The sequence below is a fragment of the Solibacillus sp. iso_87 genome (genome assembly GCF_056173085.1).
On the sequence record NZ_CM149656.1, the window covers coordinates 1,360,242 to 1,417,912 of the forward strand.

Annotated in this window: 62 protein-coding genes (1 of these 62 only partly in view); 59 read left to right on the forward strand and 3 right to left on the reverse strand. The window is 39.6% G+C overall.

Going from position 1 to position 57,671, the window contains the following annotated elements; translation table 11 throughout:
- Positions 1–30: 30 nt before the first annotated feature.
- Together AC0VXV_RS06675 and AC0VXV_RS06680 are read right to left on the reverse strand one after the other, a co-directional pair.
- The gene (locus tag AC0VXV_RS06675) at positions 31–807 is read right to left on the reverse strand and encodes an enoyl-ACP reductase FabI (protein WP_475530847.1); all 777 of its coding nucleotides are present in this window, start codon (positions 805–807) and stop codon (positions 31–33) included.
- Positions 808–948: 141 nt separating this feature from the next.
- Entirely contained in the window at positions 949–1,197 is a 249-nt protein-coding gene (locus AC0VXV_RS06680; RefSeq protein ID WP_008404945.1) for a ferredoxin, read from the reverse strand.
- Between the two features lie 102 nt (positions 1,198–1,299).
- On the opposite strand from AC0VXV_RS06680, the gene AC0VXV_RS06685 reads away from it, so the two are divergent.
- From AC0VXV_RS06685 to AC0VXV_RS06890, 42 genes are all read left to right on the forward strand, one after another.
- Positions 1,300–2,340: a YpbB family protein gene (locus AC0VXV_RS06685; RefSeq protein ID WP_475530848.1), complete on the forward strand. Its 1,041-nt coding sequence runs from the start codon at positions 1,300–1,302 to the stop codon at positions 2,338–2,340.
- Positions 2,337–3,782: a RecQ family ATP-dependent DNA helicase gene (locus AC0VXV_RS06690; RefSeq protein ID WP_475530849.1), complete on the forward strand. Its 1,446-nt coding sequence runs from the start codon at positions 2,337–2,339 to the stop codon at positions 3,780–3,782. The genes AC0VXV_RS06685 and AC0VXV_RS06690 overlap by 4 nt, the downstream gene beginning before the upstream one ends.
- A gap of 81 nt (positions 3,783–3,863) precedes the next feature.
- A complete protein-coding gene (locus AC0VXV_RS06695; RefSeq protein WP_475530850.1) occupies positions 3,864–4,580 on the forward strand; it encodes a LysM peptidoglycan-binding domain-containing protein in 717 nt (238 codons plus the stop codon).
- A 179-nt stretch (positions 4,581–4,759) separates the two neighbouring features.
- Positions 4,760–5,503: a metallophosphoesterase gene (locus AC0VXV_RS06700; RefSeq protein WP_475530851.1), complete on the forward strand. Its 744-nt coding sequence runs from the start codon at positions 4,760–4,762 to the stop codon at positions 5,501–5,503.
- Positions 5,504–5,559: 56 nt separating this feature from the next.
- Positions 5,560–6,525: a YpdA family putative bacillithiol disulfide reductase gene (locus AC0VXV_RS06705; protein ID WP_475530852.1), complete on the forward strand. Its 966-nt coding sequence runs from the start codon at positions 5,560–5,562 to the stop codon at positions 6,523–6,525.
- Positions 6,526–6,537: 12 nt separating this feature from the next.
- Positions 6,538–7,503 carry an asparaginase gene (locus AC0VXV_RS06710; RefSeq protein WP_475530853.1) on the forward strand — a complete coding sequence of 322 codons (966 nt, stop codon included), beginning with the start codon at positions 6,538–6,540 and terminating at the stop codon, positions 7,501–7,503.
- Positions 7,504–7,631: 128 nt separating this feature from the next.
- Positions 7,632–8,306 (forward strand): glutamic-type intramembrane protease PrsW, encoded by a 675-nt coding sequence (gene prsW / locus AC0VXV_RS06715; protein WP_475531409.1) that lies wholly within the window; start codon positions 7,632–7,634, stop codon positions 8,304–8,306.
- Positions 8,307–8,468: 162 nt separating this feature from the next.
- Complete coding sequence (gene sleB, locus AC0VXV_RS06720) at positions 8,469–9,257, forward strand: spore cortex-lytic enzyme (RefSeq protein ID WP_475530854.1); 789 nt, start codon at positions 8,469–8,471, stop codon at positions 9,255–9,257.
- Between the two features lie 13 nt (positions 9,258–9,270).
- Positions 9,271–10,554, forward strand: coding sequence for a PepSY1/2 domain-containing protein (locus tag AC0VXV_RS06725; RefSeq protein WP_475530855.1), 1,284 nt, complete (start codon positions 9,271–9,273; stop codon positions 10,552–10,554).
- Between the two features lie 108 nt (positions 10,555–10,662).
- Positions 10,663–11,316 carry a flagellar brake protein gene (locus AC0VXV_RS06730; protein ID WP_475530856.1) on the forward strand — a complete coding sequence of 218 codons (654 nt, stop codon included), beginning with the start codon at positions 10,663–10,665 and terminating at the stop codon, positions 11,314–11,316.
- A 176-nt stretch (positions 11,317–11,492) separates the two neighbouring features.
- A complete protein-coding gene (gene cmk, locus AC0VXV_RS06735) occupies positions 11,493–12,164 on the forward strand; it encodes a (d)CMP kinase (RefSeq protein WP_475530857.1) in 672 nt (223 codons plus the stop codon).
- 118 nt (positions 12,165–12,282) lie between these two features.
- Positions 12,283–13,425: a 30S ribosomal protein S1 gene (rpsA, locus tag AC0VXV_RS06740; RefSeq protein ID WP_475530858.1), complete on the forward strand. Its 1,143-nt coding sequence runs from the start codon at positions 12,283–12,285 to the stop codon at positions 13,423–13,425.
- A 382-nt stretch (positions 13,426–13,807) separates the two neighbouring features.
- Positions 13,808–15,118, forward strand: coding sequence for a ribosome biogenesis GTPase Der (der, locus tag AC0VXV_RS06745; protein WP_475530859.1), 1,311 nt, complete (start codon positions 13,808–13,810; stop codon positions 15,116–15,118).
- A 113-nt stretch (positions 15,119–15,231) separates the two neighbouring features.
- Positions 15,232–16,245 carry an NAD(P)H-dependent glycerol-3-phosphate dehydrogenase gene (locus AC0VXV_RS06750; RefSeq protein WP_475530860.1) on the forward strand — a complete coding sequence of 338 codons (1,014 nt, stop codon included), beginning with the start codon at positions 15,232–15,234 and terminating at the stop codon, positions 16,243–16,245.
- A gap of 144 nt (positions 16,246–16,389) precedes the next feature.
- Positions 16,390–16,659: a DUF2768 domain-containing protein gene (locus AC0VXV_RS06755; protein WP_475530861.1), complete on the forward strand. Its 270-nt coding sequence runs from the start codon at positions 16,390–16,392 to the stop codon at positions 16,657–16,659.
- A 20-nt stretch (positions 16,660–16,679) separates the two neighbouring features.
- Entirely contained in the window at positions 16,680–17,402 is a 723-nt protein-coding gene (locus tag AC0VXV_RS06760; RefSeq protein WP_475530862.1) for a hypothetical protein, read from the forward strand.
- Positions 17,403–17,499: 97 nt separating this feature from the next.
- Positions 17,500–19,014: a stage IV sporulation protein A gene (gene spoIVA / locus AC0VXV_RS06765; RefSeq protein WP_475530863.1), complete on the forward strand. Its 1,515-nt coding sequence runs from the start codon at positions 17,500–17,502 to the stop codon at positions 19,012–19,014.
- 199 nt (positions 19,015–19,213) lie between these two features.
- Complete coding sequence (locus tag AC0VXV_RS06770; RefSeq protein ID WP_004232618.1) at positions 19,214–19,486, forward strand: HU family DNA-binding protein; 273 nt, start codon at positions 19,214–19,216, stop codon at positions 19,484–19,486.
- Positions 19,487–19,846: 360 nt separating this feature from the next.
- The gene (folE, locus tag AC0VXV_RS06775) at positions 19,847–20,416 is read left to right on the forward strand and encodes a GTP cyclohydrolase I FolE (RefSeq protein ID WP_475530864.1); all 570 of its coding nucleotides are present in this window, start codon (positions 19,847–19,849) and stop codon (positions 20,414–20,416) included.
- A gap of 55 nt (positions 20,417–20,471) precedes the next feature.
- The gene (gene mtrB / locus AC0VXV_RS06780) at positions 20,472–20,687 is read left to right on the forward strand and encodes a trp RNA-binding attenuation protein MtrB (RefSeq protein WP_008404919.1); all 216 of its coding nucleotides are present in this window, start codon (positions 20,472–20,474) and stop codon (positions 20,685–20,687) included.
- A gap of 69 nt (positions 20,688–20,756) precedes the next feature.
- Positions 20,757–21,497 carry a heptaprenyl diphosphate synthase component 1 gene (locus AC0VXV_RS06785; protein ID WP_475530865.1) on the forward strand — a complete coding sequence of 247 codons (741 nt, stop codon included), beginning with the start codon at positions 20,757–20,759 and terminating at the stop codon, positions 21,495–21,497.
- A 25-nt stretch (positions 21,498–21,522) separates the two neighbouring features.
- Positions 21,523–22,224, forward strand: a complete 702-nt coding sequence (locus AC0VXV_RS06790) for a demethylmenaquinone methyltransferase (protein WP_475530866.1) — start codon at positions 21,523–21,525, stop codon at positions 22,222–22,224.
- Between the two features lie 22 nt (positions 22,225–22,246).
- The gene (gene hepT / locus AC0VXV_RS06795; protein ID WP_079525855.1) at positions 22,247–23,221 is read left to right on the forward strand and encodes a heptaprenyl diphosphate synthase component II; all 975 of its coding nucleotides are present in this window, start codon (positions 22,247–22,249) and stop codon (positions 23,219–23,221) included.
- 291 nt (positions 23,222–23,512) lie between these two features.
- The gene (ndk, locus tag AC0VXV_RS06800; protein ID WP_008404915.1) at positions 23,513–23,932 is read left to right on the forward strand and encodes a nucleoside-diphosphate kinase; all 420 of its coding nucleotides are present in this window, start codon (positions 23,513–23,515) and stop codon (positions 23,930–23,932) included.
- Positions 23,933–24,088: 156 nt separating this feature from the next.
- Positions 24,089–24,304: a hypothetical protein gene (locus AC0VXV_RS06805; protein WP_008404914.1), complete on the forward strand. Its 216-nt coding sequence runs from the start codon at positions 24,089–24,091 to the stop codon at positions 24,302–24,304.
- Positions 24,305–24,343: 39 nt separating this feature from the next.
- Entirely contained in the window at positions 24,344–24,565 is a 222-nt protein-coding gene (locus AC0VXV_RS06810; protein ID WP_008404913.1) for a hypothetical protein, read from the forward strand.
- A gap of 21 nt (positions 24,566–24,586) precedes the next feature.
- On the forward strand, positions 24,587–24,826 hold the full coding sequence (locus tag AC0VXV_RS06815; RefSeq protein ID WP_475530867.1) for a hypothetical protein: 240 nt from the start codon (positions 24,587–24,589) through the stop codon (positions 24,824–24,826).
- 80 nt (positions 24,827–24,906) lie between these two features.
- Complete coding sequence (locus tag AC0VXV_RS06820; protein WP_475530868.1) at positions 24,907–25,677, forward strand: CheR family methyltransferase; 771 nt, start codon at positions 24,907–24,909, stop codon at positions 25,675–25,677.
- 265 nt (positions 25,678–25,942) lie between these two features.
- A complete protein-coding gene (gene aroC / locus AC0VXV_RS06825; RefSeq protein ID WP_475530869.1) occupies positions 25,943–27,124 on the forward strand; it encodes a chorismate synthase in 1,182 nt (393 codons plus the stop codon).
- Between the two features lies 1 nt (position 27,125).
- Positions 27,126–28,211 (forward strand): 3-dehydroquinate synthase, encoded by a 1,086-nt coding sequence (gene aroB / locus AC0VXV_RS06830; RefSeq protein WP_475530870.1) that lies wholly within the window; start codon positions 27,126–27,128, stop codon positions 28,209–28,211.
- A gap of 2 nt (positions 28,212–28,213) precedes the next feature.
- The gene (gene aroH, locus AC0VXV_RS06835; RefSeq protein WP_475530871.1) at positions 28,214–28,576 is read left to right on the forward strand and encodes a chorismate mutase; all 363 of its coding nucleotides are present in this window, start codon (positions 28,214–28,216) and stop codon (positions 28,574–28,576) included.
- Between the two features lie 25 nt (positions 28,577–28,601).
- The gene (gene hisC, locus AC0VXV_RS06840; RefSeq protein ID WP_475530872.1) at positions 28,602–29,702 is read left to right on the forward strand and encodes a histidinol-phosphate transaminase; all 1,101 of its coding nucleotides are present in this window, start codon (positions 28,602–28,604) and stop codon (positions 29,700–29,702) included.
- Positions 29,699–30,796 carry a prephenate dehydrogenase gene (locus tag AC0VXV_RS06845; protein WP_427710641.1) on the forward strand — a complete coding sequence of 366 codons (1,098 nt, stop codon included), beginning with the start codon at positions 29,699–29,701 and terminating at the stop codon, positions 30,794–30,796. Before hisC ends, AC0VXV_RS06845 begins: the two co-directional genes overlap by 4 nt.
- A gap of 36 nt (positions 30,797–30,832) precedes the next feature.
- On the forward strand, positions 30,833–32,119 hold the full coding sequence (aroA, locus tag AC0VXV_RS06850; protein WP_475530873.1) for a 3-phosphoshikimate 1-carboxyvinyltransferase: 1,287 nt from the start codon (positions 30,833–30,835) through the stop codon (positions 32,117–32,119).
- A 151-nt stretch (positions 32,120–32,270) separates the two neighbouring features.
- On the forward strand, positions 32,271–33,515 hold the full coding sequence (locus AC0VXV_RS06855) for a tetratricopeptide repeat protein (RefSeq protein WP_475530874.1): 1,245 nt from the start codon (positions 32,271–32,273) through the stop codon (positions 33,513–33,515).
- 15 nt (positions 33,516–33,530) lie between these two features.
- Positions 33,531–34,079 (forward strand): ReoY family proteolytic degradation factor, encoded by a 549-nt coding sequence (locus AC0VXV_RS06860; RefSeq protein ID WP_475531410.1) that lies wholly within the window; start codon positions 33,531–33,533, stop codon positions 34,077–34,079.
- 70 nt (positions 34,080–34,149) lie between these two features.
- Complete coding sequence (locus AC0VXV_RS06865) at positions 34,150–34,593, forward strand: YpiF family protein (protein ID WP_475530875.1); 444 nt, start codon at positions 34,150–34,152, stop codon at positions 34,591–34,593.
- A 175-nt stretch (positions 34,594–34,768) separates the two neighbouring features.
- Complete coding sequence (locus AC0VXV_RS06870; protein ID WP_475530876.1) at positions 34,769–35,275, forward strand: Rieske (2Fe-2S) protein; 507 nt, start codon at positions 34,769–34,771, stop codon at positions 35,273–35,275.
- A gap of 22 nt (positions 35,276–35,297) precedes the next feature.
- Positions 35,298–35,972: a menaquinol-cytochrome c reductase cytochrome b subunit gene (qcrB, locus tag AC0VXV_RS06875; RefSeq protein ID WP_008404891.1), complete on the forward strand. Its 675-nt coding sequence runs from the start codon at positions 35,298–35,300 to the stop codon at positions 35,970–35,972.
- 39 nt (positions 35,973–36,011) lie between these two features.
- Positions 36,012–36,806, forward strand: coding sequence for a c-type cytochrome (locus AC0VXV_RS06880; RefSeq protein ID WP_475530877.1), 795 nt, complete (start codon positions 36,012–36,014; stop codon positions 36,804–36,806).
- 181 nt (positions 36,807–36,987) lie between these two features.
- The gene (gene lhaT, locus AC0VXV_RS06885) at positions 36,988–37,587 is read left to right on the forward strand and encodes a lipoprotein heptaprenylglyceryl N-acetyltransferase LhaT (RefSeq protein ID WP_475530878.1); all 600 of its coding nucleotides are present in this window, start codon (positions 36,988–36,990) and stop codon (positions 37,585–37,587) included.
- Between the two features lie 49 nt (positions 37,588–37,636).
- Complete coding sequence (locus AC0VXV_RS06890) at positions 37,637–38,317, forward strand: zinc metallopeptidase (protein WP_475531411.1); 681 nt, start codon at positions 37,637–37,639, stop codon at positions 38,315–38,317.
- A gap of 164 nt (positions 38,318–38,481) precedes the next feature.
- On the opposite strand, the gene AC0VXV_RS06895 is transcribed toward AC0VXV_RS06890, so the two are convergent.
- The gene (locus tag AC0VXV_RS06895; protein WP_251688848.1) at positions 38,482–39,348 is read right to left on the reverse strand and encodes a YitT family protein; all 867 of its coding nucleotides are present in this window, start codon (positions 39,346–39,348) and stop codon (positions 38,482–38,484) included.
- A gap of 189 nt (positions 39,349–39,537) precedes the next feature.
- On the opposite strand from AC0VXV_RS06895, the gene dapB reads away from it, so the two are divergent.
- The 17 genes from dapB to AC0VXV_RS06980 form a co-directional block, all read left to right on the forward strand.
- Positions 39,538–40,335: a 4-hydroxy-tetrahydrodipicolinate reductase gene (gene dapB / locus AC0VXV_RS06900; protein ID WP_475530879.1), complete on the forward strand. Its 798-nt coding sequence runs from the start codon at positions 39,538–39,540 to the stop codon at positions 40,333–40,335.
- Between the two features lie 16 nt (positions 40,336–40,351).
- Positions 40,352–40,756 (forward strand): methylglyoxal synthase, encoded by a 405-nt coding sequence (gene mgsA / locus AC0VXV_RS06905; RefSeq protein WP_475530880.1) that lies wholly within the window; start codon positions 40,352–40,354, stop codon positions 40,754–40,756.
- Between the two features lie 84 nt (positions 40,757–40,840).
- Positions 40,841–42,013: an N-acetyl-alpha-D-glucosaminyl L-malate synthase BshA gene (bshA, locus tag AC0VXV_RS06910; protein ID WP_475530881.1), complete on the forward strand. Its 1,173-nt coding sequence runs from the start codon at positions 40,841–40,843 to the stop codon at positions 42,011–42,013.
- Positions 41,937–43,142: a CCA tRNA nucleotidyltransferase gene (locus AC0VXV_RS06915; RefSeq protein WP_475530882.1), complete on the forward strand. Its 1,206-nt coding sequence runs from the start codon at positions 41,937–41,939 to the stop codon at positions 43,140–43,142. The genes bshA and AC0VXV_RS06915 overlap by 77 nt, the downstream gene beginning before the upstream one ends.
- Complete coding sequence (locus AC0VXV_RS06920; protein WP_475530883.1) at positions 43,120–44,106, forward strand: biotin--[acetyl-CoA-carboxylase] ligase; 987 nt, start codon at positions 43,120–43,122, stop codon at positions 44,104–44,106. Before AC0VXV_RS06915 ends, AC0VXV_RS06920 begins: the two co-directional genes overlap by 23 nt.
- A 314-nt stretch (positions 44,107–44,420) precedes the next feature.
- Complete coding sequence (gene panB, locus AC0VXV_RS06925; RefSeq protein WP_475530884.1) at positions 44,421–45,257, forward strand: 3-methyl-2-oxobutanoate hydroxymethyltransferase; 837 nt, start codon at positions 44,421–44,423, stop codon at positions 45,255–45,257.
- On the forward strand, positions 45,257–46,120 hold the full coding sequence (gene panC, locus AC0VXV_RS06930) for a pantoate--beta-alanine ligase (protein WP_475530885.1): 864 nt from the start codon (positions 45,257–45,259) through the stop codon (positions 46,118–46,120). The genes panB and panC overlap by 1 nt, the downstream gene beginning before the upstream one ends.
- Positions 46,113–46,496 carry an aspartate 1-decarboxylase gene (panD, locus tag AC0VXV_RS06935; RefSeq protein WP_475530886.1) on the forward strand — a complete coding sequence of 128 codons (384 nt, stop codon included), beginning with the start codon at positions 46,113–46,115 and terminating at the stop codon, positions 46,494–46,496. Before panC ends, panD begins: the two co-directional genes overlap by 8 nt.
- A gap of 194 nt (positions 46,497–46,690) precedes the next feature.
- Positions 46,691–47,269, forward strand: coding sequence for a 3D domain-containing protein (locus tag AC0VXV_RS06940; protein ID WP_475530887.1), 579 nt, complete (start codon positions 46,691–46,693; stop codon positions 47,267–47,269).
- 139 nt (positions 47,270–47,408) lie between these two features.
- The gene (lpdA, locus tag AC0VXV_RS06945) at positions 47,409–48,746 is read left to right on the forward strand and encodes a dihydrolipoyl dehydrogenase (protein WP_475530888.1); all 1,338 of its coding nucleotides are present in this window, start codon (positions 47,409–47,411) and stop codon (positions 48,744–48,746) included.
- A gap of 113 nt (positions 48,747–48,859) precedes the next feature.
- Positions 48,860–49,198, forward strand: coding sequence for a transketolase (locus tag AC0VXV_RS06950; protein ID WP_475530889.1), 339 nt, complete (start codon positions 48,860–48,862; stop codon positions 49,196–49,198).
- 166 nt (positions 49,199–49,364) lie between these two features.
- The gene (locus AC0VXV_RS06955) at positions 49,365–50,513 is read left to right on the forward strand and encodes a cation:proton antiporter (protein WP_339198635.1); all 1,149 of its coding nucleotides are present in this window, start codon (positions 49,365–49,367) and stop codon (positions 50,511–50,513) included.
- A 548-nt stretch (positions 50,514–51,061) separates the two neighbouring features.
- Positions 51,062–53,848 carry an ATP-dependent DNA helicase DinG gene (gene dinG / locus AC0VXV_RS06960; RefSeq protein WP_475530890.1) on the forward strand — a complete coding sequence of 929 codons (2,787 nt, stop codon included), beginning with the start codon at positions 51,062–51,064 and terminating at the stop codon, positions 53,846–53,848.
- A gap of 76 nt (positions 53,849–53,924) precedes the next feature.
- Positions 53,925–54,407, forward strand: coding sequence for a cell wall elongation regulator TseB-like domain-containing protein (locus tag AC0VXV_RS06965; protein ID WP_475530891.1), 483 nt, complete (start codon positions 53,925–53,927; stop codon positions 54,405–54,407).
- Positions 54,408–54,420: 13 nt separating this feature from the next.
- A complete protein-coding gene (locus AC0VXV_RS06970; protein WP_475530892.1) occupies positions 54,421–55,614 on the forward strand; it encodes a pyridoxal phosphate-dependent aminotransferase in 1,194 nt (397 codons plus the stop codon).
- A gap of 32 nt (positions 55,615–55,646) precedes the next feature.
- Positions 55,647–56,942 (forward strand): asparagine--tRNA ligase, encoded by a 1,296-nt coding sequence (gene asnS / locus AC0VXV_RS06975; protein ID WP_475530893.1) that lies wholly within the window; start codon positions 55,647–55,649, stop codon positions 56,940–56,942.
- 230 nt (positions 56,943–57,172) lie between these two features.
- Positions 57,173–57,671, forward strand: the 5' portion of a protein-coding gene (locus AC0VXV_RS06980; RefSeq protein WP_475530894.1) for a DnaD domain protein. Its footprint extends 233 nt past the window's final position; 499 of the gene's 732 nt are visible here — the first part of the coding sequence; its start codon is at positions 57,173–57,175; its stop codon lies beyond the right edge, outside the window.

The window sequence follows — 57,671 nt, forward strand, 5'->3', positions numbered from 1 at the left end:
TCACAAGGGAGGTAGTGAATTCGCTTTAGACTAACCCATAATATTATAACCGCTATCGATATAAATCGTTTCGCCTGTCACGCCACGGGATAGGTGGCTTAACATCACAATTGTCATGTCAGCTACTTCTTCCTGATTTGTGTTGCGTTTTAACGGAGAAGTTTCTTCGATTTTATGCAGGATCTGATTGAAGCTTGGAACACCTTTTGCTGCCAATGTACGGATGGCACCGGCAGAAATGGCATTTACACGAATATTATCCGCACCGACATCTGCTGCCAAATAGCGCATTGAAGCTTCCAATGCTGCTTTCGCAACGCCCATTACATTATAGCCGTCAAGAACACGCTGTGCACCTAAATAAGACATCGTTACGATAGAACCGCCTTCAGTCATATAAGGTTTTGCAGCTTTTGTTACAGCAATCAGCGAATAGGCACTCGTATCTTGTGCAAAGGCATAGCCATCACGTGTTGTTTCGACGAATCGGTTGTGCAAGTCTTCGGCATGTGCGAAGGCAACAGAGTGGATAATGCCATGAATTACTTTAAATTGTTCACCGATTTGATTGAATGCTTTTTCAATGCTTTCGTCGCTGTTTACGTCACATTCAATAACTGTTGCATTGTGGTCTTCGTAATTTGTTAAAAGCTTTTCGATTTTTCCTTTTGAACGTTCTTTACGATATGTGAAAATAACATTTGCTCCGACATCAAATAGTCGTTTTGCGATGCCCCAAGCTATACTGCGCTCATTGGCAACACCCATTACGACAATATTTTTCCCTTTTAATTGCAATAAATCCATAACGACACCCCTAAAATGATTAGTTAATATTAGTACCTACTACTAATATTAACTATAACATCTCGATTATAGATGCGCAATGAGAAAAAAGAGCAAAATAAAAAACGACCCTTTAAAAAGATCGTTTCGTATGTTTGTATACTATTCGAATTTTAATGAGTCGCCGTCGAATGTTTCATCCGCAACTTTAATAGAGTCTGTTGGGCAGCCTTCAAATGCATCTTGCATATCTTCTAGTAGATCTTCTGGAACTTCAGCAGTACCCATGTTATCATCTAAAATAACGAAAGCGATTCCTTCATCATCATAATCATAAATATCCGGTGCAGCAGCGCCACAAGCGCCACAAGCGATACAAGTATCTTTATCTACGATAGTATATTTTGGCATTGTTACCTCTCCTTTATCCGTTCGTTTCCATAAAGCTCTTACTTATTCTAATGGTGTTTTCGGCACTTTTCAACCTAATACTACGAAAATGAGGGATTTGATATGCTAATCCAACAAATTCTTTTAAAAATTTTACATACTTTTCAACAGGAACGTACTGTTTCCGCCGCCTATCATTTATTGAAAGGGAAGCGGTCAGGGCAGACAATTCATGATGTGGGACTCTTTAATTTATATTCCTACTTTGGGCTGCTTCCAAAACTAGCTCGTCATAAATTTGATGAGCAAATTGATCTCATGTTTGCCAAGAGTATTATTATAATAGAGGAAAACGGTTTTTATACAATGACCGAACAAGGAAAACAACTTGTCTCACAACCTGTGCCTCTTTCTTTTGATGGCTGGCATTACCGTGGCAATGAACATCTGTTTTTCGGCAGGCTTTCGCTTATTATTCAAAGTCTGTCACATCAGCTCCATCATAAAAAGGCGTTTATACCGATTGAAAGAAACGAACAGATACAGCAATGGGTACGTCAATTTTTAGTACGTCATCATTATCAGAACGGCTTGCTGCAACAAGCAATTTACACAGAAATGACGGCAAGTTTGTCCGAAATTGCAGTCGAAGAAAACATGAAAGATATACTCATGTATCGATTAACCGGCTATAATGAACCGGGATTTACGTGGCAGCAACTTGCATTTGGCTATAATATGCAGGAAATGGATGTTCAACTGCACTACATAAGCGCACTGCATACTTGGTTGAATGAATTGTACCGTGAAAAAACAAAATACCCGATATTAAATGAAATGATGCAATATATACGTGTGGAAGTAGTGTTGACTGCTTCGGCTAACTCAACCGCCCAGTTATACAGAGAGGGGAGAACATTGGAAGAAATCAGTCATATTCGTCGATTGAAAATGAGTACGATTGAAGATCATATTGTCGAACTTGCTATGAATGAACCAAACTTTTCGATTGAGCCATTTGTAACAAGTGAAGAACAGAAACAAATTCTGGATGCAGTCGAAGATTATGATACGAAACGATTAAAAACATTGAAGGAATTAATGCCGCAGCTAAGCTATTTCCAACTTCGGCTAACGTTGGCGAAAGGAGCGACCCCTACATGAACTTACAAAGTGCCTTAAAGCAATATTTCGGATATGATGCATTCCGGCCAGGGCAAGAAGAGATCATTAAAAATATAATGGTTGGCAAAGATGTTGTGGCCATTTTACCGACCGGCATGGGAAAATCACTGTGCTACCAGCTACCGGGCTATTTATTTCAAAAGCCGGTTCTCATAGTGTCACCGCTTTTATCGCTCATGCAAGACCAGGTCGATCAGTTAAAACAAATGGGGGAAAAACGGGTTGTGGCATTAAATTCCTTTTTAACTCCAGACCAGAAAAGATATGCACTTCACTATTTGGAAGAGTACCGTTTTATTTTCGTATCTCCAGAAATGCTGTTGCAACCTCAAGTAAAGGCGAGAATCCAGGGAATGGAACTTTCGTTAATTGTTGCGGATGAAGCACATTGTATTTCACAGTGGGGATTTGATTTTCGCCCGGACTATTTACGGATTGGCGAAATATTATCGGAATCGAAGCGTCCGCCTATACTTGCGTTATCAGCGACGGCAACAGATACGGTTTTGGCGGATATCCAATCCTATTTAAAAATGAATTCACCTTTTCACTATATGCACGCTGTAAACAGGGAAAATATTCATCTAGTGAAAAAGCTGTTCTCAGAACGTGAGGAAAAGATTGAATGGATTGTTGAGCATGTTAAAGATACAGCCGGCCCGGGGATAATTTATACGCAATCCCGGGCAAAAGCAGAGGCGATCAGTCTACAGCTTCTACAGCAAAATATTTCGGCGGCTGCTTATCATGCCGGGAAGGAAGCGCAGGACCGCCAGTTTATACAGCAGCAATTTTTAGCCGGTCAGCTTGAATGGATTGTTGCGACAAATGCATTTGGTATGGGTGTCCATAAAGAGAACGTCCGTCAAGTCATTCATGAAACAATGCCTGCAACTTTGTCGAATTATATGCAGGAAATTGGGCGGGCGGGTCGCGATAGCAAGAAAGCGGTTGCCTTTTTGTTATATTGTGATGGTGATGAACAATTTGCAAAATTTATCGCGTCAGAAGATCTGCCTAAAAATATACATGTGGACCGCTTCACAGAAATGATAGCTGCCGGGGAACAGCCGCAGTCATTACTTTTAAACGGAGAAATGTCAGAGGTGGTTTTCCGTGTTTTAAGTTATTGGCTGGCACGCGAATCAGCCGAGGAAGTAAAGAACCGGATGCGGAATTTACAGATTAAGAAATTTGAAGAAGTTCAGCTTGTATTAAAGCTTATAGAAGGTGCAGAATGTATGCGAAAGCAAGTCGTTCAGTACTTTGGTCAGCAATTAAAGAAGCAGCAGGAAAATTGTTGTTCCAACTGTGGAATCGACCTGTCTCAACTTGTTGAAGAGAGAGATATTTCAAAAACTATGATTAAAATGACAAATTGGCAACACCGTCTCAAGAAAATATTGTTAATAAACTCTTAATCTACTATCGAACCGTTTACTTTTATGTAGAAATTGGTCATAATAAAGTTATAATTTTTAGTAGTTGGAGGGGTGCAGGCCATGACAAAAGAAGATTACCGGGAGAAGGTAGAGGAGCATCGTCAAGAGATTGACCTACATAACGAGTCAGGTACAAAAATGTCACGTGTTAGCCGACATCGAAAGAAAAACGGAAAAAAACAAACAAACCCAATTATGACGGCTTTAACAGTTGTCTTAATTTTTATTCCATTAGTTATTTTAGCTTATGTGTGGCTGATCTATGAACCGAACACATCTGCAAGTGAAAACGTAAATGTGGATAAGAAGGACGACTTAGTAGTGGAGATTCAAAAACAAGATCCGAAAACACAGCCATCTGCTACTAATGATGACGAAGAAAAAGAAGAAACAAATGATGACAATACGGGCGAAGTGGATGAGGCTAAAGCTAAAGCAGAAAAAGAAAAAATAGCTGCTGAAGAAGCGAAAAAGACGGAAGCACGAATCGCAAAAGAAAAAGCTGAAAAAGAAGCAGCGGAAATAAAAAAGGCGGAAGAAGCACAGAAGGTAGCAGCAGCTAAAGCTAAAGAGCAGGAAGCGAAGAAAAAAGCTGCTCAGGAAGCGGCTAAAGCACAGCAAAAAACACATACTGTACAATCGACTGACAATTTATACCGCATTGCATTAAAGTACTACGGTAATGGTAGTCCTGAATATGTTAATAAAATAAAAGCTGCCAACAATTTATCATCCGACAGTATTTCAACAGGTCAAGTTTTAGTAATTGTTCCATAATTTTTTCTATCTTGTATAACGACTAGTAAAAAGACGAACCGTTCCGGCTCTCGTCTTTTTCTTTATGAAAGAAATTTATTATTTTAGCAAACTTAATAACACTACGTTAAATTAGTGGTTATTAATACATTAAATCAGGCTATTGTATAATTAGTCTTTTTTGAATTGGAGGACCGTGTATGGTCATAATAAGTATTATCGGAATTGCCTGTATTTCAGTGGCTCTCTATATGTATAAAGAAGCGCATGAAAATAATATCCGGTCACATGAAGTGAAAGCAAATGGCGTTAGTGAAAAAATCCACCTATATTTTATATCGGATACACATGCGCGCAAAATTAATGAGGCGATGATTGATTCGATTGATCAAAATATACAGGCTGTCCTCATAGGAGGAGATTTTGTCGATCGTCGGACTTCTGAAGAAACAGTGCTCCATAATATACGTATGCTAAAAAAACTTGGCCCTACCTATTTTATATGGGGGAATAATGATATCGAATTCGGTGAACAAAAGCTGCGTAAACTACTGGAAGACCATCAAATTCAAATTATAGAGAATGGGTCAATCAGACTCGAAAACAAAAATAATTTGTCTGTGAGCGCGGTTTCATATCGTCCCGGGGAACAGAACATTCAGCGTGCAATCGAGCAATGTGAAGAAAAGAGCACAGTTTTCATTGCGCATAATCCGGAGTTGTTCGGCAAAGTACATAAGCAGTTTCAGCCACTGCTCAGTATTGGAGCACATTTACATGGCGGGCAAATCCGCCTTGGAAAATTTGGACTGCAGCCACACGGATATTTTAAAAAAATCAAAAACCGCTATGAACTTGTCAGTAACGGGTATGGTACGACTCTTGTCCCATTGCGCCTCTGCGCTAAGCCAGAAAGTCATATTATTACAATTAAATTTGAGTAAGATGACTTGAAATGAGGAAATAGGATTTATAGGAATTGGAATAAGGAGATGTTAGTATGCAAAAGGTAGAAGCAATCATTGTTGGTGGAGGTCCTTGTGGATTAGCTGCAGCGATTGAACTACAAAATATCGGATTGTCGCCAATCATTATCGAAAAAGGTAATATTGTCAATGCGATTTATAATTATCCGACACATCAGACTTTTTTTAGTACGAGTGAAAAGCTGGCAATCGGTGATGTGCCATTTATTATTGAGCAACGAAAACCGAAACGCAATCAGGCGCTTGTCTATTATCGAGAAGTGGTGAAGGCAAAAAAACTTCTAGTAAATCGATTTGAAACTGTAATAAGTGTTAAAAAGACGGACGGTTTATTTCATGTGCAGACAGATAAAGTCAGCTATGAAACACCGTATGTCGTCATTGCAACAGGTTATTACGATCATCCGAACTATTTGAATGTACCGGGGGAAAGCTTGCCGAAAGTCCAACATTATTTTAAAGAAGGACACCCGTTTTTCGATTTGAATGTGCTTGTAATCGGCGGAAAAAACTCTGCAATCGATGCAGCATTGGAGCTCAATAAGGCAGGCGCACATGTGACAGTCATCTATCGGGGCAATGATTATTCCCCAAGCATAAAGCCTTGGGTATTGCCGGAATTCTTAGGTCTTGTCCGAGAAGGCGAAATTACAATGCACTTTAATACAGAAGTAAAAGAAATCCAAGAAAACGAAGTCATTGTCGAAATTGAGGGACAACAACAAACAATCGCCAATGATGTCGTATTTGCAATGACCGGTTATCACCCTGATCATCGCTTCATCCGTGAAATGGGCGTTGAGATTGATGAACAAACAGGAAGACCGACATTTGATCCTGAAACAATGGAAACAAATGTAGAAAATTTATTTATTGCCGGTGTCATTGCAGCAGGAAATAATGCTAATGAAATCTTTATAGAAAACGGCCGCTTTCATGGGAACATGATCGCTCAAAAAATTGCTCGTCAAACTACATAAGGGGTGAATGTTGTGAAGAAAAAAGTAGTGCTAATTACGACAGGTGGAACGATTGCGAGTACACGCAATAAGAAAAATAAACTGGAGTCCGGCAAGCTTGATGGTCAAGCCATTTTATCAATGTGTCAGCTTGAAAATGAGATGGATATTGAATTGATCGATTTATATCAGATTCCATCGATGCATATGACATTCGAAAATTTAAATTTACTGAATCAAACGGTCAAAAATGTATTTAAAGATCAAACGGTGAGCGGAATTGTCATTACACATGGTACGGACAGTTTAGAGGAGACGGCCTACTTTTTAGAGCTGACAATTCATGACGAACGTCCTGTTATTGTAACAGGTTCACAAAAATCACCTGGCGATATTGGAACAGACGTTTATTCCAATCTGCGTAACTCCTTATTGGTTGCTTCAAATGAAGAGGCAAAAAATATAGGGGTGTGCGTTGTTTTTAATGAAAAAATCATTCATTCCAAATACGTAAAAAAAATGCACTCTTCAAGCATTAACGGCTTTGGTTCAATCGGCTATGGGATGCTGGGCTTTATCGATAATGATGAGGTTATCATTTATCAGAAGCCAACCCATAAAGAAGTATACGAAACAAAAGAAAACTATCCCGCTGTTGAAATTGTATTTGCCTATTTAGGAGCAAGCTCTATTATTTTGGATGCCCTCTACGAAGCGAATGTTGAAGGTGTGGTGCTAGTCGGTGCCGGCCGAGGACAAGTTGCCCCGAAAATGATGGGTGCGATTGAAAAGCTCTGTCAAAAAGGAACGAAAGTTGTATTAACGACTTCGACTGAAGAGGGACGTGTTTTCCCGACATATGATTATTACAGTAGCGCGAATTACTTGAAAGATACCGGTGTCATTATGGGCGGGGACTTTGATCCGAAGAAAGCGCGCCTGAAGCTCCTGTTGATGATTGCAAACGGTAATACCGATTTTGATACATTTATGCATTAATCATAAAAACTCGGCAGGAAATTAGCCGAGTTTTTATATTTTCTAGACAAATATTGGGTATGCTACACTGTTGTGAAAAAAATAGTGCTATACTAATTAAGAGTCGAGAATCGAAAGGAGCCGGCATGATGTTTATACTTTTATCAGCAGCGATTGCGCCGGGTTTAGCCCTTTTAAGCTACTTTTATTTACGCAATGAGATGGATACCGAGCCACGGCGTACACTAATGCATTCTTTCATATATGGTGGGGTTATTACATTCCCTGTTTTATTTATACAGTTCGTAATTAAAGAAGAACAGACATTTTCGAATCCTTTTTTTATCAATGCCGTATTTACCAGTTCGATAGAAGAATTCGTAAAATGGCTCATTATTTTAGCAGTAATTTTACGTCATATTGAGTTTGACGATCCGTATGACGGTATTTTGTATGGAGCAGCTGTTTCATTAGGCTTTGCTACTGTGGAAAACGTCCTCTATTTATTATCATTCGGAATTGATCAAGCTTTTATGCGTGCGTTATTGCCGGTATCGAGTCATGCACTGTTCGGTGTAGTAATGGGTTACTATTACGGAAGAGGGAAGTTTTCAAGTGACGAAATACAGAAGAAATACATCGCGCTTGCCCTCTTTGCCCCTGTAGGACTTCATATTATGTATAATTCAATTTTATTGTTAGAAGAATACTTTATGTATGCGATGCTGCCGTTTATGCTGTTTTTATGGACGTTTGCATTGCGCAAAGTAAAGCAGGCACACGAACATCTAATTGAGCACTTATCCCGCAGCAATCATTTATAAAAGGTTTGTTACAAATATTTTTGTAGCAAACCTTTTTCTATGTAAAAAACGGTTTAGCAAACTCAAAATAAGTGAAGAAAATATTTTCTATACACATAAAAAAGCAATTTTACAATGTATAAACTTTTCGATTTTCTCCATCCTACTGAAAAAGGAGTGGAAATGGCAGTGAAAAAAATCGTCTTGTTCGTATTCATTATATCAAGTAGTTTTGTAAGTCATACATTTGCATTTTCAGGTCAGGATGTGCAGCGAGGTGCATTTGGTGACGATGTAATTGAGCTACAGGCACGATTACAATATTTAAGTTTCTATAATGGGAAAATTGACGGGAAATTCGGTTACGGAACGTATTGGGCACTTCGTAATTTCCAGGAGCAATACGGACTTCCTGTAGACGGGATTGCCGGAAGAGCGACGAAGGAAAAGCTCGAAAATAATTCGGATTTCGATAAAGCATGGGTTCATAAACAAATCAATGCAGGGAACAGCTTCACGTACTATGGCGGAATAGCGTTAGAAAATCAGGTGAAAAAAGGCGGGAATGGCGGTAAAAGTGCAAATGATACAACCTCCATGCAGCTCCCTCCAGGCTACACAGATCAGGACTTGCAAATTTTAGCGAATGCAGTATATGGGGAAGCACGAGGCGAGCCGTATGAAGGCCAAGTTGCTGTTGCAGCCGTAATTTTAAACCGTCTGGAATCCCCGGAATTTCCGGATACGATTTCTGAAATTATTTTCCAACCGTTAGCTTTCACAGCTGTTGCGGACGGCCAGATTTGGCTTACACCAAATGAACGTGCCAAACAGGCTGTATTAGATGCGATTAACGGCTGGGACCCATCCGAGAATGCTTTGTATTATTTTAATCCTGTTACAGCGACAAGTGATTGGATTTGGTCTAGACCTCAAATCAAACAAATTGGTGAGCATATTTTCTGCTTATAGGCGGGGGTAAAACATGAAAAAATTTGCATATTTATTAGGTTTATTTGTCGTCATACTAGCCTTTGTTTCCTTTGATCTTTTTACGCAAAATAAGGATTTGGAGCGAGCTGTTTATGCTACCCAATCAAGGGACCTTTCGGCAGCCACTGAAAAATTATCGGTTTTGCACACAACGGTAGAACAATCTTTACTTTTTCAGGACGAAAAAGCTTTAAATAATGAATTGGATTCCATTTGGCGGATGAGCAGTGATTTAAGAAAAACTGTCGCGAATTTACCGATCCAGGCTGAAGTACAAAATGAATGGATGCGTTATTTAGGAAAAATCGGCGATAACGCAAAACAAGCGGCCGCTACAGGAGACTACGAAAACTGGCGCAATAAAATGGGAACGGTAGCTTCCAATTTACATGCATTCGCAGAGGAATGGAATATTGCGACTGTTGCATTTTATGAAAACGATGGCAATTTAAAAAAATGGTCAACGAATCATACGACCAATCTTAAAGATTCGCCATTTATGAACGTATCGAAACAATTAAAAACATATAACGAAACCGATTTTCCATTAACGGCGAGTGAATCGGACTATGAGAAAAAGCGGGAATTACAGCATTTAAAAGATAAAAAAATTACGAAGAACGAAGCCATACAAAAATTTAAAAACTTTTTCCCGAATATCGATGATTCGATTGTAACGGTTACGAAAAGCAGTGATGATGCACCATATCCGTTCTATCATATACAATTTATCCATGGTTCAAAAATCGGTTATGCCGACATAACAGAAAATGGCGGTCATCTTCTTTCGTTCCTGCTAGAACGGCCGGTTAAAAAGGATGCGCGTTCACATGAAGAGATTTTGAACACTGCAAAAAGCTTTATGAATAAAGTGGGATATACTGATGTGAAGCTATCAGAATCACGAGAAAATCACGAAGCATGGCATCTCGTGTTTACGAGAGTGTATGGAGATGATGAAGCTTTAATTTACCCGGATAGTATTCAAGTGAAAATTGCGAAGGATAATGCGGAGATTTTAGGTGTCAACGCAATGGAATATATTCAGGAAGAAAAAATTAAAGAGCAAAGCGAAGTGCCGATCGATTGGGATGAATTTTTTGCTGATCATGTAGGTGTTGAACAAGTACAAAAAATTTATACGGGCAATGGAAATCTGGAACTTCGTAAATGTTATGAAGTTATTGCAAGGCTCGACAATAAGACTCAGGATACGTATCGTGTTGTAATTGATGCGGAAACACATGAAGTAATTAAAAACGAAAAAGTGTTTTAGTGCCATGTATCAGGTGTAAGGTCCAGCAAAATTAATTGTAAAAATATAGCTATATTTACATTCCCATGAGATAATAAAGCATTAATAATTTCTTATGGGGAGAGGCAAATGGAACTAAAAATTGGAACACAACTAACGCTGGAGCCAACCTTTACGGAAAGAGTCGAAAAATTTAAATGTCGTGTTGTAGATCGACAAGACAATATGATTTTTATCGATTATCCAATTAATACGGCAACTAAAAAAATCGCATTTTTAATAGATGGCGCACAATTCCGTGCAACATTCAGTACGGAAAAAAAAGAAAGTTTCAGCTTTAATACTGAAGTTTTAGGACGTAAAGGCGGCAATGTTCAGATGATACTGCTTGCGTGTCCAGCTGATGAAGAATTTATTAAAATCCAGCGACGCGAATATGTTCGTGTGGAAACACCTGTAGATATTGCCATAGAACATGACGGACAGAAATTTCAGTTTGCAGCTGAAGATATTAGCGGTGGGGGAACATTGATTCATATCAAGTCACACGTCAATTTTACTGACGGCAATACAGTTAAGGCTTTCGTCGTCCTGCCTTTTTTAAATGGTGAAATTCGCTATGTCGAAACAGATGCGAGAGTCGTGAACATATTCGAACGTAATGAAATGACGATGGCATCTTTGAATTTCACGGATACGGATGATTATGATAAGCAGCAAATTGTCCGATTCTGCTTCGAACGACAAGTAATGATCCGCAAAAAAGAAATGAATGAACTATAAGAGAGAGGTCTAAAAAGTATCTTACTTTTTAGACCTTTTTAAATAACTGAAACGAATGTGATGGAAGACTATCCGGATTGTATGGAGGGGCAGTATTTTTCGAAAAAATATAGCGTAAAGAAGGTAAAAATTTTTTCGGTTATGATACAATAGCAACGGAAAGTAGGGAGTTAATTATGATGAAAAAAATTCAAATTGCAATTGATGGTCCTGCAGGTGCGGGGAAAAGTACCATTGCAAAAATTGTAGCCGAAGCACTCCGATTTACATATATCGACACAGGTGCAATGTATCGGGCAGTGACGTATAAAGCGATGAAAGAAAACATACAATTACATGACTCAGAAGCGATTGAAAAAATGCTGCAGCAAACGGCGATTACATTAAAACCGTCGGAGCAGGGACAACTCGTTTTTGTGGATGGACAAGATGTGTCACAGGCTATACGTTCAAATGAAGTTACGGCAAATGTTTCAGAAGTTGCTGCACATGCGAATATTCGTGAAATTCTCGTAGCGATGCAGCAAAAACTGGCTGCAGACGGCGGGGTTGTCATGGATGGACGTGATATTGCAACACATGTACTAAAAGATGCAGAGCTTAAAATTTACATGTCTGCAACAGTTGAAGAACGTGCACATAGACGCTTCCTGGATAATGAACGCCGCGGTATTCCTTCAACAATCGAATCATTACAGAAGGAAATTGCACTGCGGGACAAGCTTGATAGTGAACGTGAAGCTTCACCGCTCATCCAAGCAGAAGATGCTTTATTTTTAGATACAACGCATTTATCAATTGATGAAGCAGCGCAGGAAATTTTGAAATTAGCGCAGCAAAAAATGTAGTAAACGCTATTAACAAATGAAGCTAACGTAGGAAATTTCTGAAAATAAAGGGTTATTTTTTGTCTTTGTTGAACTTATCGAATAAAATAAAAGTGGAATACGCGAAGGAGGGCTACATATGTCTGAGGAAATGAATTTAGGGTCAAACCAAAAATTTCAAGAAGGAGATATTGTGAAAGGTGTTGCTGAACAGGTTGAAGAGAAGTCAGTAACGGTTTCGATCGAGGGGGCACCTTTCGACGGGATTATACCTATTAGCGAACTTTCAAGCTTACACATTGAAAAAGCTTCTGATATAGTTTCAGTTGGCGATCAGCTAGAGCTTATGATTACGAAAGTTGAAGAAGAGAATTTTGTATTATCAAAACGCAAAGTAGATGCACTGCACGCGTGGGATGAATTAAAAGCAAAATTCGAATCTGGTGAAGTATTCGAAGCAGAAGTGAAAGATGTTGTGAAAGGCGGACTTGTCGTCGATTTAGGCGTGCGCGGTTTCGTTCCGGCTTCACTCGTTGAAGATTATTTTGTTGAAGATTTTGAGGATTACAAAGGCAAAACATTACGTTTAAAAATTACAGAGTTAGATAAAGAAAAAGGCCGACTTATTTTATCTCATCGTGCAGTATTAGATGAAGAAAAAGCGTCGAAAAAGCAACAAGTGATTCAAAACATCCATCAGGGTGATATGCTGGAAGGTACAGTTCAGCGCTTGGCGAAATTTGGTGCGTTCATTGATTTGGGCGGCATCGATGGATTAGTCCACATTTCACAAGTAGCGCATGAACATGTTGAAGATATTTCAACGGTATTACAGGAAGGACAATCTGTTACTGTAAAAGTGCTTTCAGTCGATATTCCGAATGAGCGTGTTTCATTGTCAATCAAAGATACGCTGCCTGGTCCGTGGACAGACATTGAAGAAAAGGCTTCTAAAGGCGCAATCTTAACGGGTACTGTAAAACGTCTTGTTACATTCGGCGCGTTTGTAGAAGTATTCCCAGGTGTAGAAGGCCTTGTCCACATTTCTCAAATTTCCCACAAGCATATTACGACACCGCATGAAGTCTTAAAAGACGGCCAAGAGGTAGAAGTAAAAGTACTTGAGGTAAATGAAGCGGAAAAACGCCTTGCACTAAGCATTAAAGCATTGCAGGAAGATTCATCCAGCGACGAGGACTTCGATTACGAGCTGCCTGAAGAAAATAAAGGTTTCTCATTCAGCGATGTTATCGGTGATCAGCTAAAAGGATTCAAAAAATAATAATACGAAAACCGCCCATGTAAGAATTGCTTACATGGGCGGTTTTTTGCTTTTGTGACGTTGGTGTCTTTCGAGCGCGTGATTTTATTTGAACAATTTTGTAGTTTATTAGAAATAAGATAGTGAGAATTTAGAAGAACTGCAAGCAATATTTGAACAAATGGCATTCATTTTAGCACTTTTGGGAAATATATTAGAAAACTGCCTACTTATTAGAACAAATAAAATTATATTAGATAATCTCCAACTATTTTAGAAAATCACAGCGTGCGAAAAATTTGACGATAAATCGAAATCGATTTTGAATGTTGTGAAAAAATGATATAATAGTCAAATTCGTGTATAATACGGAAAGACAAGAGTTTGGAAGGATGAAGTACAGATGACAAAACCAGTAATCGCCATCGTAGGACGTCCGAACGTAGGTAAATCGACAATTTTTAACCGAATTGTTGGAGAACGTGTATCGATCGTGGAAGATATCCCAGGTGTAACACGTGACCGTATTTATAGTTCGGCTGATTGGCTAGCACATGAATTTAATATTATCGACACTGGTGGTATTGAAATTGGGGACGAGCCGTTTTTAGAACAGATTCGCCAACAAGCGGAAATTGCAATTGATGAGGCGGACGTTATTATTTTCATGACTAATGGACGTGAAGGTGTTACAGCGGCAGATGAGCAAGTAGCAAAAATTTTATATAAAACAAAAAAACCGGTTGTCTTGGCAATTAATAAAATCGATAACCCGGATATGCGTCATATGATTTATGATTTCTATTCATTAGGTTTCGGTGAGCCTTGGCCGATTTCAGGTTCACACGGTTTAGGTTTGGGGGATTTATTGGATGAGTGTGCCAAACATTTTCCGCAGCCGGATGAAGAACAATATGATGATGATACGATTAAATTCTCTTTAATCGGACGTCCGAATGTTGGTAAATCTTCACTAGTGAATGCCTTTTTAGGTCAGGACCGAGTTATTGTAAGTGAAATTCAAGGGACGACTCGTGATGCAATTGACTCTCCGTACTCTTATGATGGACAAGATTATGTCATCATTGATACTGCGGGTATGCGTAAAAAAGGGAAAGTATATGAATCAACAGAAAAGTATTCGGTACTCCGTGCACTGCGCGCAATTGAACGCTCAGACGTTGTTTTAGTCGTTCTGAATGCTGATGAAGGCATCCAGGAGCAGGATAAAAAAATCGCTGGCTATGCACATGAAGCCGGTAAAGCAGTCATTATTGTTGTAAACAAATGGGATGCGATTGAAAAAGACGAGAAAACGATGAATATCTTTACAGAGCAAATTCGTGAGCATTTCCTGTTTTTAGATTACGCACCAATCATTTTCGTATCAGCAAAAACGAAACAGCGTGTCCACAATATTTTACCGATTATCAAGCGTGTTAGTGAAAACCACGCAATGCGTATTCAATCATCAATTTTAAATGAAGTAATTGAAGATTCGATCGCACGTAATCCGGCACCAACAGATAAAGGGCGTCGTTTACGTATTTACTACGCTACACAAGTGGCGATTAAACCGCCGACATTTGTTGTATTCGTAAATGAACCGGAAATGATGCACTTCTCATACGAGCGCTTTTTAGAAAACCGTATTCGAGAGACTTTCGACTTTGAAGGAACTCCAATACGCCTAATTACACGTGCTCGTGACTAAATCAATAAAAAGAGCGCTAGTTTATGCAAATGAACTAGCGTTTTTGTTCATAATAGGGTTTGACTTGAAGGATAAATTTTCAACAGACTTTAAGTGAAATTGGGGGTTTTTTAATGGAAAATGTAGTAGTTTTAGGAGCAGGTTCCTGGGGAACGGCACTGGCCATTGTTTTAGCGGAAAATGGTCATAATACGCTAATTTGGTCGCATCGCGGAGATCAGGCAGCTGAAATTAATGAACAGCATACAAATAAAAAATATTTGCCGAATACGATTTTGCCAAGTAACTTAAAGGCGACTTCAAATTTAGAAGAGGCTGCAAAACACGGTTCTACTATTGTTATGGCAGTACCGACAAAAGGAATTCGGGAAGTTTGCGGCAAGATTTCGGACTATTTAACTGAGAGAGCATTATTTGTCCATGTTTCTAAAGGGATTGAACCGGATACATTAATGCGTATTTCAGAGCTGATGAAGGAAAGTCTTGCTGATGATGCAGTAAGTGATATCGTAGTTTTATCAGGTCCTTCACACGCGGAAGAAGTCGTTTTAAAACATCCGACAACCGTAACGGCTGCTTGCGAAAACTTAGAGGCTGCGGAAAAAGTGCAGGATTTATTTATGAATCAGTATTTACGTGTCTACACGAATGATGATGTAATTGGCGTTGAAATTGGCGGTGCACTTAAAAACGTCATCGCGCTGGCTGCAGGGATGACGGATGGTCTGGATTTCGGTGATAACGCAAAGGCTGCCTTGATAACACGCGGTCTAGCTGAAATTACGCGGCTCGGTGTAAAAATGGGTGGGAATCCATTTACGTTTGCCGGACTGACAGGTATGGGTGATTTAATCGTTACATGTACGAGTGTCCATTCCCGAAACTGGCGCGCCGGCAATATGCTCGGCAAAGGAATGAAGCTTGAACAAGTATTGGATGAGATGGGAATGGTTGTCGAAGGTGTACGTACGACAAAGGCTACATACCAGCTCTCGAAAAAATACGATGTTTCGATGCCGATAACATCAGCGTTGTATGATGTGCTGTTTAATAATATGGAACCGAGAGCATTAGTCGAATCATTAATGCTGCGTACGAAAAAAAGCGAAATTGATGAGATGAGCTGAACTAGTATGTTTTGCTGGATTTCCAATTAATTTAATAATTTGTCACAAATAAGGAGGGATACTTGTATGCCTCCTGTTTTTTTTTACCTGAAAAGGCTATAATTATTAGCGGTATCAACAATAAATAGAAAGGCGGTTTTAATAGTGCAACTTACTTTGCAGCTCATAAATCCACTATCAAATTTACTCTTAAATTCTGCACGTGGCCCATTAGCGAGCATGCATGCGTTAGATGTTATGTGGATTTCTTTTTATTCGATTGGTTTACTGTTAGTATCAATTCTCATTATTACAGCAGTCCGTAAGTGGGTACATAATATGTTTTTGTCATTTATATTGAAATTATTAGCTTATGTCATGTTTTTTATCGGCACATTGTTAATGGTTCTTGTCGTACTTACATGGCCGAACTAATATAGGGGGAAATACATAACATGAAATCATCAAAATGGTTTGTTCTTTTATCGTTGGTCATTCTAGCGCTGACCGGCTGCGGATCACCAACAAATTTTGACCAGTCCAGTTTAAGGCCGGATGTCGATATGCTTGCCGGTGTACAGCGTGCGGTCAATGAATATCGTGAAGATACAGGGGTCCTTCCGATTAAAACACGTGACCAGGATACAGATATCTTCATTAAATACTTAATCGATTTTGAAAAGCTTGTCCCGAAATATATCGGCTCACCGCCGGCAAATTCCTATGAGAAGGGCGGAATTTTCCAATACATTATTTGGGATCCGGAAGAAAATCCAACTGTAAAGCTCGTCGATTTACGAACACCGGAACGTATTCGCGAAATTAATATCCGCTTTAAAGGAACAACATATCCGCAATTTAAAGATAAAATAGTTGAGCACGTTTACACGATAAATTTTGAGAATATTGGCTATAAGGAAGATTTAACTGTACAAAGTCCTTATTCGAACAATCAGTTGCCGATTGTCGTATCTGCTGAAGGGGATTTGTATGTCGATTATTCAATCGATTTATTTACGTATATGAAAGACAATAATATTACAGCGGAACCGGGTGATGACATTCGAGAAATTTTGGTGGAGAACTTCCCGGTTGTTCCTGCTTACTCATTGCCGTATACGGTAGATGAGAACAATGAGCCTGTCATTATGTATGATCCAACCAAAAAAGAAAATTAAATTAAAAAAGGTGTGCAGAAAGATAAATCTTTCTGCACACCTTTTTCATATTTAAAAATGTCAGTACATATAGTGTTTTGATAATGAATACTTCTAAATGGAGAAGATTACGGTATATAAAGGAGGCAATACAATTAGCGAGCATATTTTTCAGCAATTGGCAGAACGTACGAATGGTGATCTTTATATCGGCGTTGTAGGACCTGTTAGAGTAGGTAAATCCACGTTTGTTAAGAAGGTAATGGAAGGCGTGATTTTACCTAATATCGAAAATGCCGAGGACCGTATGCGGGCGATGGATGAACTTCCACAAAGCTCACCTGGACCTACAATTATGACGGCTGAGCCAAAGTTTGTCCCAGCACAGGGAACTACGGTTGCCTTTGGGGAAAGTGCAATACCGTTTCGGGTTAGATTAGTAGATTGTGTAGGCTATGTAATTGATGGTGCAAAAGGCTATGAGGATGAGTCAGGACCGAAGTTTGTGCAAACACCTTGGCATAATGAAGCGATAGCGTTTCAGGAGGCTGCTAAAATCGGTACCGACAAAGTTATTCGCGACCATGCCAATATCGGAATCGTTGTAACAACAGACGGAACAGTAAATGGCATGTCGCGAGCAGCGGTAGAAAAAGCGGAGCAGCAAATTATTGACCAGCTTACAGAGATTGGAAAGCCTTTCGTCATTGTGCTCAATAGTACGACACCGCATTCAGCTGAAACACTGCATTTACAAAATGCCCTGGCACAAAAATATGATGTTCCTGTTATTCCAACGGCCATTCAACATATGCAGCTGAATGATGTGATGCTTATTTTGCAAGAAGCGTTATTTGAATTTAATGTGAATGAAATTCAAGTGGAAAAACCGGATTGGTTGGATGTTTTAGATGATACTCACCATTTAAATGAAACATTGGCATTTGCGACGGCGCAATTGCAAGATGATGCAATGAAAATCCGTGATGTGGAAGCAGCAAGTCAACTGCTTCGCGAAATAGATTTTGTAGAAAGTTGCACCGTTGAAAATATTGATGCTGGACAGGGGATTGCGACATTACGTGTCAACATTCACAACGATTACTATAAGGAAACATGTACCGAGTTTCTTGAAAAACCAGTCGATACCAAAAAAGAGTGGCTCTTATTTATTAAGGAGGCTTCAGAGGCAAAAGCGGCGCAGCGAAGATTCCGTGATGCGATTGAACAAGCGAAGGAACACGGCTATGGTGTCACACTGCCTGCGATGGATGAATTTGATCCGAGCGAGCCGGAGCTGATCGAGCAAAACAATTTCTATGGTGTGCGTATGAAGGCGAAAGCCCCTTCTTATCATATTATCCGAATTGATATGGAAGCTGAATTCTCGCCATTGATCGGATCTGAATTCCACAGTCAGCACTTGCTGAAAGACTTGCAGCATGCGTATGAATTTGACCGTCAAGCATTATGGCAAACGCAATTGTTTGGGACACCGCTTCATGAAGTGCTGACGGAAAGTATCCGTTTCAAAATGAAAAGTGTTCCGTCACACGCGAAAAACAGAATGCGCCTCATGCTGGAAAGATTAATAAACGAAGGCGAAAGAGGTTTAATCACGTTCATTATCTAATATACTAATTGAATAGGAAGTACCTACGATTACAGGGCCGTTCACTTTTATAGGTGAATTGTCCTGTAATTTTAGGTTTTTTTCAAAAAATGTTGAAATATATACAAAACATGAAGGAATTCAGTTGCGTCGCGGTTTTCTGTATGTTAATCTTTTTACAGGATTTAGATTCATGACCCTTTGAGAGGAGGTGAATGGTGTGAATAAAACAGAATTAGTAAACTCTGTTGCTGAAGCTGCAGGTCTTTCTAAAAAAGACGCTTCTAAAGCAGTTGAAGCTGTATTTGATACAATTCAAGATGCTCTTGCAAAGGGTGACAAAGTACAATTAATCGGTTTTGGTAACTTTGAAGTTCGTGAGCGTGCAGCACGTAAAGGTCGTAACCCACAAACGGGTAAGGAAATCGAAATTGCTGCTTCTAAAGTACCTGCTTTCAAGCCAGGTAAAGCACTTAAGGACGCTGTAAAATAATTCAGTTTCTCGAGGTACATAGAGCAGCTCTCAGTCTAACTGAGAGCTGCTCTTTTTTACGTCTAGGCTCAAGCGCCAGCTCCTCGCACCATTAGGTCCCTCGTGCAAAAGTGGTGAAGCGTTTACTTTTGCGTCGGGCGCTTTAGCGCTTTTGTTCATTTCAGTTGTTTTTACCTAACTATGCTAAAAATAGTATAACTGTTTTGAACTTATGAGCTTTATGTGCTACGATTCAAGAGTGCATTTAACCTTTTTTGCTAAGGTATTATCAACTAGCGAAAAATTTAATATAGAATAAAAATTAATTAGATATAGATTTATACATAATAAACGTTTTGGTTTGTAGGAGGAATTTGTTTCATGTCAAATGTCGATTTAAAAAAGATAGAAGAAGCAGTAAAGATGATTTTGGAAGCAGTTGGGGAAGATGTTGAACGTGAAGGATTACTGGATACACCAAAACGTGTTTCAAAAATGTATGCGGAAATGTTCAGCGGCTTACAAGAAGATCCGCGTGATTATTTCAGTACGGTATTCCATGAAGATCACGAAGAACTAGTTTTAGTGAAAGATATTCCATTTTATTCAATGTGTGAACATCACTTAGTACCTTTTTACGGAACAGCCCATATCGCCTACATACCTAAAGACGGAAAAGTTGCCGGATTAAGCAAACTTGGGCGCTGCCTCGAATCAGTAGCGCGCCGGCCACAACTTCAGGAACGCATTACATCAACTGTAGCGAATACAATTATGGAAATGCTGAATCCTAAAGGAGTATATGTTGTCGTGGAGGCGGAACATATGTGTATGACGATGCGCGGATTAAAAAAACCGGGTTCTAAAACAGTTACAGCTGTTGCTCGAGGTATTTATGAACAGGATGATGTAAAGCGCAATGAAGTGAATACATTCATCCAAATGAAATAATAATAACAATTATGGTATTATAGACAAAGAAATTAACACGTGGGGAGATTGTATAATGGGACAATCAGAGTATATTATTATCGAAGCAGAAGAAGATGGTGTACATGTTATTGGTTTAACACGCGGGACAGATACAAAATTCCACCATTCAGAAAAGCTGGATGCTGGTGAAGTTATGATCGCCCAATTTACTGAACATACATCGGCCATGAAAATTCGCGGAAAAGCTAAAATTCACTCTGCACATGGTACGGTACAAAGTAAAAAGTAGCATATCGTAATTCTCACATAAATATAAAATCGTACTTATGCTTTATAACATTGAAATGGAGTAATTTCTATGAATGCAACATCTATTACACAATCGGTTCAGACGCTAAAATCTAATATTCTTCAGCATGTTCATCATAGAGCATTACTTCAAAATGTTGGACAACCGACATTAGAGGAAGAACAGCTGTTTTTCATTCAGCTCCCTTTTTTAAATGGCGCTCTTATGACTGACGAACATCAAATAAGTGCGGTCACAGTCGGGATTGTACACGCTTCACTGACAGAGCACGAAAAAGTGAAGGAAGTGGAAGCGACGAGTAAAGAACAGCAGCTGCTTGTCCTTTCCGGTGATTATTATAGTGGTCGGTATTATCAGTTACTCGCACAAACAGGCAATATTTTCTTAATCCATAAGTTATCGGAAGGAATCGTAAAGCGCTGTGAGCATCAAATCCGTATTTACGAAGACCAAAAACGGTCACTTGAACAGTGGATTGAGAGTTTAATGACGATTGAAAGTGAATTGATTGCCCAATATTATGATGTATACGGTTTCACATCCTATACAGAACTGATGCAGCAAACGTTAACATATATTCGTTTGAAAAAAGAGCTGGATTTATTGAAAAAGGGGCAGCCAAGTTTTTTAAATATGGCGTTTGCAGCTGATTTGACTATGATGGATTCAATTATTGAAGCCTTCCAAGATCATTTACATGACATGGAGCGACAATTGAAAGAACACTTGACGAATATTGATTTAACAGATGAATTAAAACATTCCATTGAGCAATACATCACTTTTTAGTGAATTTAGAAAGGTCTTGAAAAAAATGGCGAAATCGAAAGAACAACATGTTCATGAAGTGTTTGAAAGCATTTCAGAGAGCTACGATAAAATGAACTCGGTCATTAGTTTCCAAATGCATGTTGGATGGCGTGAAGATACGATGAAGCGTATGGCAGTAAAAAAAGGTTCGAAATGCCTTGACGTATGCTGCGGTACAGCTGATTGGACTATCGCTTTATCGAAGGCAGTCGGTGAAGAAGGGGAAGTAAAAGGGCTTGATTTCAGTGAAAATATGCTGAAAGTCGGTAAGCAGAAAACCGAAAATATCCCGAATATTGAACTGATTCACGGAAATGCAATGGAACTACCATTTGAAGATAATACATTTGATTATGTAACAATTGGCTTTGGCTTACGAAATGTACCGGATTATATGAAAGTTTTGCGTGAAATGAATCGTGTCGTTAAACCAGGCGGAATGGTTGTATGTCTGGAAACTTCTCAATCCGAAATACCGGTATATCGCCAACTTTTCCGTTTTTACTTTAATCATATTATGCCGCTGTTCGGAAAGATTTTTGCGAAAAGCTATAAAGAATATTCTTGGCTGCAAAAGTCCGCGAATGATTTTCCTGGCATGAAAAAGTTAGCGCAAATGTTCCGGGAAGCCGGATATGAGAATGTCACATATAAACCATATAGCGGCGGGGCAGCAGCTATGCACATGGGTTTTAAGAAGAAATAAAAGTGGGAGTAGGTTTTGACGCGTGGAAAAGATGAAAATCAAAATGCTATATGCCGATATTAAATCAGATATAGAAGTCATCGAAAACGAATTGGAACAAGCGTTGAATTCATCTTCACACTTATTGAATGATGCCTCAGTCCATCTACTGCAAGCTGGTGGAAAACGTATTCGACCAGTATTTACGTTACTAAGTGCCAAGTTTGGTGACTATAATATTGACCGAATGAAAAACATTGCCGTCCCCCTAGAGTTAATTCATATGGGTTCATTGGTGCATGATGATGTAATTGACAATTCGGATATGCGCCGTGGCCGGGAGACGGTGAAAGCACAGTGGAACAATCGTGTGGCGATGTATACAGGTAATTTTATATTTGCACGTGCATTACAATATGTAACAAGCATAGAAAATCCAAGAGCCCATCAAATATTAGCAAAAACAATGGTTGAGCTAGTAAATGGTGAAGTCATTCAAATTGAGGATAAGTTTCGTTTAGATCAAAGTTTGAAAGATTACTTCCGACGTATTAAACGTAAAACAGCTTTACTGATTGAATCGAGTTGTGAACTTGGAGCAGTCGTAAGTGGTGCCGATGAAAAAACAGCAAGGCATTTAAAGCGCTACGGTTATTTTGTAGGGATGAGCTTTCAAATAGTAGATGATATATTAGATTTTACAGCGACAGACAAACAGCTCGGGAAACCGGCTGGCAGTGATTTAATGAACGGGAATGTCACATTGCCGATATTGTTGATGAAAGACGATCCGCAGCTTGCCCCTTATTTGACGAAAGTGGCAGAAGCAGGATTAACGGAAGAAGAGCGCCAAAGTATGCTGGCACTAGTTCGGAATTCGGAAGCAATAAAAGAAGCAACCCATATTAGTAATTTATATTTAAAAAAGGCTTTAAAAGAGATCGAGGCATTGCCGAAGCACCCAATGAAGAAAAAATTGCGTGATATTGCGCTGTTTATGGGTAAGAGAAAATCTTGAAAATTTAGCCAAATGATAGAATTATCATAAGATAAGGATGCAGAATTTAATGTTAAGGCAAGTTGATTGGAATGTAGGGGAGGTGACTCCAGCGGGAATAGCGTGACGCCTGAGACTACAGGCTCAGGCCACGCCAGCGGAAAGCGTCCGACCCGCAATGGAAATCAACTCTATGTTATGAGACGTGTCAATTTATGGGCAAATCTAATATTTGTTGCAGTATGAGTAGGATTTTGGTAATATTTATCGGTAGGTGTAAAACCTTTTACTCAAATTTAAGGAGTGTTTATAATGGCAATCGAAAAAACATTTTTAATGGTTAAACCAGATGGCGTAGAACGTCAAGTAATCGGAGATATCGTTGACCGTTTTGAACGTCGCGGTTTCGTAATGCGCGGAGCAAAATTAATGGTACCAACTCGTGATTTAGCTGAAAAACACTATGCAGAGCACGCTGAGCGTCCTTTCTTCGGTGAATTAGTAGACTTCATCACTTCAGGCCCAGTATTCGGTATGGTTTGGGAAGGCGAAAACGTTATCCAATTATCTCGTATCATGATGGGTGCTACAAAGCCAGAAGAATCAGCACCTGGTACAATCCGCGGTGACTACGCTGTAACTTTATCACACAACGTAATCCACGGCTCTGACTCTTTAGCTTCTGCTGAGCGTGAAATCGGTTTATGGTTCCCAGAAGGAATCGCTGAATAATTATACTTACAGAAAAGCTATCACTTTTAAGGGGTAGCTTTTTTTATATGGAACAGGAAAAACACGGACTATTAATGGTATAATAAATCGGAATAATGAAACTATTTTTGGAATACATACGTATAAAAACTACTGATTGAAATTAGGGGGATGTATATGTGGGTTTTGGCCGTTATTTCAGTTATGGCAGTAGGGGCGATTGCAGTAATCACCGATGCACGCAATGAAAGTAAACGGATCGAAGTAAATAAATTAACGAAAGAAATTGAGCTGGAACAATTACGTCTTGAAAATTATGATAAAGAAACAGAAAAAATGCGACTGGAATTGGAACATTCAAAACAAATATTGTTGGAGCATAATCAAAAGTAATTATTCTACTAATTTAACTATTCATAAGGGGTGACATCCATGTTCTGGGCAATGATTACAATAATCGCTGTAGTAGGGATTTTAACAGATACGTATACGAAAAATAAAAACATTGAACTAAAACGCCTTGATAAAGAAATCAAGCTTGAGAAACTAAGACTCGAAACTTATGATAAAGAAACAGCGAAGATGCAGCTTGAATTGGAACAGACAAAGCAATTATTGCTTGAAACACAATTAACAGATAGATCAGACAAGTAAAATAATAATTAGAGGAGCGTAATGAAACGTATGGAAGATATTATTATTTTGTGCATTATTTTTGGTTCAGGTGCTACGATCGCATTAACCGCAATACTGACAGCACACAGAAGATCGAGTATGAAACTGCAAATCAGAATGTTGGAGAAAGAGACCGAGCTAGAACAGATTCGCTTGCAGAGCTACCATTCCGAGACGGAAAAGATGAAGCTTGAACTTGAACAATCGAAACAACTTTTGCTGGAAAGACACATTGATTAACGTTTATGGACGAAATCTGTTTCGGGTTCTGGAATTTTCAGCTATAATAGGCATACGTTAGATGAGGGGAAAGATGAATAATGTCAGATTATGTACAATTTATTGATGGCATTAAGCGCAAAACGGGCATTGATTTAGCTCTATATAAAGAAGCGCAAATGAAACGTCGGTTAACATCATTATATGAAAAAAAGGGATATCGGAACTTTGTGGATTTTTATAGTGCATTGGAGAAAGACCGCGAACTGATGAATGAATTTTTGGATCGCATGACGATAAACGTATCTGAGTTTTACCGGAACGGAAAACGGTGGGAAGTATTACAAAATAAAATTTTCCCTTTACTGCTTCAATCTAACAAACGCCCGAAAATATGGAGTGCGGCTTGTTCAACTGGAGAAGAGCCATACAGTTTAGCAATGGTATTGTCCCATCATTTACCTTTATCTCAAGTAAATATACTGGCAACGGATTTGGATGAAAATGTTCTCCAAAAAGCGAAGTTGGGCCTATACCCGGAACGGTCTCTTGCAGAAGTGCCAAATCCAGTTCAGTCAAAGTACTTCGTTCAAGAAGGCCAATTTTACAAAGTAAAAGATGAGATTAAGCGCACGGTAAATTTTAAAAAACATAATTTACTTAGGGATCCTTATGAATCGAATTTTGATCTGATTGTTTGCCGGAATGTTATGATCTATTTTACCGAAGAAGCGAAGGATCAGATCTATTCAAACTTCAGTAAAGCATTGCGTCCAGGCGGCATTTTGTTTGTTGGATCAACTGAGCAGATATTTAATCCTGCAAAATATGATTTTGAAGTCGAAGATACATTTTTTTACCGTAAAAAATAATAGTACAATATTAGATGCTCTGTAGAACGTAGAAGCTTAAGTTGAGATATACTTTAAAAAGCTATATATGAATGCGCTTTTCGGATAATAGAGCGAAAAGCGCATTTTTGTTTCTTTTTACTGATAAATGTGTCGTTTTCTAGTTGGAACGTTCAGAATATTCTAAAATAGCTCTTCGTATGGCGGAAACAGTACTGTTATTTAATTTGAAATATGTTATAGTGAAAAATACATACTTTAGCGAGTTGAAGGGAGAAAGTGTTTAATGCGTTATTTAACAGCAGGTGAGTCACACGGACCACAATTAACAACAATTATCGAGGGGTTGCCTTCTTTACTTCCAGTAACAGCAGAAAAAATAAATTATGATTTAAAACGTCGTCAAGGTGGTCACGGTCGTGGTCGTCGCATGCAAATCGAAACAGATACAGTGGAAATTGTATCAGGAGTTCGTCACGGAAAAACCTTAGGCTCACCAGTCGCATTAGTCGTTACAAATGATGACTGGAAGCATTGGACAAAAATTATGGGTGCGGCAGAGTTGCCGGAAGATATCGATCCATCTGAAATTAAACGTCAAATCTCACGTCCACGTCCAGGTCATGCCGATTTAGTCGGAGGGATGAAATACGGTCACCGTGATTTGCGTAACGTTCTGGAGCGTTCAAGTGCACGTGAAACGACAGTGCGTGTGGCAGTTGGTTCTGTTGCAAAAGCATTGTTAAACGAACTTGGAATTTCGATTGTTTCTCATGTTACGGAAATCGTAGGGATTAAAGCAGACAGTAGTTTGTTGGAAGGTAAAACAGTAGATGAAATCCGTGCAATCATTGAAAACGATCCGTGTTACTGTATCGATCCTGAAGCTTCAGCAAAAATGGTTACAGCAATTGATGAAGCAAAGCAAGCTGGGGACTCAATCGGGGGTATCGTAGAAGTCATCGTAGAAGGTTTGCCAGCGGGTATCGGATCTTATGTGCATTATGACCGCAAATTGGATGCGAAACTGGCATCTGCAATGCTGAGCATCAATGCATTTAAAGGCGTTGAGTTTGGTATCGGTTTTGAAATGGCGCGTAAAAAAGGTTCAGAAGTCCATGATGAAATTTTATGGGATGAAGAAAAGGGCTATACGCGCGCAACAAATCGTTTAGGCGGTTTGGAAGGTGGCATGACGACAGGAATGCCGATTGTCGTTCGCGGTGTGATGAAGCCAATTCCAACACTATATAAGCCGTTACAAAGTGTTGACATTGAAACAAAGGAGCCGTTTAAAGCAAGTGTGGAGCGTTCTGACAGCTGTGCAGTACCTGCAGCATCAATCGTTGCCGAACATGTTATTGCCTGGGAAATTGCAAACGCAATTGTTGAGCAGTTCCATAGTGATCAATTGCCACAATTAAAGGCGCAGTTAGATGAAATGCGTCAGTACACGAAGGAGTATTAATATGGAGATTTCGGTTCGAACTCCTTCACACTCGTATGCTGTAACGATTGGGAAAGGTATATTACTTGATGCATTAACAGCACAGAATGATTTGCTTACAAAAGCAGATAAAATCATCGTATTGACAGATGAAAATGTTTGGACAGCACAGCATAGCTATTTTGAAGCGAACTTCCCATATACTTTCGAAGTACATGTTATGCCGGCAGGGGAAAAGTGTAAAAGCTTTGAAAACTATAATGACGTGCAAACATATTTACTTAAGCAAAAGTGTACAAGAAAATCGCTCATTATTGCATTTGGCGGTGGTGCAGTCGGTGATTTGGCCGGATTTGTTGCAGCCACTTATATGCGAGGCATTTCGTTCATTCAAGTGCCGACAACAATTTTGGCGCATGATTCAGCTGTTGGCGGAAAGACTGCCATCAATCACGAACTAGGAAAAAATATGATCGGTGCTTTTTACCAGCCGGAAGCCGTAATTTTCGATACAGCATTTTTACATAGTTTATCCGAAAAAGAAGTGCGTTCAGGGATGGCAGAAGTGATTAAGCATGCTTTAATTTCCGATGCACAATGGGTGGAAGAGCTGCTCGAAGGAGATCATGTAACGGAACTACCGGACGATCTGTTGGCGAATTATTTGGCGCATGGCATTCAAGTAAAAGCAACGATTGTTGAGCAGGATGAAACAGAACAGTCCGTCAGAAAGTATCTTAACTTAGGCCATACATACGGGCATGCGATTGAAGCAGCTGCAGGCTATGGACGTGTAGCACATGGTGAAGCTGTGATGATTGGCCTTATTTATTCACTTCTATTAAGCGAAAAATACGGTAAAGTCAATCACCAGTTTACAAAGCGCTTTTTACATTTTGCAATGGAAAACGGCTATCCGTTTGAAGCGGTTCATGAGTTTACATTTGATCAACTGATTGAATATTTACTTAAAGATAAAAAAGCCGACTACGGACAATTGCAGTTCGTGCTGCTTGAAACAATCGGACAACCATTTGTCCAAAAAGTTGAACTTGAACAATGCAGAGAAATTGATCGTCAACTAAGAGCATTATTAGCGGAGGTGTAGCAATGATTCGTGGAATTCGCGGTGCAATTACGATTGCTGAAGATATAGCCGAGTACGTATGGGGAGAAACGGCAAGACTAGTGAAAGAAGTTGCGAAACAAAATAAAATTGAACCGGAAGATATTGCCTCTGTGACTATTTCTACAACACCGGATATTCATTCCGCCTTTCCTGCCAAGTCGGTACGGTCGATGCCAGGGTGGCAGTATGTGCCGATTATGTGCATGCATGAGATGGATGTGCCTGGTGCACTGCCATTATGTATCCGCGTATTACTACATGTAAATACGGATACACCACAGAATGAAATCCAACATGTATATTTAGAAGATGCGGTAAAATTAAGACCAGATTTAGTGAAATAATTGCGAGTTAGAGGAGACGTTGAGGATGAAGTGGAAACAACAGTTATTTGGAATGAAAGCTTACCAACCGGGAAAACCAATTGAAGAAGTTAAGAAGCTTTTCGGATTAGATGAAGTCGTGAAGCTTGCTTCAAATGAAAATCCCTTTGGCAGCTCCCCAAAAGTAAAACAATTTTTACAAAAAGATGAATCCAATCATGCAATATATCCGGACGGTTATGCTCAAAGCTTACGAACATCATTGGCGAATTTCTATGGCGTTGCCGAAAATGAACTCATTTTAGGGAATGGTTCGGATGATTTAATCGCAATCATTACCCGTGCATTATTATATCCAGGTGTAAACACAGTCATGGCAGATTTGTCATTTTCTCAATACTGGCATAATGCAGAGATTGAAGGAGCAGAAGTGCGTAAAGTACCATTGAAAAATGGTGTCCATGATTTAGAAGCAATGCTGGAGACAATTGATGAAAATACATCGGTTGTTTGGGTATGTAATCCGAACAATCCGACAGGTACGATCGTATCGGATGAAACATTGAGTGCTTTCTTGGCTAAAGTGCCTAAGGATGTTTTCATTGTATTGGACGAAGCATATGTGGAATACATTAACGATGCCTCTTATAAAGATACGTTGCATTATTTCCGTGACTACCCGAACTTAATTTTATTGCGTACATTCTCAAAAGCGTATGGACTGGCTTCTTTCCGTGTCGGCTACGGAATTGCCCAAGCAGACGTTATTGCGAAGCTTGACCCGGTACGTGCACCGTTCAACAATACAATTCTAAGCCAACAAGTTGCGCAGGTCGCGCTACAGGACCAGGAATACATTGCCAGCTGCCGTGAAGCAAATGAAATCGGCAAGAAGCAATTTGTAGAATTTTGTGAGCAGCACGGTTTAAATTATTTCCCTTCGCAAACGAACTTTGTCATGTTTGAAGTGAAAGCTCCAAGTAATGTTGTATTTGAAGAAATGATGAAGCGCGGATTTATTATCCGAAGCGGAGCGGCATTAGGATTGGAAGGTTATATTCGGGTGACGATCGGTACAGAAGCTCAAAATGCGAGATTTTTACAACTACTTGCAGAAGTCTTAAATGAGCAAGGAGTACTTGCATGACACGAAATGTCTTCGTAATCGGACTAGGGTTAATTGGTGGATCTGTAGCGATGGCTTTGCAGAAGGCACCACATACAAAAGTGTTCGGCTATGATGCTCATGAACAAACGCGACAATTAGCGGACACATTACAAGTCGTTCATGAAGTAGTTAAAAATCCTGCTGAGTTTGCAAAAGAGGCGGACGTAATTATTTTTGGTACACCGGTAAATGTCACACTCGACTTTATGGAACAGTTAAAGTCCTGGGAATTAAAACGCAATGTCATTATTACAGATACAGGCAGTACAAAAGCGAAAATAATGGAAAAAGCATTAGAGCTGAGGCAACTGGGTATTACTTTTATCGGCGGTCACCCAATGGCGGGTTCCCATAAAAGCGGTATTACAGCAGCAAAGCCATACTTACTGGAAAATGCCTACTATATGCTGACACCCCATGAAGGGGAAGAACTTGAAAAACTAGCTGCACTGGACGATCTGCTGAAATTTACACTCGGGAAAATGGTCGTGGTCGATGCAAAGGTACACGATCATATGACAGCTGTTGTAAGCCATTTCCCTCATATTATCGCGGCATCTTTAGTACATCAGCTGAATAGTGAAAAACAGACATATCCAATGACCTCTTCGTTAGCTGCCGGCGGATTCCGTGATATTACACGAATTGCTTCCTCAAACCCTGCTTTATGGCGTGATATTACTATGCAAAACAAGCAGGAATTAGTCGGACAGCTAGATAATTGGCTTACAGAAATGCAACGGGTCCGTGATCTATTGGCTGAAGGTGATGCGAAGGCAATCGAGAACTACTTCAGTGAAGCGCGTGATGTCCGGGACAGTTTGCCGGTTGCAAACGGTGCCCTGTATATGCCTTATGATCTTTATGTCGATATACCGGATTATCCAGGGGTCATTTCAGAAGTAACAGGATTATTGGCTGAAAATAATATAAGTATTACAAATATACGTATCGTTGAAACACGTGTTGATGTATTCGGTATTTTGGTCATTAGTTTCCAGACAAACGAAGACCGTGAACGTGCCGCACAATGCATTGCACACAAGGCAAAGTTTGATACTTATATTTCATAAAGACAAATGGGATTTTCTTAAAAGGGGGGTTCATAAATGAGTACAACATTGCAATACAGTCAACCTTCATTACAGGGAGATATTACGGTACCAGGTGACAAATCGGTATCGCATCGCTCGGTGATGTTCGGCTCCATTGCCAAAGGAAAAACAACTGTCAGCGGCTTCTTATTAGGTGAAGACTGTCTGCGTACAATTGACTGCTTCCAAAAGCTTGGGGTAGACATTGAAGTTGACGGGACAGATGTAACAATAAACAGTCCAGGAATCGACGGTTGGACCGAACCGAAAGAAGTGCTTTACACAGGAAATTCGGGTACGACAACGCGTTTAATGCTAGGGCTATTATCCGGCACGAAACTACATACAATCATGACAGGAGACGCATCGATTGGTAAGCGTCCAATGCGTCGTGTTGCAGATCCTTTACGTTTAATGGGTGCCAAAATAGCCGGTCGAGATAATGGACAATATACGCCACTCGCGATTCAAGGTGGACCGTTAAAGGCGATCGACTACAAAATGCCTGTAGCAAGTGCCCAAGTGAAATCAGCTATTCTACTTGCCGGTATACGTGCGGAAGGTACAACAGTTGTGCGTGAGGAAGAGATTTCACGTGATCATACAGAACGTATGCTGCGACAGTTCGGGGCAACGGTAACTGTTGAAGATGGTGTCGTGTCATTGGAAGGCGGCCAAACACTGACAGGAACACATATAAATGTACCAGGTGATATATCCTCGGCTGCATTTTTCCTTGTTGCTGGTGCCATTGCGAAAAACAGCAAAATTGTTCTTAAAAACGTGGGTGTCAACGAGACGCGTGACGGCATTTTGGAAGTGCTTCAAAACATGGGTGCGAAAATGTCGGTTGCAATCGATGACGAGAATGCGGCAGAACCAACTGCAACTATTACGATTGAAACTTCCGATCTAAAAGGAACGACAGTGGAGGGCGCTATTATTCCTCGCCTAATCGATGAAATTCCGATTATTGCGCTGCTTGCGACACAGGCAGCTGGTAAAACGGTCATTAAAGATGCGGAAGAACTTAAAGTGAAAGAAACAAACCGTATCGATGCGGTTGTAAATGAGTTAAAGAAGCTAGGTGCAAAAATTGAAGCAACAGATGACGGTATGGTTATCGAAGGTCCGACATCTTTACATGGTGGAAGCTTGAAAACATATGGCGATCACCGTATTGGAATGATGGGTGCGATCGCTGCTCTTGTTGCAGATGGGGAAGTGGAATTGGATGATGCGGATTGCATCGCTGTTTCCTACCCAACTTTTTTTGATCATGTTAATAGTATAATGAAATAATGATTTATGGGGATGTAAAAAGAATTTACTTTTACATCTCTTTTTTACTTTGCCAAATGAATTTTATAAAACATCCGAATTCTTTTTCTTGTGATGCATTGCTTCGTCATGTAGCATAATATTGAGAACAAAAGAAAAAGGTGAAATACACATGGAACTATTACTACAAGCGATTCAAGAAGGAAATTTAGAGGAGATTAACCGACTTCTTGAATCTTTTTTAATGGATGCTGAACCCGCAGCACAATATGAAGTAGCTGAAGCACTTATGCATTACGGATTTTTAAATGAAGCAGACCGTGTATTTGAACATCTGCAATTTTTATTTCCTGAGGAAGCGCAAATTTCAATCGATCGTGCAAGCGTATTAATTGAGCTAGGTGAAGAGGATAATGCCCTTGATTTATTAATGGGGATTGCCGATGATGCACCGGAATATCCTCAAGCATTGTTGGTATTGGCGGACTATTATCAAATGCAAGGGTTATTTGAAGTGGCGGAACAACGAATTAATGATGCGTTGCAAATTTTACCGCATGAGCCTTTACTGCAATTTGCAAAAGCAGAATTATTATTTGAAACAGGACGTTTTACAGAGGCTGTTCGAATTTATGAAGAGCTTTATGCAATCGATAAAAAGTTTGCTGGTATAATTTTAGCCCAACGTTTGGCGGAAGTTTACCGTGCAGGTGCAGGCTATGAAACTGCCCTGGATTATTATATGGAAGCACTTGAAGAAGAAGTTACAGCTGACTTGCTGTTTGGCTCGGCCTATGCAGCTTTCCAGACGGAAAAATATGAACTAGCTATAAAACAGTTGGAAGATTTAAAAGAGTTGGACCCTGATTATTTCTCAGCTTATTTACTGCTGGCTGAAAGTTATGCAATGCTCGAGGATAATGAGCGTGCTTTAAAAGTTATTAAAGAAGGTCTTAAACGAGACGAATACGATAAATCCCTCTATTTATTTGCTGGGAAAATGGCGATGAAAAATGGCCAGCAACAGGAAGCGATAGAATTTTTGAGTGAGGCCATTGCCTTGGATCCGGAATATATGGAAGCGATTTTAGTATTGATGTCTGTTTATAATACGGAACAACGCTTTGAAGAAATTATTTCCTTATATGAACAATTACATCAAAATGAATTCGAATGGGTCGCATTATATCCATTTGTAGCCAATGCTTATAATGAAGAAGAACTGTTCGAAAAAGCATACGAAATTTACAAAGAGGCATATAATGAATTTAACGATGATGTTGAGTTTTTAGAGAAATATTTCCTGTTTTTAGTTGAGGACGGCAAGCGTGATGAAGCAAAACAAATTGCCGAGCGACTTGTCCAATTACAGCCTTCTGAACAACAATGGACTGATTTATTAGAACGCTTTGAGTAAAGGGAGGATTGCATGTTGACATATTCCGTACCACTGAATGACAAAAAGTTGTTTATCAGGTGGTTTTTAAAAAATTTCCAGTTAAAAAGACGTGAAGGTGTATGGATTTTAAATTACTTATTAAGTAATGACGACTTGTTGCAAAACGTTCATTTCGTTGATGAAGCACATTATTGCCCGCGTTCCATTGTAATGTCGACAATTGAGACAACAAGTATCCCATTCCGATTTTATAAAGAAAATATTATGACATCCGATGCTGAAAAAGCATTTCATGATTTACGAATCAATGCACATGAAGCAATTTACTTTCAGCTGAACTTCCCGAGCGTACCGCCTGATCCTCTGTATTTGGCGGTACTGGAGGAAAACCCTTATGTACCTGCTGATATCTTTATTAGTGAAAAAGACCGTCTAGCAGCAGAGCGTTTGTTGGAAAATAGTGTAGTAGAATTCCAGGAACAGCAACTGTTAAAAGAAATAGATGAAGCGCTGGACAGTGGAGATAAAGATCGTTTTTTCGAGTTATCTAATTTATTGCAAGCATTAAAGTATACGAAGTAATTTTGAACTTTATTAAAAAAATTACTTCTTTCCTATTTTCAGAAGTTTAAAGGTACTAGGAGGAAAGAATATGAACTTTATTGTAAAAGATGTAGAACAGTTCCAGGCACAAAAGCAGTTTATAGATACGGCAATTGTCCCGCTCGTGCAATTGGATTTTTCGGATCAAGGAATAAAGCAGAGCAGTTCTGCTTCAGAATATTTAATGACGTTGACCAATTTCATAGAACAGCAGTTTAAAGGTCGTCTTTTATTATTGCCCCCCCTTTCATATACGATGGGAACCAAGTCAGATAATATGCCAGCAACAATGGAAAAAGAATTGAAGGAAGCAGGTTTTAAAGCAGTGGTCTTTATTACCTGTGACCATTCATGGACTGAATATAAAGAATATTTAAACATTATTTGGCTTCCGGCTATCCCACTTGAGTCCATGGACCAGGGTGTAAAACAGAGAATTTTGGAAGACCAGTTAAAACAAGTCATCCCAACTTTTACGAAAATTTGGGTTTAACGAGCATATATGTGCGACAATTGTTTCATTAAATGTTCACAAACTACACTTTTGGAAATGAATGCTATATTGACCAACTTATTCAGTTGATATATCATAGATATGTCCTAGTTATTTACTATTTTTAAAAGTATATGTCCGTTGGACTGACCTTTTAGTAAGAGGGGGGAAAAGGATGAGTAGGAATCGAGTTACAAGACGTCAATTTTTAACTTATACAATTACTGGTGTAGGTGGATTTATGGCGGCAGGAATGTTAATGCCAATGGTACGTTTTGCTATTGACCCAATTCTTCAGTCAAAAGAAGATGGTGAATTTGTACAAACAAGCAAAAAAATTGCCGAAATTACAGAAGTTCCAGTCAAAGTGGACTTCTCGTATGAACAGACGGATGGTTGGTACAAATCAGAAGTAGCAGATGCTGCTTGGGTTTACAAAGAAGGTGACGAAATCATCGCAATCTCACCTGTATGTAAGCATTTAGGGTGTACTGTAAACTGGGAAGGTAATCCAGAACACGCAAATCAATTCTTCTGTGCATGTCATGCGGGACGTTATGAAAAAACAGGTGTAAACGTAAAAGGTACACCGCCTCTTGGACCACTGGATATGTATGAAGTGTCAGAAAATGATGGTTTCTTAATGCTTGGGAAAAAAATCGCTAACACACACAGTAACTAAATAAGTTAGGGGGTACGACACAGTGCTAAATAAAATTTATGATTGGGTCGATGAACGTTTAGATATTACTCCTATTTGGCGTGATATTGCCGACCATGAAGTGCCAGAGCACGTTAACCCTGCCCATCACTTTTCAGCATTCGTTTACTGTTTCGGGGGATTAACATTCTTTATCACAGTAATCCAAATTCTATCAGGTATGTTCTTAACTATGTATTATGTACCAGATGTAGAGAATGCTTGGAAATCAGTTTACTATTTACAAAACGAAGTAGCATTCGGTGAAATCGTTCGTGGTATGCACCATTGGGGGGCATCTTTAGTAATTGTTATGATGTTCTTACATACACTTCGTGTATTCTTCACAGGTTCATATAAAAAACCGCGTGAATTAAACTGGTTAGTTGGTGTAGGTATCTTTGCCATTATGTTAGGTTTAGGTTTCACAGGTTATTTATTACCATGGGATATGAAAGCTTTATTCGCGACTAAAGTAGGTATCGAAATTGCTGCATCTGTTCCGTTTTTAGGTGAAACAATAAAAATATTATTAGCTGGGGATTCTACGATTATCGGGGCGCAAACTTTAACTCGTTTCTTTGCTATTCATGTATTCTTCTTACCAGCAGCATTATTTGCTTTATTGGCAGTTCACTTTATCATGATCCGCCGCCAAGGTATTTCAGGACCTCTATGATCCGAAACTAATTGTACTATTTTTTAAGGAGGGGACACTATGCAACGCGGAAAAGGTATGAAGTTCGTAGGTGATTCACGTGTAAAAGCGAGTAACCGTATGCCGAACGTGCCAAAAGATTATTCCGAGTATCCAGGGAAAACAGAAGCTTTCTGGCCTGACTTCTTATTAAAAGAATGGATGGTTGGTGCAGTTTTCTTAATCGGTTATTTATTATTAACTGTCGCACATCCTTCACCACTTGAAGGCCCGGCAGATCCAACAAATGCATCGTATATACCGTTACCGGACTGGTACTTCCTATCAATGTACCAACTATTAAAATACTCTTATGCATCTGGTCCATATAACGTTATTGGCGCGATGGTTATTCCAGGTATTGCATTTGGTTCATTAGCGTTGGTACCATTTTTAGATAGAACACCTGAACGTCGACCATTTAAACGACCATTACCGACAGCATTTATGTTGTTGGCAATAGCAGCACTTATTTATACAACATGGGAATCTGTTCAGGCTACTGACTGGGAAGCAGTTCATGCTCAAGGTGAAATTACGGATAAACATTTAGGATTACTTCCGGATGTTGAAGTAGATGAAACGTCCGAAGGTTATGAAATCTATCAGGCCCAAGCTTCATGTATCGGCTGTCATGGTGGAGACTTAGCTGGGGTATCCGGACCAATGCTTCTTGGCAATGAGTTATCAGCTGAAGAAGTTCAAGAAGTAATTGTGAATGGACGAGGCGGTATGCCTGCTGGAGCATTTACAGGTACTGAGGAAGAACTTCAAGTTTTAGCTGAATTTATCGCAGGATTAAAAGAAGCTGAATAATTTTTTACACTGGAGAGTCAGAATATTGACTCTCTTTTTAATTTTCGTTTATTTGTAGTTTCTAACGAAAGCTTGCGTAACAATTAAGAACATATATAATTAAAGACGTACAATATTTGGTTAAGTTGCACACAATACATAATACGGAATAATGAAGAATGAGGAAGAAAAAGGTGAACAAATGAGAGTATATATGATGCAATTATGGTACGTATTAAACCATCGTGCCTTTTTAACATTACTGCTTATTATTAACTTGCTTGGTACCGTTTACGGCTATTACTGGTATCGAGGGCAGTTGGCGGTAACAGAACCGATTTACTATATATTCGTACCGGATTCGCCCACTGCAAGCTTATTTTTCTGTTTTGCCATTATTGGTTGGCTGATCGGCAGAAACTTTAGATTAATGGAAGTGCTTGCCTTTATCACGTTAATTAAATATGGATTATGGGCAGTAGCGATGAATCTTCTAACATTTGCAGAGAATGGACAGTTGGGAGCGGACGGGTGGATGCTCGTTGCTTCACATTTTTTAATGGCAGTACAGGCTGTTCTGTATTTACCGAATTACCGATTTAAAATGTGGCACGTGATGGTTGCGGCTATTTGGACATTGCATAACGATATAATCGACTATTTGTTTGGCCAAATGCCATTTTACAGAGTTATTTACCAGTATCCAAGCGAGATTGGCTACTTCACTTTTTGGCTTTCGATGGCATGCATAATATTTGCTTTTCTTGAAAGTCGTAAGCGTGAATATTTGCAACGAGACTAGAAAGCCTTTAAAATTAAAGCATAGAAAGAGATAGAAAGGGAGTTCGATAATAGTGTTGTATATTATTTACTTTATCATCATTTTGCTGTTACCGTTATATGCGCAGATGAAGGTAAAGAGTACTTACAAAAAGTTTGCAAAAGTTCCAGCTGAAAAAGGAATGACAGGTGCTCAAGTAGCACGTTATATTTTAGATCAACATGGTTTAACAGATGTTCGTGTAGTACCGACTCAAGGTTATTTAGCTGACCACTATAATCCTGCAACTAAAACGGTTGCCTTGTCTGAAGACAACTACTATAATTCTTCAATCGCTGGTACAGCTGTAGCAGCGCACGAAGTTGGTCATGCGATGCAGCATGCGGATGCTTATTCGTTCTTAACATTACGTTCGAAATTAGTGCCGGTAGCTAATATTTCATCGAATATGTCTTGGATTTTTGTATTGATCGGTATTTTAGCTTCATCTTCAGGTTTCCTGTTGCTAGGTATTGCTTTATTATTAGCAGGTGTTGTATTCCAAGTTGTAACATTACCGGTAGAATTTGATGCATCCAAGCGTGCGATGAATGAAGTCGTATCTTTAGGTATTATCAACAATACTGAAGAACGTTCAGCACGCAAAGTTTTAAATGCAGCGGCAATGACATACGTGGCAGCAGCAGCTGTAGCAATAATGGAACTATTACGTTTAATCCTGATTTACACAGGCATGACTTCGGAAGATTAATATTTGATGTAATAGAAATTAAAAAAGGTCATTTTCTCATTTGGGAAAATGACCTTTTTGTTTTGAACATTATTCAAGCATTTAACGACCTTACTATGTTTTGTCCGCTTTGGTTAAACGGATTTCTGTAAGAAAGAGCAAAACGAATGAAAAACTTATTTAGTCTAATGGAGAGGCTGTTTTTTATCGTCCAGTGTGAAGCCTTCTCCAGTTACATCGCGGACATCCATGACGGATACGAATGCATGTGGATCGATGCCGTGGACAATATTTTTTAGACGGACGAGTTCGTTTCGGCCGATAACACAGTATAAAACATCACGATGCTCTTTCGTGAAATGACCATGACCGTCAAAAACGGTTACCCCGCGGTCCATGTTATTCGTAATTAAGTTTGCGATCTCATCGGACTTCACTGAAATAATAAATGCACCTTTTGCTGAATAGGCGCCTTCCTGCACTAAATCGATGACACGGCCGCCAACATAAACGGCTACTAATGTATACATCATCGAACGGGCATCCAAAAACGTCATCCAGGAAAGGATAATGACAAAGAAATCAAAGCCGAACATCGTTTTACCCATACTCCAACCAAGATATTTATTTGCAAGTCGGGCTAAAATATCGACCCCGCCGGTTGTCCCACCGAATCGGAACACAATCCCTAAACCGATCCCGACAAATACCCCTGCAAATAATGATACAAGGAATAGATCATCCTGTAAGTTCATATCGACTTCGTAAATTTGGAAGATTTTTAAGAATACCGATACGCTGAGTGTACCGATGATCGTGTAGATAAATGATTTTTTCCCTAGTAAACGCCATCCTAGAATAAACATTGGAATATTTAATAACAAATTCATTAATGCTGGGTCCCAATTTAGTGTAAAATATAAAATAAGTGTAATACCACTAAATCCACCTTCACCCAGTTGGTTTTGCATATTGAAGTGAACAAAACCGAAACTGAATATTGCGGAACCGATAAGAATTCCGATAATATTCTGTATTTTTATTCCTTGCATAGTAAACCTCCTAAAATCGGTTGAGTAAGAATATATGTGTTGGAGCAGAAAAAAGGTTACATTGTTTATTATGTTTGATTTTGTCGTATTTGACAACAATATGGATGAACGCAAGAATGTCGCATCTTTTACTCAAATTAATTAAACAAGAATAAAAAGCAACTAACAGTAAAAAGGAGTTTTTTTAGTATGACAATCAGAGTAGCAATTGCCGGTGCACGAGGCAAAATGGGAACAGAAGCAGTACATACAATTATGAATAATGATGGAATGGAGCTTGTATCAGCACTTGATTATAAAGAAGTCGGTACATCACTAGCCTTGCTTGAAGAGTTTCCGAATCATTATGAAGTTCCGATTTATACAAATTTTGTTGAGCTTGTACGTGAGACAAAGCCGGATGTACTATTAGATTTAACAAATCCGCTTTGTGTTTATGAACGAACAAAACAGGCATTAATACATAACATACGTCCAGTTGTTGGGACAACCGGTTTTACCGACGAACAACTTGAAGAACTGCAGCAAATGGCAACAGAAAAACAATTAGGCTGTATTATTGCGCCAAACTTCGCGATTGGTGCAATATTAATGATGAAGTTTGCCAAGGATGCCGCAAAATATTTCCCAGATGTGGAAATTATCGAAATGCATCATGATCAAAAGCTTGATGCGCCATCTGGTACCGGTATTAAAACAGCACAAATGATCAGTGAAGTCCGAAAAGCGAAAGTGCAAGGGCATCCGGAAGAAAAAGAAACACACACTGGTGCAAGAGGCGCAAACTTTGACGGCATGCATATCCATTCAGTAAGACTTCCAGGTTTAGTTGCACATCAGCAAGTACTGTTTGGCAGCACAGGTGAATTATTAACGATTCGTCATGATTCATTAAATCGTGGAAGCTTTATGAGCGGTGTTACATTTAGTATTGAAGAAGTAATGAAAACCAATACATTAATCTACGGATTAGAGAACATCATTTAGAAATGGGTTGATAATTATGAAAATGGCATTAATAGCACACGATCGGAAAAAAGATAATTTAATTCAGTTTGCGATTGCGTATCGCGATATTTTAAAAGAGCATGATCTATATGCGACAGGCACTACGGGTACAATGATTGAAGCGGAAACAGGACTTTCAATTACGAAGTTTCGCTCCGGTCCGTTAGGGGGAGATCAGCAAATAGGTGCGATGATTGCCAATAATGATATGGATATGGTATTTTTCTTCCGTGATCCATTGACTGCACAGCCTCATGAGCCGGATGTCATGGCATTAGTGCGGTTATGCGACTTGTATCATATACCGCTTGCGACAAATATGGGGACAGCGGAAATTTTATTAAAAGGGCTTCAGGAAGGTTTTGTTGACTGGCGCATTTTAGAAGAGCGTAGAAAATAAAAAGCCGGTCAATTTTACTTTATAAATGTGTTTCATCATTTTAAAAAAAGTTAAAATCGTATTGTTGAAAGGATGGGGAGCCGAATGAAAAAATTAAAAATTGGTATAACATGTTACCCGACAGTGGGAGGTTCGGGTGTAATTGCAACAGAGTTAGGCAAAATGTTGGCAGAACGAGGACATGAAATTCACTTTATTACTTCAAGTGTACCATTTCGACTTAATAAAATTTATTCAAACGTTTTTTTCCACGAGGTGGAAGTGAATAATTATTCGGTATTTCAATACCCACCATACGATATTGCATTAGCAAGTAAAATGGCTGATGTTATTAAAGAGGAAAAACTTGATTTATTACATGTTCATTATGCGATTCCTCATGCGGTTTGTGCGGTTTTGGCCCGCCATATGAGCGGCGAGAACTTTGGCATTGTCACTACACTTCACGGAACAGATATTTCCGTTTTAGGCGAAGATTCTACGCTGGCGCAGGCAATCAAGTATGGCATTGATTGTTCCGATGCAGTAACGACTGTTTCGGAATCGTTAAAGCAGCAGACATATGCTTTGATCGATACGAAAAAACCGATTGAAACTATTTATAATTTCGTTGATGAGGACGTATTTAAGCCTGTGGATCCCGGCAATTTAAAAGAGCAATTTGGTATTTTGCCGCATGAAAAAGTAATTATCCATGTCTCGAATTTCCGTAAAATAAAAAATCTGCCGGACGTGGTCGATTCATTCCTGAAGATCCGTGAGCGTATGCCGGCCAAATTATTATTAGTCGGGGATGGACCGGAAAAGCATCGTGTCACAGATATTGTTAAAGATTCTCCTTATACGGATGATGTATTGTTTTTAGGTAAGCAGGAAAACATTACAGAACTTTTTGCGATTAGTGATTTAAAGTTATTGCTTTCAGAAAAAGAATCGTTCGGGCTTGTATTATTGGAAGCTATGGCATGCGGTGTACCGGGTATCGGTACAGCAATCGGCGGGATTCCTGAAGTGATCGATCATGGGGGGAACGGCTATTTGGTTCCACTTGGAGATACGCAAGCTGTCGCGGATTATGCGGTCGAACTGCTGCAGGATGAAGAAAAACATCAAGCTTTCAAAGAAGCTGCACTCCAATCGGTACGCGAACAGTTCCATGAATCAAAAATGGTTGAACAATATGAACGTATATATGAAAGTGTGGTCGAAAAAAAAAATGATTCCGCAACAATGGCAAGCGGCAAAGGAAGTCATTAAAAAGATTGAATATGCCGGTTTTGAAGCTTTTATTGTAGGAGGAGCGGTGCGGGATTATTATTTGCAAAAAGAAAATAATGATGTCGACATCGCAACGAGTGCATTACCTGGAGAAATTCAAACAATCTTTTCCAAAACAATTGATGTAGGAATCGATCACGGGACGGTCATTGTACTGGACTGCGGGGAACCGATCGAAGTAACAACATACCGGACAGAGTCTACTTACAGTGACCATCGTCGTCCAGATACAGTCGAATTCGTTCGAAATTTACAAGAAGATTTAAAACGCCGGGATTTTACAATGAATGCGATGGCCCTAAGTCAAACGGGAGAGTACATCGACTATTACAATGGCCGCCAACATATCGACAGCAAAGTTATTTGTGCTGTAGGGGAGCCGGATCAGCGTTTTGAAGAAGATGCTCTCCGAATGCTGCGGGCTGTCCGATTTGCTGCACAGCTTCACTTCTCAATTGAGGAAAATACTTTCGAAGCAATCAGGCAAAAAGCAGTATCGATTGAATATGTTGCAATCGAGCGCATTCAAGTAGAACTTTCAAAGATTTTTATTTCTGCTCATGCTGCATTCGGCGTTGAATATATGGAAAAAACGACATTGAGTAATTTTCTATATGGCGAATTTACTTCTTCAAATTGGGATGGGTTTTATTCGGAAGACCGACAAGTTGGATGGGCATATTTCTGTTTAGTAAATGGCTGCGATTTGACGCTCCTTACGAAGTATCGCTGCTCGAATAAGGATAAGCTCTTCGTAAAAACGGTGTTGGATGCCTATGAAAGCCTACTCAGTGGGATGAGCCTTGTTGATTTAATGCGCTTTGATACAATGATTCTTAAAACAGCCTACCAATTTACTATTAGGCAAAATCATAAACTTGAATCAAGCTATGAAGAATTAGTGGCACGAAAAAACACATTGCCGATTCAGCATGTGAATGAGCTTGCAATTACAGGAAAAGACTTGTTGGAATGGTCCCCGAAAAAACGCGGCAGCTGGATTAAACAGACACTAGATGCAGCAGTAGAAGCGGTATTAAAGGGGAAAGTACAAAATGATAAACAACAATTAAAGGAATGGTTTTATGCATTTCACGATGAAGGATGAAATTTTGAAACGGTTTTTGACTGCGGATGGAGAACCGATTTCCGGCCAAGTGCTGGCGGATGAACTCAACGTCTCCCGAACAGCAATATGGAAGCATATGCAAACATTGAAGCAGGAAGGCTATGAGTTTGAAACAGTAAAAAAACGTGGGTATAAACTGTTATCTGTACCGGATAAAGTGGATATGGGTCAATTACAGCAATTTTTGACAACGGAACGCTATGGCCGACAAGTTCATTATTATGAAACGGTTGAGTCGACACAGATTGTTGCGCATGAACTTGTCCGAGTTGGTGCACTGGATGGCACCGTTGTTATCGCTGAGCATCAAACGGCAGGGCGAGGGCGTATGATGCGTGAATGGGAATCGACAGAAGGACAGGGGATTTGGATGACTGTCATCATACGCCCGGATGTTGCCCCGCACCAGGCCCCTCAATTTACTTTAGTTACTGCTGTGGCCATTGTTGAAGCGATGAAGTCGAGTTTTAAAAATTTCACACCTGAAATCAAATGGCCGAATGATATTTTAATCAACGGCAAAAAAACAACGGGAATTTTGACTGAAATGGTAGCTGAGGCTGATCGCATCCAGGCATTGCTGATTGGTATTGGGATTAATGTCAATCAGCAGAAGAGTGATTTTCCTGATCAGCTGCAATCTATTGCAACTTCGATTGCTATTGAAGAAGGAGAGCCGATTGAGCGTGTGCATTTCGTCGCCAATGTGCTTGAATCATTGGAGAAGTACAGTGACGAATACGTAAAAAACGGCTTCGGTCAAATTAAACAACTATGGGAACAGTCTTCGGGGACGATCGGAAAACAAGTGAAAGCAACAACACTCCGTGAAGTCGTTGAAGGGGAAGCTGTCAGTATAACTGAGAGCGGTGTCCTGGAAATTCGTCAAGCGAATGGGGAAATTATTGGCATTTACTCTGCTGATATTGAACTTTTATCGTAAAGGTCTCGTTAAAAAGTTTTTACAGTAATTATTTATTCTGTACGTTTTCTTCCAAACTTGTTATAGTAGCTCTAGGACAGTATCTTAATAGAACTGTACCTGCAAATGCTAGTCCACATTAATAAAATCTGCTTTGATCTACACAAGACAGAGACGGAAGAAAACGCGCATAAATTAATCCATTTTATACTTGTAATTCGATTCTATTTCCACTTAAAGTATGAAATGTGTTGAATTTACGTATGGTACTACCCTTCTGTCTAATTTTAGATAGAAGGGTATTTTTGTTTTCTTTCCACTTAAGGAGGAAGAATATGAAAACAACTGCACAGTTTTTAAAAATGAAAGAGCAAGGCGAAAAAATTGTCATGATAACCGCTTATGATTATCCGGCAGCAAAATTTTCTGAAGCGGCAGGTGTTGATATGATACTTGTCGGGGATTCCCTCGGGATGGTCGTACTGGGCTATGAATCGACAATGCGTGTAACGGTGGAAGATATGATTCACCATAGTAAAGCGGTTCGACGAGGTGCACCGGATACGTTTATCGTCGTCGATATGCCATTTGGTTCTTATCACGGGGATGTGAACGAAACATTGAAAACCGCTGTGAAAATGATGCAGGAAACGAATGCAAACGCTGTAAAGGTAGAAGGGGCAGATGATATTGTTCCTGTGATTAAGAAGTTAACCGATGCTGGTATCCCGGTAGTGGCACATTTAGGATTGCTGCCACAATCGGCAGGAGTACTTGGAGGTTATAAAGTTCAAGGAAAAACAGCCGAGCAAGCGGAAAAATTAATAAAAGATGCCCTACTTGTTGAACAGGCAGGTGCATGTGCCGTCGTGCTGGAATGTATTCCACATCAGTTGACGGAAGTTGTCTCGCATAACTTAACGATTCCGACGATTGGCATCGGTGCTGGTGTAAAAGCGGATGGGCAAGTGCTCGTATACCATGACTTATTACAATATGGAAAGCATCATATACCAAAATTTGTTGAAGCATTCGCACAAGTCGGTGAAGAGGTAGAGAAAGGGATTACGAATTTTACAAACGCTGTAAAATTAGGTACATTCCCGACATTACATCAAAGTTTCACAATGAAAGAGACGGAGCTAATCGAGCTCTACGGAGGCGTAAAATAATGTACGTATTAACAACAATAGCCGAGTTGCGAGAAGTAGTTCAGATGGCAAAATACAACCGGCAGTCAATCGGACTGGTACCGACAATGGGCTATTTACATGAAGGACATTTAACATTGGCTGCAAATGCACGCAGCGAAAATGAACTTGTTATCATGAGTATATTCGTCAACCCAACGCAATTTGGTCCAAATGAAGATTTCGAATCATACCCAAGAGATTTACCACGTGATACAGAATTGGCAAAATCGGTAGGGGTAGATTATATATTTGCACCTTCAGTAGAGGAAATGTATCCGCACAATGGAGGGATTTCTATTCGTGCAGGGGGGCAGGCGCATATTTTATGCGGGGCGAGCCGACCTGGTCATTTTGATGGGGTTTTGCAAGTCGTGGCGAAGCTCTTTAATTTAGTGCTGCCGGACCGTGCATATTTCGGACAAAAGGATGCCCAGCAAGTGGCAATCATTCAAACTATGGTACGCGATTACAATTTCCCGGTGACAATCCGTGTTGTTCCGGTTGTACGCGAAGAGGATGGTTTGGCAAAATCTAGCCGCAATATTTGTCTGTCTGCTGAAGAACGTTCACAGGCACCAGCAATTCAGCAAGGGCTCCAACTGGCGAAAAGAGAGCTGTTGGAATTCGGAAATGTGGAATCGGCAATTGCACTCGCAAAAAAAATCATCCATGATAATACGGATGGCCACGTTGATTATTTGATGATTTTATCTTACCCGGATTTACAGGAAATCGATGATCGGACAGAGCAAATCGTTGTTGCAGCTGCCGTTAAAATTGGTAAAACACGTCTAATCGATAATTTAATTTTTTCATTAAAAGGGGAAGTAATCCATGTTTAGAATGATGATGAACAGTAAAATCCACCGTGCCCAAGTGACAGAGGCAGATTTGAATTATGTTGGATCCATTACAATAGATGAAGATATTTTGGATGCGGTTGGAATGCTGCCGAATGAAAAAGTCCATATTGTCAATAACAACAACGGAGCACGCTTTGAGACGTATATTATCGCCGGGGAGCGCGGTTCAGGAGTTATTTGCGTAAATGGAGCAGCGGCACGCCTTGTTCAAAAAGGTGATATTGTCATCATTATTGCTTACGTGTATGTGGATAATAAAGAAGTTGCCGAACATACTCCGACTGTTGCGATTATTGGGGAAAACAATACAATTAAAGAAATAATCGCATACGAACCGGAAGCAACAATTATGTAAAAAAAGATGAAAAGCTGTCATGAAGGATTATTCCTATTTGACAGCTTTTTTTATATTACATTTTTGGTTACTAAAGGATATTTTTGTAATTTTTATATCATCTCCTTGTAATCTTTTTGAAATATTAAATGTGTAGACTTGGATTTAGCTTTATTTTACAAAATAGACAAAAGATACAGGGGGAAATAATTAATATGTTTCAAAATAAACTATTATTTAGCTTTGCCTTCTTTGTGGTCACTACCTTATTCTTCGCAAGCGCGGCATTTGCAGCGACGCATACTGTGAAGAAAGGTGAAGAATTGGATGAAATCGCAGATCGTTATGACACATCAGTATATACATTGCTTGAATTAAATGAAGTTAACGACATAGAAGAAGTAACGGAAGGCTTCGTACTGAAATTACCGGATCATATTAAGAATAAGAAAGTACCGGTTGAAAAAAAGGAGAAAAAGGAAACAATTGATGACTTTGAAGTTGTCAAAACTTTAACTGTTGAAGCAAGCGCTTTTACAGCATACTGTAAAGGGTGTTCGGGAAAAACGGCTTCCGGAATCGATTTAAAGAAAAATCCGGATATTAAACTGATTGCGGTTGATCCGAAGATTATTCCGCTTGGAACGAAAGTATGGGTGGAAGGTTACGGAATTGCGGTTGCCGGTGATACAGGCGGTTCGATTAAGGGAAACCGGATTGATGTTTTTGTTAAAACAAAAAAAATCGCGATCAATTGGGGACGTAAAAATGTAGAAATTAAAGTATTAAAATAACAAATAAATGGGCGGCGAATGCGATGGGCATTTCGCTGCTTTTTTATTTGATTGAATAGTAAGAATTAAAAGAAAATTGGCGCCCGATTTGTTGCATTCACCTTATTGTAATGCTAATGTGAAAAATGAGGTGGTATATATGGAAAAATTTGATTTAGCTGTCATTGGTGCAGGACCTGGAGGATATGTAGCGGCAATCCATGCAGCAAAAAGCGGGTTGAAAGTAGCGCTTGTCGAAAAAGATAAAGTTGGTGGTGCCTGCTATAATGTCGGCTGTATACCTTCAAAAATTATGCTTGAGCATAGTAAGCTGGTGCAGGAAATTCGGCGAGGAACTGATTGGGGTGTGACAGTACCGACGATTAATATTGATTTTCCAAAGTTAATGCAGCGAAAAGATCAAGTGGTTGATGAACTGTTATCAAATATTGAAGCATTTATTGAAAATGCACAGATTACAATGTTTCGGGGGAAGGCGACAGTAACCGCAGAACGAAAAGTGATCATCGGTAATAAGGCATTTACAGCAGATCATGTCATTTTAGCAACAGGCAGCCGTCCGTTCGTCCCGCCATTTAAAGGGCTTGAAAACGCAAATTATTATACAACGGATACATTTTTTTCGATCCAGGAGCTGCCGAAACAATTAACGATTATTGGAGGCGGGGTAATTGCAATTGAAATGGCATTTGCTTTAGCGCCAATGGGAACAAAAGTAACCGTATTAAACCATAGTAAAGATATTCTGCAAACAGAAGAACCGGATGCACGACCGATTATTAAAGAGAAAATGAAACAACTGGGAATCGAACTTGTGACAGATTTTACGTTCGAAGAAATCCATGCGGACCATGTACAAACTTCAATCGGCAATTTCCCGTTTGAAAATTTACTGTTTGCGACAGGGCGTCGTCCGAACACTGAAATTGCGGAAGTGCTGGAAATGCAGATGGATGGCCGTTTAATCAAAGTAAATAATCACTATGAAACGAGTATTCCCGGCATTTATGCGATAGGTGATTTAGTCGGCGGTTTCCAGCTTGCCCACTCTGCAAGTGCAGAAGGTGTACACGCAGTCGATTATATTTTAGGAAAGCACCCAAAAGTGATCAATCAGCAGGAAATTCCGCGATGTGTATATACACATCCTGAAATTGCGACATTTGGCATGCTGGAACACGAAGCACCTGCAGACAGTATTGTAACGAAAATGTATTTACCTACGAACCCTAAAGCATTGCTTGAAGGGAATACACAGGGCTTTATGAAGTTTGTAGCGAGTCCTGAAGGCGATATTTACGGGGCGTGTGTCGTTGGTGACGGCGCGACGGAAATGATTAACTCTATGCTGGCGGCAAAAGTATTAGGAGGGTCAGTAAAAGATTTGGCAAGGCTAATTTTCCCGCATCCGACAGTCAGCGAGCACGTTGGCGATGCGGCACGTTCTGTTTTCGGAAAAGCGATTCATGCAAAATAACTTGTTGCTACGGTGCAGATGAGATGCTCCGTAGCTTTTTTCAATCCAATTTCTTTTTTATTGTGCTGAATTCTACTATACTTGTTGTATACAATTCCAACATGAGGTGACATATGGAAAATCAGTCAATGGAGCTTGTAGAAAAAGAAGTGGAAAGCACATTATATCAATGTATTGATTTTAATATAGAAGAAAACTATATTGCGATGGGACAAGAGTTTGCTAAAGTGCTAGCACTACTGCAGGAACATGGTTTTATTAGTCCGGCTTTAAAAGTGATTACAGATCCGGAACAATGTCTGACGGAAACGCGTATATTGCTCGAAAGTCTGCAGGAAGCACAAAGAAGGCATGCTTCACGGAGAAAACTGCTAACACATCGGCACATTTTAAATGTATGGCTGAGAAAAAATCAGTATTTTCAGCGAGAAGTTTTACCAGGTTTTTTCTAATCTATCTCTTTGTTGGTGAATAAAAAATATTCAGATAATGATAAAATGTTATTGCTTTTTCTTTTTTTATTGTTTAAAATAAAGCTAATCTTATACGAAGCAGGGCATGGTGGAGTCAGTCAAATCTGGCATCCTCATGCCTTTTTGTATGGAAAAGGGGGATATTATGTTTATATTTCAAATTGTTATCGTACTATTGGCTACTAAACTGGCAGGACATCTATCAGTACGTTTAGGCCAGCCTTCAGTACTCGGGAAAATTCTAATCGGTATTATTATCGGTCCTGCAATGCTTGGCTGGATTACTGACAATGAAATTATGCAAACATTCAGTCAAATAGGGGTAATTTTGTTAATGTTTTTAGCCGGTTTGGAAACCGATCTGGAAGATTTAAATGCAAATATGAAAGGGGCAATTTTCGTCGCAATTGGCGGTGTCATTTTACCGATTGCAATGAGTTATCCGTTAGCATTGGCGTTTGGTCTTACACAAGGTCAGGCGATTTTCATCGGTCTAACATTAGCCGCTACATCAGTTAGTATTTCGGTTCAGACATTAAGTGAAATCGGTTGGCTAAAAAGTAAGGAAGGTTCTACTTTGCTAGGGGCTGCTGTACTGGATGATATTATCGTCGTTGTGTTAATCGCAATTGCAATGAGTTTCCTTGTAGGGGATGATGTTTCGATTCCAGCATTAATCGGCGGAAAAGTATTCTTCTTTGTTTTACTCGCTGTTGTAATGATATGGGTGATTCCGACATTCTTAAAACTGTTTAGCCGCCTGAAAGTAACGGAGGCCCTGTTAAGCGGAGCACTTGTTGCATGTTTTGCTTTAGCTTACATAGGTGAACATTATTTTGGTATTGCTACAATAATCGGAGCGTTCTTTATCGGTATTGCGATTGGACGTACTCCATTTAAAGATACAGTCGAACATAAAGTAGAACCGATTGCAAATGGGTTATTTGTGCCATTCTTCTTCGTAAGTATCGGATTGTCCGTTACATTTGCGGGTATTACTGAAAATATTTGGTTCTTAGTTATCTTCTCGATCGTGGCAATTTTATCTAAGCTTATCGGTTCTGGTCTTGGTGCAAAATTGGCAGGCTTCAGCTGGAAATCTTCAACAGGTATCGGTGCAGGGATGATTTCTCGTGGTGAAGTTGCACTGATCCTTGCGGGTATGGGTTTATCAAGTGGACTACTGCCGGCGGAAGATTATACACCAATGGTAATCGTAATTATTATTACAACGCTAGTTACTCCACCAATGCTAAAGGGAATATTTGGAAATCGTTCAAATTTAATTGATTAATCTAGTTGAATGATTCCTTAAATTGTTGTATTCTATGTTTTAGGTGCCAAAACCTCGGTGAAGATTTAGTCTTCACAACAAAAGCCTCCGCCAACAGCACGGATTTGCTGGGAAGCTTTTGAATTGTGCAGGGAGATGAGCCCCTGCACACCTATACATAGTAAATTAACCTAGTGTTGTCCTTGAGGCGGCACTAGGTTTTTTTGTCGCCAAATAGTGTAAAGGTGCGCTTGAATTTTATTAGAAGATTTGGAAGTATATTAGAAAACTTGCGTTGGATATTCGAAGAACTGGAAAGGATATTAGAACAAATGGGACTTATATTAGAACAGTTAGCGGTTATATTAGAAAATCGCCATTTTAAATTTTATTAGATGATTTTAAAATATATTAGAACTTTAAGAAAGCATACATACCGGCTATGACTCTAGATTTGTGAGCGCAGCATTCCACCGCTATGTTTGGGCAGTTCTATCCAATTACATGACCTCATCACCTCCAATATGATAAAATGCCGTTATATTACTTGAACTGTGAGTTGAAGAAAAATGAAGGAAAGTCAGAAATATGCGATTGTCGACATTGAAACAACAGGACATTCACCTGCAAGCGGCGACCGCATGATTCAAATCGCCATTGTTATTATGCAAGGTTGGGAAATCGTTAAAAAATATTCTACATTTATTAATCCGGGAAAACCGATTCCGTTGTTTATACAGGATTTAACTAATATTACAAACGAAGATGTAAAAGATGCGCTGCCATTTGAAGCGTATGCGGATTATATTTATGAGCTGCTGGAAGGGGCCGTATTCGTAGCCCATAATACCGATTTTGACTTGAACTTCTTACAGGCGGAGTTTAACCGTGCCGGCATATCGAAATGGCACGGAAAGAAAATCGACACGGTTGAACTGACAAAAATTTTGTTCCCGATGTCGTTAAGCTACAAATTAGCGGATTTAGCGAATGATTTTCATATCGAGCTGCAAAGTGCACACCGCGCGGATGATGATGCACTCGCGACAGCGTACCTGCTTAAACATTGTTGGGAAGAGCTGTTAACAATGCCGCTCGTTACTTTGGAACAATTGCATAAACGTTCTTTCCGTTTGAGAACAGACTTGTCCCAGCTATTTTTTGATGCGCTTGTCATAAAACGCAATAAAGCATTAACGGATGAAGGACATGTCTTTTACCGTAAAATCGCCATTCGCAAAATGGCACCGACGCCAAAAAATGATGGGGATGAACTGCTTTACCCGCAAACGACAGATGAAAAAATGGCCTTATTATTAAAAGGGATTCCCGATTTTGAAGAGCGCCCGCAGCAGTTTCAGATGATGGACAGCATTTGGCATGCATTCAACGCCAATGCGGAACATGTCATTGAGGCATCAACGGGAATCGGAAAAACGATGGGTTATTTAGTGCCATCGATTTATTTTGCTAAGAAAACGAATCAGAAAATAGGAATTAGTACTTATACTTCCCATTTGCTGGATCAGCTTATGCAAAATGACATTCCGATATTGGAAAAGGCGCTTGGCCAGCCGATTAAAATGGCTTTGTTAAAAGGGATGAATCATTATATCGACGTCGAAAAGTTCGAGAAAGAGCTAAGGACACAGGATGTTTCCTATGATCAGACATTTACAGTACTGCAAACACTTATCTGGCTTGCGAAAACGGAGACGGGTGATTTAAGTGAACTGAATGTATCAGGCGGTGGCCAGCTGCTCATTGATAAATTCCGAAAGACCGTATTGCCGAAAACGACAATGCCACTTTATGATTTTTATTCACGTGCAATTCAAAATAGTCGCCAGGCAGACATTATTGTGACAAACCATGCGATGCTGTTAAGTGATCTCGTACGCAATGAACAGATTTTTAATTCAGTAGGCGGCTGGGTAATCGATGAGGCCCATCAGTTTATACAAGCTGCAATCAATCAGCACGAAAAAATATTCAGTTATATGAATTGGAAATATTTATTTGGACAAATTGGTATACAGGAAGATGAACAGCTGTTTTATAAGATCCGTCGGGTAGCAATTAAAAAACAGCTATTGAATTATCAAACACTCGATCAGCTGGAAAAGCGCTATATTCAGATGGTCAATGCATTTGATACGGCAATGGCGGCATTGCTTCGAGGGGTTAAGGAAGCGCAGCATCACCAGAAAAAGCAACTTCAGAAAATCGAGGTCTTCATTTCTGAATTGCAATTAGGTCGTGAAGTTTTATTAAAAGTTTCGCTTACTGTGCAGCATTGGGTGGATGAGGCGACCGAGCTTATCCGGAAGTTCACTTCAAGTGTGGAAGAGCTTGCGCCGGAGCATGAATATTTAATTGAGCAATGGCAGTATATCGTCAATGAGTTTACGATAAAACTGGCAGAGTGGGATGATGTATTTTTAAGTCAAAATCCTGACTATTCATGCTGGCTGGAATTGGACCAGCGCAGTGTTCCAGGTAGTATCCAGCTCTATAAAAAACCGATTGAAGTGACATCAACGATCAGGAAACTTTTTGACCCGATCCGTGAAAAGAGCGGCATTGTCTGGACATCCGGAACGTTAACAGTACCAAGTAATGAGCGTTTTATTACGAACCAACTTGGGATCAATCCGACGATTCCTATTGAAAAGCTGCATGCGGACCCGAGTTATTATGACGGGGCAGAAGTGTATATTGTCAATGACATGCCTGATATTCAGGCCGTTTCACAGTCCGAGTATATCGAAGAGGTCGCACATGCCGTTACAAATACAGTGCGCATGACGAATGGAAGATGCTTTGTTTTATTCACGTCACAGGACATGCTGCGTAAAACAGTCAACCTTATACAGGAAAGTGAATTGTTAAGCGACTATATGATTTTTGCGCAAGGTGTGACATCCGGAAGCCGTATGCGATTGTTAAAATCTTTTCAAAAATTTAATCATTCCGTATTATTCGGAACGAACAGTTTCTGGGAAGGGGTCGATGTACCGGGAGACGGTCTGTCTGCGGTCATCGTTGTGCGGCTGCCGTTTTCTTCACCGGAAGAGCCTGCGTTTAAAGCGCGGGCCAATTATATAACACAGCAAGGACGCAATTCCTTTACAGAACTTGCGTTGCCGGATGCCATTATCCGGTTCAAGCAAGGGTTCGGCCGATTAATTCGTTCCAGCCATGATAAAGGGGTATTTATCGTTTTGGATCGCCGGATTGAAACGAAATCATACGGACAGCAGTTTATCGAGTCATTACCGCCAATTTCTATACAAAAACTGCCTCTACACAGTATGGTGCAAAGCTTGGGAAATTGGTATAATGAAAAACGATGAGGAAGGAAAGCAGGTTGACAAAAATGAAACAAAATTTTAAACAACATACAAATGCATCGGATTGTAAGGTGCAGTTATGAAAAACTGGATTATCTTTTCGGTTGTCTTTATTTTATCTTTGTCGCTTGTAATTTCAGTATTCGTATTTTGGAAGGCCAATGCACCGTTTAGTGAAATAGAACAAAAGGCGGAAAGTTTTGTGCTAGATACGAAAGCACTTGCTGTTGTTGATGATTCCTATGTTTACAATGGGAATAAGCCATATGTCACTGTTTTCGGAGTGGATGAGTATGGGAAGGAAAAGGCAGTCTTTGTCCCGATGAGTTTAGATGAGAATTCAATGCAGGAAGTATTTTTAGCAGATGGCATCACTGAAGATCAGGCGTTGTCTGCTTTTCAGGAAGATACAGCTGCGAAAGAGATTCTTCATATGAAGTTAGGATTTGAGGAGCCGGGTCCAGTATGGGAAATTACCTATAAAAGTGAATCCGGCAGCTTGAATTATGTCTATCTTCTATTTGAAGACGGGCAATGGTGGAAACGCATATTGAATTTGTAGAGGAGAGAACAACATGAAACAATTGTTGGCAAATCGTGTAAAGACTTTAACACCATCTTCAACTTTAGCAATTACAGCTAAAGCGAAAGAGTTAAAGGAGCAAGGTATTGATGTAATTGGTTTAGGTGCAGGGGAGCCGGACTTTAATACACCGGACAATATTTTAAATGCAGCAAAACAATCGATGGATGCTGGTCTGACAAAATATACGCCGGCTGGAGGTTTACCTGCTCTAAAGAAAGCAATTATTGATAAATTGGCTCGTGACAATAATCTTACATACAAAGCAAATGAGATAATCGTTGGTGTCGGAGCAAAACACGTTCTGTATACATTGTTCCAAGTTATTTTAAATGAGGGCGATGAAGTAATTATCCCAATTCCTTTCTGGGTATCTTACCCTGAACAAGTGAAGCTTGCTGGCGGTGTTCCTGTATATGTGGAAGGAACACAGGAACAGAACTTTAAAATTACAGCACAGCAACTACGTGATGCCATTACAGAGAAAACAAAAGCGGTGATTATTAACTCGCCTTCCAATCCTTCTGGTATGATTTATTCGAAGGAAGAATTGGCCGAGCTTGCACAAGTTGCAGAAGAGAAGGATATTTTAATCGTTTCAGATGAAATTTATGAAAAGCTTGTTTACAATGGAATAGAGCATTATTCAATTGCGGAAGTTTCAGACGCAGTGAAAGCACGTACAATTGTAGTTAACGGTGTTGCAAAATCTCACTCTATGACAGGATGGCGCATTGGCTATGCAGCTGGTGATGCGACAATCATTAAAGCGATGACAGATTTAGCATCTCACTCTACTTCAAATGCAACAACAACAGCACAATATGCAACGATTGAAGCATATAACGGCTCGCAGGATACAGTAGAAGAGATGAGACAAGCGTTTGAATCACGTTTAGAAGCGATTTTCCCGAAATTAGCAGCAATTCCGGGCGTAAAAGTATTAAAGCCACAAGGTGCTTTCTACTTATTGCCGGATGTTTCGGAAACAGCAGAGAAAACAGGCTATACTTCAGTGGATGATTTTGTATCGGCACTATTAACAGAAGCAAATGTTGCGGTCATTCCAGGTTCAGGATTTGGTGCACCAGCGACAATACGTTTATCGTATGCGACATCTTTAGAATTATTAGAAGAAGCAGTTCGCCGAATCGATGCCTTTGTTAAAGCAAAATGGCAAGATTAAGCGTCCTTGCAACATAAGCTTTGGAGGACTTTATGAAAAAAATTATGATTAAAGATATGCCAAATCATATTGGCGAAACAGTAAAAATTGGTACATGGTTAGCTAACAAACGTTCTAGCGGTAAATTAGCTTTCCTTCAGTTACGTGATGGCTCAGGCTTTGCGCAAGGAGTAGTCGTGAAAGCGGAAGTGGGCGAAGAACTATTCGCGGTAGCTAAGGGCATGACACAGGAAACATCGATGTATGTTATTGGTGAAGTTAAAGCGGACGAGCGTTCTACTTTCGGTGCTGAGTTAAATGTTACAGGTATCGAAGTAATCAGTACTGCTAAAGACTACCCAATTACACCAAAAGAGCATGGTACAGAATTTTTAATGGATAACCGTCACTTATGGTTACGTTCTCGTAAACAACATGCAATCATGAAAGTACGTAATGAAATTATTCGTGCAACATATGAATTTTTCAATGAAAATGGCTTTACAAAAATGGATCCGCCAATCTTAACAGGTTCTTCACCTGAAGGTACGTCAGAGCTGTTCCATACAAAATATTTCGATGAAGATGCATTCCTATCTCAGTCAGGTCAGCTTTACATGGAAGCTGCTGCAATGGCATTAGGAAAAGTATTCTCGTTTGGTCCTACATTCCGAGCAGAAAAATCTAAAACACGTCGTCACTTAATCGAATTCTGGATGATCGAGCCTGAAATGGCATTTGTTGAGCATGATGAAAGCTTGGAAGTACAAGAACAATACGTATCACATATCGTACAATCTGTTCTGAAAAACTGTAAGCTTGATTTAGAGCGTCTAGGCCGTGATACATCAAAACTTGAAAACGTGAAAGCACCATTCCCACGTATTTCTTATGATGAAGCAATCAAATTATTACATGAGCAAGGCTTTGATGATATTCAATGGGGCGATGACTTCGGTGCACCACACGAAACAGCAATTGCCAACCATTTCGACAAACCAGTATTTATCACATGTTACCCGATCGGTATTAAACCGTTCTACATGCAGCCACACCCAGAGCGCGATGATGTCGTTTTATGTGCAGACTTAATCGCTCCTGAAGGCTATGGTGAGATTATCGGTGGTTCTGAACGTATTTATGATTATGAATTAATGAAATCTCGTTTAGAACAACATAACTTATCGATGGATGCATATGCATGGTATTTAGATTTATGTAAACAAGGTGCAGTACCTCACTCAGGCTTCGGCTTAGGGTTAGAGCGTACAGTTGCATGGATTTCCGGAACAGAACATATCCGTGAATCCATCCCATTCCCACGTTTATTAAACCGTTTATATCCATAATTTATGGTCATTCATCAAACGTTGATTGGAATGAAGGGGAGGCGACTCCTAGGGGACAAGCACGTTGCCTGTGACCAACATCCTGTTGGCCTCGTGCCCCTGGAAAGCGTCCGACCCGTAATGGAAATCAACCTTATATTACGATGAGGAACTTAATTTATACAACGAGAAAACGTCCGGAATTTTGCCGGGCGTTTTGTCGTTACGAGCGCACAAAGGGGGATTCAACTATGTCTAAGAATTTTAATCGAATCCGCGTTTGGACGGAGCAATTACAAATTACAATTCCACAATTATTCTTTAAACACTATAGCGAACTGAACATACAAGATGACGAAGCATTAATTATGCTACATTTATTAACGTTCGAACAGGAAGGAATCGACTTTCCGACACCAAATGATCTAATGCAGCGCACAAATTTTCAATTGACGGCTATTTCTCAAATAATACAACGCTTAATGCAAAAAGGATTTGTCGAAATTTCTCAAAGCACTGATGACTCTGGACGCCTTGCAGAGAAATATTCAATTTATCCGTTATGGGAAAGACTGCTGGATCTCCTGCAATCAAAAGCCCTACAACAGGTTTCAACTGCAAACAAATTGGACGAGGCGAAAATTTTTCAGCTGTTTGAACAAGAGCTGGGACGCCTGCTTTCCCCAATGGAAATTGAAACAATCGGTATGTGGATGGACTTGGATCAGCATAGTCCTGAAATTATAAAAG

What these genes read in the sequence shown, in the direction of transcription:
- AC0VXV_RS06675 (WP_475530847.1), bottom strand. Translation starts at nt 807, where the DNA reads ATGGATTTATTGCAATTAAAAGGGAAAAATATTGTCGTAATGGGTGTT.
- AC0VXV_RS06680 (WP_008404945.1), bottom strand. Translation starts at nt 1,197, where the DNA reads ATGCCAAAATATACTATCGTAGATAAAGATACTTGTATCGCTTGTGGC.
- AC0VXV_RS06685 (WP_475530848.1), top strand. Translation starts at nt 1,300, where the DNA reads ATGCTAATCCAACAAATTCTTTTAAAAATTTTACATACTTTTCAACAG.
- AC0VXV_RS06690 (WP_475530849.1), top strand. Translation starts at nt 2,337, where the DNA reads ATGAACTTACAAAGTGCCTTAAAGCAATATTTCGGATATGATGCATTC.
- AC0VXV_RS06695 (WP_475530850.1), top strand. Translation starts at nt 3,864, where the DNA reads ATGACAAAAGAAGATTACCGGGAGAAGGTAGAGGAGCATCGTCAAGAG.
- AC0VXV_RS06700 (WP_475530851.1), top strand. Translation starts at nt 4,760, where the DNA reads ATGGTCATAATAAGTATTATCGGAATTGCCTGTATTTCAGTGGCTCTC.
- AC0VXV_RS06705 (WP_475530852.1), top strand. Translation starts at nt 5,560, where the DNA reads ATGCAAAAGGTAGAAGCAATCATTGTTGGTGGAGGTCCTTGTGGATTA.
- prsW (WP_475531409.1), top strand. Translation starts at nt 7,632, where the DNA reads ATGTTTATACTTTTATCAGCAGCGATTGCGCCGGGTTTAGCCCTTTTA.
- sleB (WP_475530854.1), top strand. Translation starts at nt 8,469, where the DNA reads ATGGCAGTGAAAAAAATCGTCTTGTTCGTATTCATTATATCAAGTAGT.
- AC0VXV_RS06725 (WP_475530855.1), top strand. Translation starts at nt 9,271, where the DNA reads ATGAAAAAATTTGCATATTTATTAGGTTTATTTGTCGTCATACTAGCC.
- AC0VXV_RS06730 (WP_475530856.1), top strand. Translation starts at nt 10,663, where the DNA reads ATGGAACTAAAAATTGGAACACAACTAACGCTGGAGCCAACCTTTACG.
- cmk (WP_475530857.1), top strand. Translation starts at nt 11,493, where the DNA reads ATGATGAAAAAAATTCAAATTGCAATTGATGGTCCTGCAGGTGCGGGG.
- rpsA (WP_475530858.1), top strand. Translation starts at nt 12,283, where the DNA reads ATGTCTGAGGAAATGAATTTAGGGTCAAACCAAAAATTTCAAGAAGGA.
- der (WP_475530859.1), top strand. Translation starts at nt 13,808, where the DNA reads ATGACAAAACCAGTAATCGCCATCGTAGGACGTCCGAACGTAGGTAAA.
- AC0VXV_RS06750 (WP_475530860.1), top strand. Translation starts at nt 15,232, where the DNA reads ATGGAAAATGTAGTAGTTTTAGGAGCAGGTTCCTGGGGAACGGCACTG.
- AC0VXV_RS06760 (WP_475530862.1), top strand. Translation starts at nt 16,680, where the DNA reads ATGAAATCATCAAAATGGTTTGTTCTTTTATCGTTGGTCATTCTAGCG.
- spoIVA (WP_475530863.1), top strand. Translation starts at nt 17,500, where the DNA reads ATGGAGAAGATTACGGTATATAAAGGAGGCAATACAATTAGCGAGCAT.
- folE (WP_475530864.1), top strand. Translation starts at nt 19,847, where the DNA reads ATGTCAAATGTCGATTTAAAAAAGATAGAAGAAGCAGTAAAGATGATT.
- mtrB (WP_008404919.1), top strand. Translation starts at nt 20,472, where the DNA reads ATGGGACAATCAGAGTATATTATTATCGAAGCAGAAGAAGATGGTGTA.
- AC0VXV_RS06785 (WP_475530865.1), top strand. Translation starts at nt 20,757, where the DNA reads ATGAATGCAACATCTATTACACAATCGGTTCAGACGCTAAAATCTAAT.
- AC0VXV_RS06790 (WP_475530866.1), top strand. Translation starts at nt 21,523, where the DNA reads ATGGCGAAATCGAAAGAACAACATGTTCATGAAGTGTTTGAAAGCATT.
- ndk (WP_008404915.1), top strand. Translation starts at nt 23,513, where the DNA reads ATGGCAATCGAAAAAACATTTTTAATGGTTAAACCAGATGGCGTAGAA.
- AC0VXV_RS06805 (WP_008404914.1), top strand. Translation starts at nt 24,089, where the DNA reads ATGTGGGTTTTGGCCGTTATTTCAGTTATGGCAGTAGGGGCGATTGCA.
- AC0VXV_RS06810 (WP_008404913.1), top strand. Translation starts at nt 24,344, where the DNA reads ATGTTCTGGGCAATGATTACAATAATCGCTGTAGTAGGGATTTTAACA.
- AC0VXV_RS06815 (WP_475530867.1), top strand. Translation starts at nt 24,587, where the DNA reads ATGAAACGTATGGAAGATATTATTATTTTGTGCATTATTTTTGGTTCA.
- AC0VXV_RS06820 (WP_475530868.1), top strand. Translation starts at nt 24,907, where the DNA reads ATGTCAGATTATGTACAATTTATTGATGGCATTAAGCGCAAAACGGGC.
- aroC (WP_475530869.1), top strand. Translation starts at nt 25,943, where the DNA reads ATGCGTTATTTAACAGCAGGTGAGTCACACGGACCACAATTAACAACA.
- aroB (WP_475530870.1), top strand. Translation starts at nt 27,126, where the DNA reads ATGGAGATTTCGGTTCGAACTCCTTCACACTCGTATGCTGTAACGATT.
- aroH (WP_475530871.1), top strand. Translation starts at nt 28,214, where the DNA reads ATGATTCGTGGAATTCGCGGTGCAATTACGATTGCTGAAGATATAGCC.
- hisC (WP_475530872.1), top strand. Translation starts at nt 28,602, where the DNA reads ATGAAGTGGAAACAACAGTTATTTGGAATGAAAGCTTACCAACCGGGA.
- AC0VXV_RS06845 (WP_427710641.1), top strand. Translation starts at nt 29,699, where the DNA reads ATGACACGAAATGTCTTCGTAATCGGACTAGGGTTAATTGGTGGATCT.
- aroA (WP_475530873.1), top strand. Translation starts at nt 30,833, where the DNA reads ATGAGTACAACATTGCAATACAGTCAACCTTCATTACAGGGAGATATT.
- AC0VXV_RS06855 (WP_475530874.1), top strand. Translation starts at nt 32,271, where the DNA reads ATGGAACTATTACTACAAGCGATTCAAGAAGGAAATTTAGAGGAGATT.
- AC0VXV_RS06865 (WP_475530875.1), top strand. Translation starts at nt 34,150, where the DNA reads ATGAACTTTATTGTAAAAGATGTAGAACAGTTCCAGGCACAAAAGCAG.
- AC0VXV_RS06870 (WP_475530876.1), top strand. Translation starts at nt 34,769, where the DNA reads ATGAGTAGGAATCGAGTTACAAGACGTCAATTTTTAACTTATACAATT.
- AC0VXV_RS06880 (WP_475530877.1), top strand. Translation starts at nt 36,012, where the DNA reads ATGCAACGCGGAAAAGGTATGAAGTTCGTAGGTGATTCACGTGTAAAA.
- lhaT (WP_475530878.1), top strand. Translation starts at nt 36,988, where the DNA reads ATGAGAGTATATATGATGCAATTATGGTACGTATTAAACCATCGTGCC.
- AC0VXV_RS06895 (WP_251688848.1), bottom strand. Translation starts at nt 39,348, where the DNA reads ATGCAAGGAATAAAAATACAGAATATTATCGGAATTCTTATCGGTTCC.
- dapB (WP_475530879.1), top strand. Translation starts at nt 39,538, where the DNA reads ATGACAATCAGAGTAGCAATTGCCGGTGCACGAGGCAAAATGGGAACA.
- mgsA (WP_475530880.1), top strand. Translation starts at nt 40,352, where the DNA reads ATGAAAATGGCATTAATAGCACACGATCGGAAAAAAGATAATTTAATT.
- bshA (WP_475530881.1), top strand. Translation starts at nt 40,841, where the DNA reads ATGAAAAAATTAAAAATTGGTATAACATGTTACCCGACAGTGGGAGGT.
- AC0VXV_RS06915 (WP_475530882.1), top strand. Translation starts at nt 41,937, where the DNA reads ATGAACGTATATATGAAAGTGTGGTCGAAAAAAAAAATGATTCCGCAA.
- AC0VXV_RS06920 (WP_475530883.1), top strand. Translation starts at nt 43,120, where the DNA reads ATGCATTTCACGATGAAGGATGAAATTTTGAAACGGTTTTTGACTGCG.
- panB (WP_475530884.1), top strand. Translation starts at nt 44,421, where the DNA reads ATGAAAACAACTGCACAGTTTTTAAAAATGAAAGAGCAAGGCGAAAAA.
- panC (WP_475530885.1), top strand. Translation starts at nt 45,257, where the DNA reads ATGTACGTATTAACAACAATAGCCGAGTTGCGAGAAGTAGTTCAGATG.
- panD (WP_475530886.1), top strand. Translation starts at nt 46,113, where the DNA reads ATGTTTAGAATGATGATGAACAGTAAAATCCACCGTGCCCAAGTGACA.
- AC0VXV_RS06940 (WP_475530887.1), top strand. Translation starts at nt 46,691, where the DNA reads ATGTTTCAAAATAAACTATTATTTAGCTTTGCCTTCTTTGTGGTCACT.
- lpdA (WP_475530888.1), top strand. Translation starts at nt 47,409, where the DNA reads ATGGAAAAATTTGATTTAGCTGTCATTGGTGCAGGACCTGGAGGATAT.
- AC0VXV_RS06950 (WP_475530889.1), top strand. Translation starts at nt 48,860, where the DNA reads ATGGAAAATCAGTCAATGGAGCTTGTAGAAAAAGAAGTGGAAAGCACA.
- AC0VXV_RS06955 (WP_339198635.1), top strand. Translation starts at nt 49,365, where the DNA reads ATGTTTATATTTCAAATTGTTATCGTACTATTGGCTACTAAACTGGCA.
- dinG (WP_475530890.1), top strand. Translation starts at nt 51,062, where the DNA reads ATGAAGGAAAGTCAGAAATATGCGATTGTCGACATTGAAACAACAGGA.
- AC0VXV_RS06965 (WP_475530891.1), top strand. Translation starts at nt 53,925, where the DNA reads ATGAAAAACTGGATTATCTTTTCGGTTGTCTTTATTTTATCTTTGTCG.
- AC0VXV_RS06970 (WP_475530892.1), top strand. Translation starts at nt 54,421, where the DNA reads ATGAAACAATTGTTGGCAAATCGTGTAAAGACTTTAACACCATCTTCA.
- asnS (WP_475530893.1), top strand. Translation starts at nt 55,647, where the DNA reads ATGAAAAAAATTATGATTAAAGATATGCCAAATCATATTGGCGAAACA.